Annotated in this window: 50 protein-coding genes; 27 read left to right on the top strand and 23 right to left on the bottom strand. The window is 71.0% G+C overall.

The window, feature by feature from the left end; genetic code table 11:
- Positions 1-492 precede the first annotated feature (492 nt).
- Together ACZ6Z4_RS17925 and ACZ6Z4_RS17920 are read left to right on the top strand one after the other, a co-directional pair.
- The gene (locus tag ACZ6Z4_RS17925; protein ID WP_465564918.1) at positions 493-2,826 is read left to right on the top strand and encodes a kinetoplast-associated-like protein; all 2,334 of its coding nucleotides are present in this window, start codon (positions 493-495) and stop codon (positions 2,824-2,826) included.
- Positions 2,827-2,898: 72 nt separating this feature from the next.
- The gene (locus ACZ6Z4_RS17920) at positions 2,899-3,849 is read left to right on the top strand and encodes a DivIVA domain-containing protein (protein ID WP_184799394.1); all 951 of its coding nucleotides are present in this window, start codon (positions 2,899-2,901) and stop codon (positions 3,847-3,849) included.
- A 77-nt stretch (positions 3,850-3,926) separates the two neighbouring features.
- Here the strand turns inward: ACZ6Z4_RS17920 and ACZ6Z4_RS17915 are convergent, their stop codons facing one another.
- Positions 3,927-4,820, bottom strand: coding sequence for an HhH-GPD family protein (locus ACZ6Z4_RS17915; protein WP_465564914.1), 894 nt, complete (start codon positions 4,818-4,820; stop codon positions 3,927-3,929).
- 32 nt (positions 4,821-4,852) lie between these two features.
- Between ACZ6Z4_RS17915 and ACZ6Z4_RS17910 the strand changes: the two genes are divergently transcribed.
- Entirely contained in the window at positions 4,853-5,563 is a 711-nt protein-coding gene (locus tag ACZ6Z4_RS17910) for a hypothetical protein (RefSeq protein ID WP_465564912.1), read from the top strand.
- Here the strand turns inward: ACZ6Z4_RS17910 and ACZ6Z4_RS17905 are convergent.
- The 11 genes from ACZ6Z4_RS17905 to ACZ6Z4_RS17855 all read right to left on the bottom strand — a co-directional run bounded on the left by ACZ6Z4_RS17905 (position 5,560) and on the right by ACZ6Z4_RS17855 (position 20,303).
- On the bottom strand, positions 5,560-7,056 hold the full coding sequence (locus tag ACZ6Z4_RS17905; RefSeq protein WP_465564909.1) for a DHA2 family efflux MFS transporter permease subunit: 1,497 nt from the start codon (positions 7,054-7,056) through the stop codon (positions 5,560-5,562). The genes ACZ6Z4_RS17910 and ACZ6Z4_RS17905 overlap by 4 nt on opposite strands.
- Entirely contained in the window at positions 7,038-7,610 is a 573-nt protein-coding gene (locus ACZ6Z4_RS17900; protein ID WP_465564904.1) for a PadR family transcriptional regulator, read from the bottom strand. Before ACZ6Z4_RS17900 ends, ACZ6Z4_RS17905 begins: the two co-directional genes overlap by 19 nt.
- Positions 7,611-7,819: 209 nt before the next feature.
- Positions 7,820-9,307, bottom strand: coding sequence for a DHA2 family efflux MFS transporter permease subunit (locus ACZ6Z4_RS17895; RefSeq protein ID WP_465564899.1), 1,488 nt, complete (start codon positions 9,305-9,307; stop codon positions 7,820-7,822).
- Positions 9,308-9,508: 201 nt separating this feature from the next.
- Positions 9,509-10,564 (bottom strand): DNA integrity scanning diadenylate cyclase DisA, encoded by a 1,056-nt coding sequence (gene disA, locus ACZ6Z4_RS17890; RefSeq protein ID WP_465566773.1) that lies wholly within the window; start codon positions 10,562-10,564, stop codon positions 9,509-9,511.
- A gap of 282 nt (positions 10,565-10,846) precedes the next feature.
- The gene (locus ACZ6Z4_RS17885; protein ID WP_465564896.1) at positions 10,847-11,782 is read right to left on the bottom strand and encodes a beta-ketoacyl-ACP synthase III; all 936 of its coding nucleotides are present in this window, start codon (positions 11,780-11,782) and stop codon (positions 10,847-10,849) included.
- Between the two features lie 1,363 nt (positions 11,783-13,145).
- Positions 13,146-14,558 carry a DNA repair protein RadA gene (radA, locus tag ACZ6Z4_RS17880; protein ID WP_465564893.1) on the bottom strand — a complete coding sequence of 471 codons (1,413 nt, stop codon included), beginning with the start codon at positions 14,556-14,558 and terminating at the stop codon, positions 13,146-13,148.
- A 78-nt stretch (positions 14,559-14,636) separates the two neighbouring features.
- Complete coding sequence (locus ACZ6Z4_RS17875; RefSeq protein WP_465564890.1) at positions 14,637-15,962, bottom strand: hypothetical protein; 1,326 nt, start codon at positions 15,960-15,962, stop codon at positions 14,637-14,639.
- Entirely contained in the window at positions 15,959-17,734 is a 1,776-nt protein-coding gene (locus ACZ6Z4_RS17870) for a sugar ABC transporter permease (RefSeq protein ID WP_465564887.1), read from the bottom strand. Before ACZ6Z4_RS17870 ends, ACZ6Z4_RS17875 begins: the two co-directional genes overlap by 4 nt.
- The gene (locus ACZ6Z4_RS17865) at positions 17,734-18,978 is read right to left on the bottom strand and encodes an ABC transporter substrate-binding protein (protein WP_465564884.1); all 1,245 of its coding nucleotides are present in this window, start codon (positions 18,976-18,978) and stop codon (positions 17,734-17,736) included. Before ACZ6Z4_RS17865 ends, ACZ6Z4_RS17870 begins: the two co-directional genes overlap by 1 nt.
- Positions 18,975-19,535, bottom strand: a complete 561-nt coding sequence (locus ACZ6Z4_RS17860) for a P-loop NTPase family protein (RefSeq protein WP_465564881.1) — start codon at positions 19,533-19,535, stop codon at positions 18,975-18,977. Before ACZ6Z4_RS17860 ends, ACZ6Z4_RS17865 begins: the two co-directional genes overlap by 4 nt.
- Positions 19,536-19,607: 72 nt before the next feature.
- Positions 19,608-20,303, bottom strand: coding sequence for a class I SAM-dependent methyltransferase (locus ACZ6Z4_RS17855; protein ID WP_465564876.1), 696 nt, complete (start codon positions 20,301-20,303; stop codon positions 19,608-19,610).
- A gap of 61 nt (positions 20,304-20,364) precedes the next feature.
- Between ACZ6Z4_RS17855 and ACZ6Z4_RS17850 the strand changes: the two genes are divergently transcribed.
- Entirely contained in the window at positions 20,365-21,231 is an 867-nt protein-coding gene (locus ACZ6Z4_RS17850) for a GNAT family N-acetyltransferase (RefSeq protein ID WP_465566770.1), read from the top strand.
- Here the strand turns inward: ACZ6Z4_RS17850 and ACZ6Z4_RS17845 are convergent.
- Complete coding sequence (locus ACZ6Z4_RS17845; RefSeq protein ID WP_465564871.1) at positions 21,202-22,440, bottom strand: MFS transporter; 1,239 nt, start codon at positions 22,438-22,440, stop codon at positions 21,202-21,204. The two genes, ACZ6Z4_RS17850 and ACZ6Z4_RS17845, sit on opposite strands and share 30 nt — an antisense overlap.
- A gap of 178 nt (positions 22,441-22,618) precedes the next feature.
- Here ACZ6Z4_RS17845 and ACZ6Z4_RS17840 point away from each other — a divergent pair, with 178 nt between their 5' ends.
- Positions 22,619-24,043 carry a beta-N-acetylhexosaminidase gene (locus ACZ6Z4_RS17840; RefSeq protein WP_465564868.1) on the top strand — a complete coding sequence of 475 codons (1,425 nt, stop codon included), beginning with the start codon at positions 22,619-22,621 and terminating at the stop codon, positions 24,041-24,043.
- A 114-nt stretch (positions 24,044-24,157) separates the two neighbouring features.
- Positions 24,158-25,561: a WS/DGAT/MGAT family O-acyltransferase gene (locus ACZ6Z4_RS17835; RefSeq protein WP_465564864.1), complete on the top strand. Its 1,404-nt coding sequence runs from the start codon at positions 24,158-24,160 to the stop codon at positions 25,559-25,561.
- On the opposite strand, the gene ACZ6Z4_RS17830 is transcribed toward ACZ6Z4_RS17835, so the two are convergent.
- A complete protein-coding gene (locus ACZ6Z4_RS17830; protein WP_465564859.1) occupies positions 25,558-26,283 on the bottom strand; it encodes a Type 1 glutamine amidotransferase-like domain-containing protein in 726 nt (241 codons plus the stop codon). The genes ACZ6Z4_RS17835 and ACZ6Z4_RS17830 overlap by 4 nt on opposite strands.
- On the bottom strand, positions 26,280-26,912 hold the full coding sequence (locus ACZ6Z4_RS17825; RefSeq protein WP_465564854.1) for a VOC family protein: 633 nt from the start codon (positions 26,910-26,912) through the stop codon (positions 26,280-26,282). Before ACZ6Z4_RS17825 ends, ACZ6Z4_RS17830 begins: the two co-directional genes overlap by 4 nt.
- 104 nt (positions 26,913-27,016) lie before the next feature.
- Here ACZ6Z4_RS17825 and ACZ6Z4_RS17820 point away from each other — a divergent pair, with 104 nt between their 5' ends.
- Entirely contained in the window at positions 27,017-27,967 is a 951-nt protein-coding gene (locus ACZ6Z4_RS17820) for an NAD-dependent epimerase/dehydratase family protein (RefSeq protein ID WP_465564850.1), read from the top strand.
- Here ACZ6Z4_RS17820 and ACZ6Z4_RS17815 read toward each other — a convergent pair.
- On the bottom strand, positions 27,960-28,706 hold the full coding sequence (locus ACZ6Z4_RS17815; RefSeq protein ID WP_363672048.1) for a DUF3109 family protein: 747 nt from the start codon (positions 28,704-28,706) through the stop codon (positions 27,960-27,962). The two genes, ACZ6Z4_RS17820 and ACZ6Z4_RS17815, sit on opposite strands and share 8 nt — an antisense overlap.
- Positions 28,707-28,792: 86 nt before the next feature.
- On the opposite strand from ACZ6Z4_RS17815, the gene ACZ6Z4_RS17810 reads away from it, so the two are divergent.
- From ACZ6Z4_RS17810 to ACZ6Z4_RS17775, 8 genes are all read left to right on the top strand, one after another.
- Entirely contained in the window at positions 28,793-29,725 is a 933-nt protein-coding gene (locus ACZ6Z4_RS17810; RefSeq protein ID WP_465564843.1) for a Ppx/GppA family phosphatase, read from the top strand.
- 22 nt (positions 29,726-29,747) lie between these two features.
- Complete coding sequence (locus tag ACZ6Z4_RS17805; RefSeq protein WP_363672052.1) at positions 29,748-30,608, top strand: sugar phosphate isomerase/epimerase family protein; 861 nt, start codon at positions 29,748-29,750, stop codon at positions 30,606-30,608.
- Positions 30,605-31,246, top strand: a complete 642-nt coding sequence (locus ACZ6Z4_RS17800; protein ID WP_465564837.1) for a TetR/AcrR family transcriptional regulator — start codon at positions 30,605-30,607, stop codon at positions 31,244-31,246. The genes ACZ6Z4_RS17805 and ACZ6Z4_RS17800 overlap by 4 nt, the downstream gene beginning before the upstream one ends.
- 49 nt (positions 31,247-31,295) lie before the next feature.
- Positions 31,296-32,018 (top strand): ABC transporter ATP-binding protein, encoded by a 723-nt coding sequence (locus tag ACZ6Z4_RS17795; protein WP_465564834.1) that lies wholly within the window; start codon positions 31,296-31,298, stop codon positions 32,016-32,018.
- Between the two features lie 31 nt (positions 32,019-32,049).
- Positions 32,050-32,787: an ABC transporter permease gene (locus ACZ6Z4_RS17790; RefSeq protein ID WP_465564831.1), complete on the top strand. Its 738-nt coding sequence runs from the start codon at positions 32,050-32,052 to the stop codon at positions 32,785-32,787.
- Positions 32,788-32,817: 30 nt separating this feature from the next.
- Positions 32,818-33,846 carry a DUF695 domain-containing protein gene (locus ACZ6Z4_RS17785; protein ID WP_465564827.1) on the top strand — a complete coding sequence of 343 codons (1,029 nt, stop codon included), beginning with the start codon at positions 32,818-32,820 and terminating at the stop codon, positions 33,844-33,846.
- 245 nt (positions 33,847-34,091) lie between these two features.
- On the top strand, positions 34,092-35,021 hold the full coding sequence (locus ACZ6Z4_RS17780; RefSeq protein WP_363672060.1) for a proline dehydrogenase family protein: 930 nt from the start codon (positions 34,092-34,094) through the stop codon (positions 35,019-35,021).
- Between the two features lie 78 nt (positions 35,022-35,099).
- On the top strand, positions 35,100-37,631 hold the full coding sequence (locus ACZ6Z4_RS17775; RefSeq protein ID WP_465564822.1) for a tetratricopeptide repeat protein: 2,532 nt from the start codon (positions 35,100-35,102) through the stop codon (positions 37,629-37,631).
- A gap of 32 nt (positions 37,632-37,663) precedes the next feature.
- On the opposite strand, the gene ACZ6Z4_RS17770 is transcribed toward ACZ6Z4_RS17775, so the two are convergent.
- Positions 37,664-38,158 (bottom strand): hypothetical protein, encoded by a 495-nt coding sequence (locus tag ACZ6Z4_RS17770; protein ID WP_465564819.1) that lies wholly within the window; start codon positions 38,156-38,158, stop codon positions 37,664-37,666.
- Positions 38,159-38,298: 140 nt separating this feature from the next.
- Here ACZ6Z4_RS17770 and ACZ6Z4_RS17765 point away from each other — a divergent pair, with 140 nt between their 5' ends.
- The 6 genes from ACZ6Z4_RS17765 to ACZ6Z4_RS17740 all read left to right on the top strand — a co-directional run bounded on the left by ACZ6Z4_RS17765 (position 38,299) and on the right by ACZ6Z4_RS17740 (position 44,296).
- Positions 38,299-38,640, top strand: coding sequence for a hypothetical protein (locus ACZ6Z4_RS17765; RefSeq protein ID WP_465564817.1), 342 nt, complete (start codon positions 38,299-38,301; stop codon positions 38,638-38,640).
- 151 nt (positions 38,641-38,791) lie between these two features.
- Positions 38,792-39,601 carry a pyrroline-5-carboxylate reductase gene (gene proC / locus ACZ6Z4_RS17760; RefSeq protein ID WP_465564814.1) on the top strand — a complete coding sequence of 270 codons (810 nt, stop codon included), beginning with the start codon at positions 38,792-38,794 and terminating at the stop codon, positions 39,599-39,601.
- Between the two features lie 79 nt (positions 39,602-39,680).
- Entirely contained in the window at positions 39,681-40,244 is a 564-nt protein-coding gene (locus tag ACZ6Z4_RS17755) for a hypothetical protein (RefSeq protein WP_465564812.1), read from the top strand.
- 11 nt (positions 40,245-40,255) lie between these two features.
- Positions 40,256-40,984: a beta-phosphoglucomutase family hydrolase gene (locus tag ACZ6Z4_RS17750; RefSeq protein WP_465564809.1), complete on the top strand. Its 729-nt coding sequence runs from the start codon at positions 40,256-40,258 to the stop codon at positions 40,982-40,984.
- The gene (locus tag ACZ6Z4_RS17745) at positions 40,981-43,383 is read left to right on the top strand and encodes a glycoside hydrolase family 65 protein (RefSeq protein ID WP_465564806.1); all 2,403 of its coding nucleotides are present in this window, start codon (positions 40,981-40,983) and stop codon (positions 43,381-43,383) included. The genes ACZ6Z4_RS17750 and ACZ6Z4_RS17745 overlap by 4 nt, the downstream gene beginning before the upstream one ends.
- A 10-nt stretch (positions 43,384-43,393) precedes the next feature.
- Positions 43,394-44,296, top strand: coding sequence for a TIGR03560 family F420-dependent LLM class oxidoreductase (locus ACZ6Z4_RS17740; protein ID WP_465564803.1), 903 nt, complete (start codon positions 43,394-43,396; stop codon positions 44,294-44,296).
- Here the strand turns inward: ACZ6Z4_RS17740 and ACZ6Z4_RS17735 are convergent.
- From ACZ6Z4_RS17735 to ACZ6Z4_RS17720, 4 genes are all read right to left on the bottom strand, one after another.
- A complete protein-coding gene (locus ACZ6Z4_RS17735) occupies positions 44,286-45,026 on the bottom strand; it encodes an endonuclease/exonuclease/phosphatase family protein (RefSeq protein ID WP_465564797.1) in 741 nt (246 codons plus the stop codon). The two genes, ACZ6Z4_RS17740 and ACZ6Z4_RS17735, sit on opposite strands and share 11 nt — an antisense overlap.
- A gap of 45 nt (positions 45,027-45,071) precedes the next feature.
- Complete coding sequence (trpS, locus tag ACZ6Z4_RS17730) at positions 45,072-46,046, bottom strand: tryptophan--tRNA ligase (protein ID WP_465564795.1); 975 nt, start codon at positions 46,044-46,046, stop codon at positions 45,072-45,074.
- Between the two features lie 163 nt (positions 46,047-46,209).
- Positions 46,210-48,396, bottom strand: coding sequence for a S9 family peptidase (locus tag ACZ6Z4_RS17725; RefSeq protein WP_465564793.1), 2,187 nt, complete (start codon positions 48,394-48,396; stop codon positions 46,210-46,212).
- An 18-nt stretch (positions 48,397-48,414) separates the two neighbouring features.
- Positions 48,415-49,071: a DUF4097 family beta strand repeat-containing protein gene (locus tag ACZ6Z4_RS17720; RefSeq protein WP_465564786.1), complete on the bottom strand. Its 657-nt coding sequence runs from the start codon at positions 49,069-49,071 to the stop codon at positions 48,415-48,417.
- Between the two features lie 233 nt (positions 49,072-49,304).
- On the opposite strand from ACZ6Z4_RS17720, the gene ACZ6Z4_RS17715 reads away from it, so the two are divergent.
- Together ACZ6Z4_RS17715 and ACZ6Z4_RS17710 are read left to right on the top strand one after the other, a co-directional pair.
- A complete protein-coding gene (locus ACZ6Z4_RS17715) occupies positions 49,305-50,480 on the top strand; it encodes an acetoin utilization protein AcuC (RefSeq protein ID WP_465564783.1) in 1,176 nt (391 codons plus the stop codon).
- Between the two features lie 135 nt (positions 50,481-50,615).
- Complete coding sequence (locus ACZ6Z4_RS17710) at positions 50,616-50,831, top strand: helix-turn-helix domain-containing protein (RefSeq protein ID WP_012923942.1); 216 nt, start codon at positions 50,616-50,618, stop codon at positions 50,829-50,831.
- A 59-nt stretch (positions 50,832-50,890) separates the two neighbouring features.
- Here ACZ6Z4_RS17710 and ACZ6Z4_RS17705 read toward each other — a convergent pair whose 3' ends face one another.
- Positions 50,891-51,757: an alpha/beta fold hydrolase gene (locus ACZ6Z4_RS17705; RefSeq protein WP_465564778.1), complete on the bottom strand. Its 867-nt coding sequence runs from the start codon at positions 51,755-51,757 to the stop codon at positions 50,891-50,893.
- Between the two features lie 129 nt (positions 51,758-51,886).
- Here ACZ6Z4_RS17705 and ACZ6Z4_RS17700 point away from each other — a divergent pair, with 129 nt between their 5' ends.
- On the top strand, positions 51,887-53,737 hold the full coding sequence (locus ACZ6Z4_RS17700) for an AfsR/SARP family transcriptional regulator (protein ID WP_465564775.1): 1,851 nt from the start codon (positions 51,887-51,889) through the stop codon (positions 53,735-53,737).
- Positions 53,738-53,742: 5 nt separating this feature from the next.
- Positions 53,743-54,264 (top strand): GNAT family N-acetyltransferase, encoded by a 522-nt coding sequence (locus ACZ6Z4_RS17695; RefSeq protein WP_465564772.1) that lies wholly within the window; start codon positions 53,743-53,745, stop codon positions 54,262-54,264.
- A 6-nt stretch (positions 54,265-54,270) separates the two neighbouring features.
- Here the strand turns inward: ACZ6Z4_RS17695 and ACZ6Z4_RS17690 are convergent, their stop codons facing one another.
- The gene (locus ACZ6Z4_RS17690; RefSeq protein ID WP_465564768.1) at positions 54,271-54,936 is read right to left on the bottom strand and encodes a class I SAM-dependent methyltransferase; all 666 of its coding nucleotides are present in this window, start codon (positions 54,934-54,936) and stop codon (positions 54,271-54,273) included.
- An 87-nt stretch (positions 54,937-55,023) separates the two neighbouring features.
- Here ACZ6Z4_RS17690 and ACZ6Z4_RS17685 point away from each other — a divergent pair, with 87 nt between their 5' ends.
- Together ACZ6Z4_RS17685 and ACZ6Z4_RS17680 are read left to right on the top strand one after the other, a co-directional pair.
- Positions 55,024-55,125 (top strand): 30S ribosomal protein bS22, encoded by a 102-nt coding sequence (locus ACZ6Z4_RS17685; protein ID WP_008356322.1) that lies wholly within the window; start codon positions 55,024-55,026, stop codon positions 55,123-55,125.
- Between the two features lie 82 nt (positions 55,126-55,207).
- Positions 55,208-56,200, top strand: coding sequence for an NAD-dependent epimerase/dehydratase family protein (locus ACZ6Z4_RS17680; protein WP_465566768.1), 993 nt, complete (start codon positions 55,208-55,210; stop codon positions 56,198-56,200).
- Positions 56,201-56,323: the final 123 nt, after the last annotated feature.

Below are 56,323 nucleotides of genomic sequence, written 5' to 3'. Positions count from 1 at the left end.
AACCCGATCGGCCCTGAACCACCAGACCAGTCCAGACCACAGTGGTCAGCACCCCGAGCCCCACCGCGGCCCAGCCACGCACTTGCCGGCGGGCCGCCACTTTGTCCGCCCACAAGCGATCCGCGAGCACCACGAGGACCAGAGCGAGCGGCAGGACCAGCGCCGGACCACGCCCGTTCACTGGTTGGGTGGTGGCTCGCCAGAGGTAACAGCCTGTACTTGCCGAGCCCGGCAGCAGCAGTGAAACCGCTGCAACCACAGCGAGTCCGGCGAGTGCTGGACCGGGCCACCCGGTCCGTCGTACGGTCACGCGGTGCCGCAGCCGCTGCACCTGTAACAGGCCCGCTGCGGCCTTCGATTCAGTGGGAAGATCACGCAACGGCATAAAAAAGAAGCTACCCGTAGCCGGTTGTGGCTCGTTGTAAGAGCATGACTGCGCCAAGTGGACCCGGACTGTTGGAGAGGGGGCCGGAGATGGAATCATCTCGTCGCATGGACGCACCGCGTCTGCCCTTGACCCAGGAACCGGTCGTCGACGCCGGTTCCTTTGGCGTGCGGCAAGCGGGTGGCGTGCTGGAGCGCGCACAGCGGATCGCCGACACCCTGCGCGAGCAGGCCGAGCTCGAGAACGACTCCGCCCTGCGCGAGGCCGAGCAGGTCCGCGGGCAGGCCGAGCAGCTCCGCGCCGAGGCCGACGCCGCGGCCCGCAAGCTGCGCGCCGACGCGACCGCCTCCGCCGAGCGCCTGCTCGCCGACGCCGAGCGCGCGGCCGACCAGCTGCGCACCGAGGCCGAGGCCGAGTCCGAGCGGGTCCGCACCGAGGCGGCGGACGAGACCGAGCAGCTGCGCGCGACCGCGACCACCGAGGTCGCCAAGCTCCGCGCCGACACCGCGGCCGAGGTGAAGCGGCTGCGTGACGAGGCCGACGCCGAGGTCGCGAAGGTCCGGTCCGACGCGACCAGTACGGCGGACCGCCTGAAGACCGAGTCCGAGTCGGCGGCCGAGCAGCTGCGCGTCGACGTGGACAACGAGGTGACGCGCCGCCGAAGCGAGTCCGAGGCCGCGGCCGACAAGCTGCGCACCGAGACCCAGACCGCGGCCGACGAGCTGCGGGCCGAGTCGCAGGCCGCGGCGGCCCGGCGGATCGCCGACGCCGAGATGGAAGCGGCGCGCGTCCGCAAGGCGGCCGACGACCACCGCGCCGAGGCCGAGGCCGCGGCCGAGCAGGTCCGGACCGAGTCGGAGGCGACGGCCGCCAAGCTGAAGGAGGACTCGGAGGCCGCGGCGGCGAAGCTGCAGGCCGACTCCGAAGCGGCGGCGGCGAAGGTGCGAGCCGACTCCGAGGCCGCCGCGGCCAAGCTCAAGGCCGACTCCGAGGCCGAGGCCGAGCGGCTCCGGACCGAGACCGAAACAGCCGTCGCGAAGCTCAAGGCCGACACCCAGGCCGCCGTCGACAAGCTCCAGGAAGACTCCGAAACCGCGGCCGCGCGGCGGATCGCCCAGGCCGAGACCGCCGCCGCGCAGATCAAGGCCGACGCCGACGAGCTGCTGGTCGAAGCCCGCGAAGCCCGCGAGGCCGCCGCCCAGAACGTCGAGCGGGCCGGGCGCGAAGCGCAGCAGCTGGTCGCCGACGCCGGTGAGCAGGCCGCGCTGGTGTCGCAGGCCGCCGTCCGGGCCGAGGCCGACCTGATCTCGCGGGCCGAGTCCGAGGCGAAGGACCTGCGGGTCGCCGTCGAGCGCGAGGTCGAGGCCGCCCGGGAGAAGGCGCGCGCCGAGATCGCCGAGGCGCACGCCGAGATCGAGCGGCTGCGCGGCGAGAACCGGGCCGAGCTGGAACGGCGTACGGCCGAACTGGAGGAGACCGAGCGGGCCAAGCTCGCCGCCATCTCGCTCGAGATCGACAAGCTCCGTGGCGAGGCCGTCGAGGACATCGGGCGCCAGAAGTCCGAGGCCGAGGCGGCCAACGAACGGCTGATGGCCGACGCCCGCGCCCAGGCCAAGCTCGTCGTCGACAGCATCGAGGCGGACCGGCGTACGGCGTCCGCCGAAGCGCAGCGGATCGTCGAGGACGCCAACAAGGCCGCCGAGGTCGCGCTCGCCGAGGCCGAGAAGCAGACCGCCTGGACCAAGCAGACCGTCGGCGAGCTGGTCTCGGCCGCCGAGTCCGAGGCGCAGGCGATCCGGGACAAGGCCGCCGCCGACGCCGCCGAGCTGATGCGCGAGAAGCGCGCCCACCTGCGCCGCGTCGTCGGCCGCTCCACCAGCCGGCTCAAGGCGACCCAGGAAGAGATCACCCGGCAGAACGCCGAGCAGACCACCCAGGCCAACGCCGCGCTCAAGGAAGCGACCGCGCAGGCCGAGGCCGCGATGGAGAACGCCGGTCAGCAGGCCGAGCGGGTCACCGTCCAGGCGCAGGCCAAGGCCGAGCGGCTCAAGGCGACCGCCGAGGCCGAGGCCAAGGAGATCGTCGACCGCGCCAACCGCCGCGTCGCCGAGGCCGAGGCCAGTACGCAGGTCCTGCGCGAGCGGGCCGCGAACGACCTCGCCGACGCGCAGCGCCAGTCGCACGACCTGATCCGCAAGTCCCGCGCCGACGCCCAGCAGCTCGAGGCGCAGGCCCGCGCGCACGCCGACGAGCTGCGCTCGCAGGCCCGAAAACTTCTCGCCGACGCCGAGGCGAGGGTCGCCGCGCTCAACCAGCGCCGCGACGAGATCACCAAGGAGCTCACCCAGCTTTCGGGTGTGATCGAGGCACTCGCTGTACCCGGCTTCCGCGTTGATGGTGGAATGTCCTCCAGCGAGGGTTCCACGGGGGAATCAGGATGAGGACGTGACAGTCAGATCCTTGTCAGTGACAATGTGTGATCCACCCACCAGTCGAAGTGAGCATCTGAAGACATGAGCAGTGAAGCACCAACCCCGTTCCGCACCGTTCTGCGTGGCTACGAGCCGGCCCAGGTGGATCAGCACGTCCGGGAGCTGACCACCTCGCTGACCGCGCTCCAGCAGCAGTCCGAGCAGCTGCAGCGGCACGTCCAGGAGCTGCAGACCCGGACCGACGCCGCCGAGTCGGCCGTCATCTCGGCGCAGGAGGACAACAAGGACCGGGCGCCGACGTTCACCGAGTTCGGTGAGCGGGTCGCCAAGATCCTGTCCCTGGCCGACGACGAGGCCCGTGACCTGGTCACCCGCGCCCGCACCGACGCCGAGGCGATCGTCGCCGACGCCGAGGCGCACGCGAAGAAGGTCCGCAAGGAGGCCGAGCAGTACTCCCTGGACTGGAAGAGCGAGGTCGACGCCGAGGCCGCCCGGATCCTCGAGGAGGCCCGGACCCAGGCCGACGACATGCGTGACGAGGCCGAGCGCGACGCGAACGCGCGGCGCAGCGAGGCGCAGGCCCTGTACGAGCAGGAGCGGGCCAAGTCCGCCCAGGCCGCGGCCGCCTTCGAGACCACCCTGGCCGAGCGCCGCGGCAAGGTCGAGCAGGAGTTCGCCGCCCGGACGGCGCTGGCCGAGCAGCAGCTGGCCGCGGTCACCGACCGCGCCGCCCAGGTGCAGCGCGAGGCCGACCGGTCCCGGTCCGAGGCGGAGCGTCTGGCCCAGCAGCAGCTGGCCGACGCGAACCGTCAGGCGCAGGAGATCGTCGCCGCCGCGAAGGACAAGTCCGAGCGGATCCGCGCCGAGTCCGAGCGCGAGCTCGCCGCCGCGACGCAGCGCCGGGACAGCATCAACGCGCAGCTGACCAACGTCCGCCAGATGCTGGCGACGCTGTCCGGCAGCCCCGCGATGCCGCTCGACCTGCTCGCCGACGACGAGGACGAAACCGCTACGTCGAGCAAGAAGAACTGAGCAGCCTCCACCACTGCTCCGTCGCCTTTGAGGCCGGCCCTCCCCACCGGGGAGGCGCCGGCCTCGAGCATGCGTTCTTACTGCGGCAGTCGGTAGCGGTTGCGGGGGAGGGGCTCGACCAGGCCGTCGGCTACCAGGCCGTCGAGGGCTCGTTCGCGCTGAGGTGCGTCAGGCCAGCAGGCGTCCAGCTGTTGCTTGGAGACCGAGCTGGTTGCCGCTCTGAGGACGGCGAGCAGGCGGCCTCGGGCTTGGCGGTCGGTGCCTTCGTAGGTTTGGCCCTTGCGGGGTGGGCCGTCGTACGGCGGGGAGCCGGCCAGGACCCAGGCGCATTGGGCGCTGATGGGGCATTGGTTGCAGCGGGGGATTCTGGCCGTGCAGACCAGGGCGCCCAGCTCCATGGTCGCGACGCCCCAGCGGGCAGCCACGGCTTCGTCCACGGGGAGGGCGGCGGCTGCGAGGCGTTGGTCGGCGGCTGTGGGGGAGATCGTCGGCTGGGCGACACCGGTGAGCGCCCGGGCGAAGACTCGGCGCACATTCGTGTCGACGACCGCGTGGCGCTGGCCGAAGGCGAAGGACGCGATGGCCGCGGCTGTGTACGTGCCGACGCCGGGGAGAGCCAGCAGCGCGGCGTGGTCGGAGGGGACTTCGCCTCCGTGGCGCTCGACGATGGCCTGGGCGGCGGCGTGGAGGCGTAGGGCTCGCCGGGGGTAGCCGAGACGGTCCCACGCGCGGACGGCTTCGCCAGGGGGCTCAGCGGCCAGGTCGCCTGGTTTGGGCCAGCGACGGATCCACGTCTCGTACGCCGGGAGCACGCGCGCGACCGGCGTCTGCTGCAGCATGAACTCGCTGATCATCACCGCCCACGCACCAGCGTCCGGCTCGCGCCAGGGGAGGGTTCGGGCGTTGTCGGCGTACCACTGGAGCACGGGGGCGTGCAAGGTGGATGCGAGGGGGAGCGGCGAGTCTGACATGTCGGGGTCAATCCTGACATTAAGGTGCGGACATGAGCAGCCTGCTCCGTCCGGTCGGGCACCTGCCTGCCAGCGTGTACTGGTTCCGCAGGGGCCTGCTGCTGGTCGCCCTGGTGGTGGTGCTGGTGCTGTTCGGGCGTCTGCTCGGTGGAGGCGGCGACAAGCCGGAGAACACGGCAGCGGGCGGTCCCCAGAACGAGAACCCCACTGCTCCTGTCGACCCGACCAGTACGCCGACAACCGGTGTGAACGAGCAGACCCCGGTCCAGACCCCGCCGCCCAGCGGCAAGCCGACCGGGAAGCCCACTGGCAAGCCGAGCACGCCGGAGACCCCGAAGACGCCTGAGCCGCCGCAAGAATGCGCCGGGCGCGATGTGCGGGTGGCGGTGCTGCCGGCGGTCCGGACGATCAAGGCCGGGGGTGCGTTGAACTTCGCCGTGCAGCTGAGCGCCGTCCGTGCGGAGTGCAAGGCGGCGATCGACCCGACGTTGCTGTCGCTGACGATCACCTCGGGCGTGGACCAGATCTGGTCCACCACGCAGTGCGAGCAGACCGTGCCGCGGGCAACATTCCTTGTTGCCAAGGGCAAGCAGTCGACGAGCACCGTGGCCTGGGACGGACGGCGTTCCGGCCCGGGCTGCCTGCCGGGGCAGCCGCTGGCCAAGCCCGGAACCTATGTGGCGAAGGCCGTGTACGACGGACAAGCGTCCGCCGCACAGGCCTTCTACGTAGTCGCTTCCTAGTCCGCCTTCACTGATCCCGAGTACGCCTTCGCCTGCAGGTGCGCCGGCCGCGTGAAGAACAGCGCCGCCACCAACCCGATGATCAGCACCGACGCCGGCAACATCAGCGACTGCGCCATCGAATCGCTGAACCCCTGGTGGATCGCCTCCGGCAGCTTCCCGGCGAAGCTCGGCTCCGCCGACCCACCCGGCGCAGCCGGCAGGTTCGCGGCCAGCCGCGACTCCATCAGTACGGCGATGCCCGCGCTCCCGAGGACCGCGCCGACCTGGCGCGTCGTGTTGTAGACGCCCGCACCCGCGCCTGCCTGGTGGTACGGCAGGTTGCGCGTGGCTGTGGTACCGAGCGGGGCCCACATGAACCCGTTCGCCACGCCCAGCAGCGCGATCGGCAGCAGCAGCTGCCAGATCGGGACGGTCGGCTCCATCACCTGGCTCAGCCAGAACAGCGACACCGAGCAGCACAGCAGCCCGAACCCGGCGATGAACCGCGGCGGCGCCTTGTCGGTCAGCCGGCCGACGAACGGCGCCAGCGCGCCGGAGATGACGGCCATCGGGACCAGGAGCAGCGCGGACCGGGTCGGGCTGAGACCGCGCACGCTCTGGGCGTACAGCATCAGCGGGAACGTCATCGCGGTGATCGCGAACCCGACCGTCGTGATCGCCGTGTTGGCCAGCGAGAAGTTGCGGTCCTTGAACAGCGACAGCGGCAGCAGCGGCTCGCCCTTGTTCTTCGCCTGCCAGAACAGGAACACCCCGATCACGACCAGACCGGCGATGATCAGCGACCAGACCGAGATCACGCCGGTGATCTGGCCCCAGTCGTACTTCTGCCCCTCTTGGATGCCGAACACGAGGCAGAACAGCCCGATCGAGCTCAGCGCGACCCCGAGCAGGTCGAACCGGTGCTCGTTGGTCGGCAGGTCCGGCACCAGCCGCAGCGCCAGCACGAAGCCGACGACGCCGACCGGCGCGTTGATGAAGAAGATCCACTGCCAGCCGAGCCCGTCGACGAGGACGCCGCCGAGGATCGGGCCGACCAGTGTCGCCACGCCCGCGGTCGCGCCCCACAGGCTCATCGCCCGGCCGCGCTGGTCGGCCGGGAAGATCCGGGTGATCACGGCCATCGTCTGCGGCGTCATCAGCGAGGCGCCGAGCCCCTGGAAGATTCGGGCCACGATCAGCATCTCGATCGTCCCGGTCAGCCCGCACCACACCGACGCCAGCGTGAACAGCGTCAGGCCGGTCAGGTAGAGCTTCTTCGGGCCGAACCGGTCGCCGAGCCGCCCGGTGATCAGCAGCGGTACGGCGTACGCCAGCAGGTAGGCGCTGGTCACCCAGACCACGCTGCTGACGTCGGCGTCCAGGTCGGTCAGGATCGCGGGTGTCGCCACCGACACGATCGTGGAGTCGACCAGGATCATGAAGAAGCCGAGCACCAGCGCCCACAGCGCCGGCCACGGCCGCACGTCGGGCCTCACTTGCGGTGTTGCCATGAAAGATCCTTGCTCTCGATGCGGTGCAGGAGGGTGGTCAGCCAAGTGCGCTCGGCGGCCAGCACTGCCCGGTTGTAGTCCGCGGCGATCCAGAACTGCTCCGGTACCCCGCGGTCGGTGACGTCCGCGATCACGGCGTCGAGCTCGGCGATCTGCCCGGCGAGCTCGACCAGCCGGCGCCGGAACCGCTCGGCGGCGTCGGCGGGTTCGAGGTTGTGCGCCTCGCTCAGGACGACGGGGAACAGCGGGTACTCGTAGACGTAGGTCTCGATCCCGGCCTGGACCCGCTGCTGCAGCGCCTGCTTGCCGGCCGGGGTCTGCTCGTACGTCGTCCGCTCGGGCCGGTTGCCGGCCCGTTCGGTGCCGGTCGCGCGGACCAGTTCCTGACCGGCCAGCCGCTCGACCGTGTGGTAGAGCGAACCGGGCTTCACCTTCAGCAGCCGGCTGTTCTGCCGCTGCAGCAGCAGTTGGTACATCTCGTAGGCGTGCATCGGCCGCTCGTCGAGCAGCGCCAGCACCGCGATCCCCAGAGGCGTCAGTTCCGCCACATCCATCTCCGACTATTCCGTGCGAATTATTCCACGTGGAGTATTACTCGGATGCTGCCTTGGAAGCAAGTTTCCGGCGCGAACGTGCCGCGGCCCCGGTGGGATCCACCGGGGCCGCGGGAGGGAGAGGGGGAGAGAGGAGGGGAGGGGGAGGGCGGGAGGGTGGGAGGGATGGGGGCGGGGCGGACGGGCGGGAAGGGCGAGGACGGGAGCGACTAGATCGTCGCCTTGCGGGTCTGCGATCGCGTGAAGCACAGCGCCGCGATCAGGCCGATCACCAGGACCGACGCCGGGAGCAGCAGCGACTGCGCCATCGCGTCGCTGAACCCCTGCTGCAGCGGCTCCGGCACGATCCGCCCGAAGCTCGCCTCGGCTGACGGGCCTCCGCCGGGCGCGGCCGGCAGGTTGTGCGCGAGCCGCGACTCCATCAGTACGGCGATGCCTGCGCTGCCCAGCACCGCGCCGATCTGCCGGGTGGTGTTGTAGACCCCCGCGCCGGCTCCGGCCTGGGCGTACGGCAGGTTGCGCGTCGCGGTGGCGCCGATCGGTGCCCACATGAATCCGTTGGCGACGCCGAGCAGCCCGATCGGCAGTAGCAGCTGCCAGATCGGCACGGTCGGAGTGATCACAGCGCTGAGCCAGAACAGCGACGCCGAGCAGCACAGCACGCCGAAGCCGGCCAGCAGCCGCGGCGAGGCGGTGTCGGTGAGCTTGCCGACGAACGGCGCCAGCAGTCCGGAGATGACGGCCATCGGGACCATCAGCAGCGCCGCCGGCGTCGGGTCGAGGCCGCGCACGCTCTGCGCGTACAGCATCAGCGGGAAGGTGAGCGCGGTGATCGCGAAGCCGATCGTGCTGATCGCGAGGTTGGCGAGGGAGAAGTTGCGGTCCTTGAACAGCGACAGCGGCAGCAGCGGTTCGCCCTTGTTCTTCGCCTGCCAGAACAGGAAGACGCCGATCACGACGAGCCCGGCGACGATCAGCGACCAGACCGAGATCGGTCCGGTGATCTGGCCCCAGTCGTACTTCTGGCCTTCCTGGATGCCGAAGACCAGGCAGAACAGGCCGACCGAGCTGAGGGCCACACCGAGCAGGTCGAACCGGCGGTCCTGGGTCGGCAGGCTCGGGACCAGGCGTAGCGCCAGGACGAAGCCGACCAGGCCGACGGGTGCGTTGACGAAGAAGATCCACTGCCAGCCGAGGCCGTCGACCAGTACGCCGCCGAGCACCGGGCCGACCAGCAGCGCGGCGCCGGCGGTCGCGCCCCACAGACTCATCGCGCGGCCGCGCTGGTCGGCGGGGAAGATCCGGGTGATGACCGCCATCGTCTGCGGGGTCATCAGCGCTGCACCGAAGCCCTGGAAGACGCGGGCCACGATCAGCAGCTCGATCGTGCCGGTCAGGCCGCACGCCACCGACGCGAGCGAGAACAGCACCAGGCCGGTGAGGTAGAGCTTCTTCGGGCCGAAGCGGTCACCGAGCCGGCCGGTGACGAGCAGCGGTACGACGTACGCGAGCAGGTAGGCGCTGGTGACCCAGACGACGCTGCCGATGTCGGCGTGCAGGTCGGTCAGGATCGCGGGCGTCGCGACCGAAACGATGGTCGAGTCGACCAGGATCATGAAGAAGCCCAGCATCAGCGCCCAGAGCGCGGGCCAGGGCCGGACGGTGGTCGCCGGGTCGTGCTGGCGTAGAGCGGCCATGCGAGTTCCTCATCTCAGCCGGAGCGGTCCTCGGTGAGTGTGACTCACTGACAAGTCAGTAAGCAAGAGGGGCGACACAAAGACGCCGGGCCGCCGTGCGGACACGGCGACCCGGCGGAGACGTCAGCGACTGGTGGAGTTCAGCCCGGTCAGGAGCCTGTACGCCGGCGCGGCCGCGGTGGGTCGACCGGCGTACGGCGGTCAGACGTAGCGTTCGAGGATGCTCGACTCGGCGAGCCGGGACAGGCCCTCGCGGACCGTGCGGGCGCGGTTCTCGCCGACGCCGTCGACGGTCTGCAGGTCGTCGATGCTCGCGGCGAGCAGCTTCTGCAGGTGGCCGAAGTGCTCGATCAGGCGGTCGATGACGGCGCCGGGCAGGCGCGGGACCTTGGCGAGCAGCCGGTACCCGCGCGGGGTGACGGCAGCGTCGAGCTGCTCGGCGCCGCCGAGCTGCAGGGCCCGCGCGACCTGGCCGATGTCCAGCAGGTCGGTCGGGCTGACGGCGTCCAGCTCCAGCAGTACGTCGTCCGCCGTCTTGGCCTTGCGGCCGGTCGCGGGCGGCAGGTAGTCGCGGACGACCAGCTCGCGCTCGCCGGCGACACCGGCGACCAGCTCGTTCAGCTGGAGGGTGAGCAGGCGGCCGTCGGTGCCGAGCTCGACGACGTACCCGTCGATCTCGGTGGCGATCCGGCGGACCATCTCGAGGCGCTGGGCGACCGCGGCGACGTCCCGGACGGTGACCAGGTCCTCGATCTCCAGCGCCGACAGCGTGCCGGAGACCTCGTCGAGGCGCAGCTTGTACCGCTCCAGCGTGGCCAGGGCCTGGTTGGCCCGGGACAGGATCGCCCCGGAGTCCTCCAGCACGTAGCGCTGGTCGTCGACGTACAGCGCGATGATGTGCATCGACTGCGACACCGAGATCACCGGGAAGCCGGTCTGGCGGGCGACCCGGTCGGCGGTGCGGTGCCGGGTGCCGGTCTCCTCGGTGTGGATCGAGGGGTCCGGCATCAGGTGCACGGCGGCGCGCAGCATCCGGCTGACGTCGCGGTCGAGGATGATCGCGCCGTCCATCTTGCTCAGCTCACGCAGGCCGGTGGCGGTGAACTCGACATCGATCTCGAAACCGCCGGTGGAGATGCCGTCGACGGTCTTGTCATGACCGAGGACCAGGAGGGCGCCGGTCCGGCCCCGCAGGATCCGTTCCAGGCCTTCGCGCAGTTCGGTACCGGGTGCCACGGCCGCGAGGGTCGCGCGCATCCGGGTCTCGGTGCTGTTCTTGTCGGAATTCGGGGCCACGGTCCCTGAGTCTATGCGGGTCCGCGGCGTGGTGTGAGCCAATACCGGCCGGAGCGGGTACTCCTTGCCCGGGCGTTTGCAAACGCCCGTGCATCTGGATGTGCACCCGACGCGTGCAACTAATTTTCCGGCGTGAAGCGACGCGATCGCGGGACCGCACCGGGCCGGAAACCCTCACCGGTCAACCAACGCCCCGGTCGCCGGGACGCAGAAAATTGTCTGCGTCCTTACGGCGAGTCTCGCTCAGGGGCAGCGGATGATCTGACCGGCGTACGACAGGCCGCCGCCGAAGCCGAACAGCAGCACCGGGGCGCCGACCGGGATCTCGCGCCGCTCGACCAGCTTGGACAGCGCGATCGGGATACTGGCGGCCGAGGTGTTGCCGGACTCGACGACGTCGCGGGCGACGACCGCGTTCACCGCGCCGAGCTTCTTGGCCAGCGGCTCGATGATGCGCAGGTTGGCCTGGTGCAGGACGACGCCGCCGAGGTCCTCGGGAGCGATCCCGCCCTTCTCGCAGACCTGCTTGGCGATCGCCGGAAGCTGGGTGGTGGTCCAGCGGAAGACGCTCTGCCCGTTCTGCGCGAACTTGCCGTCGCCCTCGATCCGGACCGCGTCGGACATCTCCGGAACCGAACCCCAGACGACCGGGCCGACCTCGGGCTCGTCGCTGGCGACCAGGACCAGCGCGCCGGCGCCGTCACCGACCAGGACACAGGTGGTCCGGTCGGTCCAGTCGGTGAAGTCGGTCAGCTTCTCGACACCGATCACCAGCGCCTTCGAGGCCGCGCCCGCGCGGATCGCGTGGTCGGCGGTGGACAGCGCGTGGCTGAACCCGGAGCAGGCCGTGTTGATGTCGATCGCGGCCGGGTGGCCGAGCCCGAGCCGGGCGGCGACGCGGGCGGCGATGTTCGGCGAGCGGTCGATCGCCGTACAGGTGGCGACGACGACGTAGTCGATCTCGGCCTTGTCCAGGCCGGAGTTCGCGATCGCCTTCTCGGCGGCCCGCCAGGCCATCTCGTCGACCTGCTCGTCAGGGGCCGCGATCCGGCGCTCCTTGATGCCGACCCGGCTCTGGATCCACTCGTCGTTGGTGTCCACCATCGTGGCGAGCTCGGCGTTGGTGAGCACCCGCTCGGGCTGGTAGTGGCCGAGCGCGACAACTCTGGATCCGGTCATGGGGGCTCCTTCGTGGGCGGCCGCAGGGAGGGGTGGGCCGCCATCCAGAGTACGTAATGAGTTACCAGGGTGCGGACACCCGTCTCATCCTTGTGAGAGGGATTACATGCCAACCGGCCGCTTCCCTCCACCGGCCCGCCCTAGGCCCGACTTTGTGCACCCACCAGCCGTTCCCAGCCGACTTTGGGCACCGGCCAGCCATTTTTCCGCCCTGGGAAGTGGCTGGCCGGTGCCCAAAGTGCGTACGCGACGCGGCTGCGTTCTCGCGACCCACCCCCGGCCGCTTCTCCTCCACTGGCCCGGCCCAGGCCCGACTTTGTGCATCCACGAGCCGTTCCCAGCCGTCTTTGTGCACCCCGGCCAGCCATTTTCCGCCCTGGGAAGTGGCTGGCCGGTGCTCAAAGTGCGCACGCGGCGAGGCTGCCGGGGCTTCCGTTGGGTGCGGCGAGTGCGGACGCGGCGGTGCGGGGGCGGGAGGCTGGTGCGGCGCCGGTACGGCGGGCGAGCGCTGCGGTGCTCGGGGTGTGGGCGCTGGCGTGGCGGCTGCGGGTGCGGTGACGCGCGGGTGTGGCGATGGGACGGCGGGGTGCGGGGGTGGCAGCACTGGGTGTCGGCGCTGTGCGGCGGGTGCACGCGCGGCGTGCGGGCGCTGGTACGGCGGGTGCGGGTGCGGGTGCGGCGGCGCGGCGAGTGCGGATCCGGCGAGTGCGGGTGGGGCCGAGTGCGGGTGGGGCGGTGCGGCGGTTCGGGCGGCGGCGCGCGATGCGGCCGCGGGAAGGGCATCGCGTCGTACTACTACGTGAGGTTTCTGGTGGGGCAGGGGCTTCCGGCTGTGCTGGGTCGCGAGCGAGCCCATCGGTGCGGGTGCGGGGCGGTTGGGCACGGTGCCGTGGAGCGCGGTGCGGATGGAAGCGGCGGCGCGCGGGTGTGGGCGCTGACCTGGCGGGTTCGGGTGCGGCGGCAGGGGGTGTGGGCGCTGTACGGCGGGTGCGGTTGGGGTGGCACGGGGGTGTGGGCGTTGCACGGCGAATGCAGGCGCGGTGTGCGCGGCTGGGACGGAGGGGCGCGGTGCAGTGGGGGACGGAAGCGCCCGGGAGGCGGTGGCAAGGACAGGCGCAGCGAACGGGCGGGGCGCGGTGCGGTGGGGGACGGAAGCGCCGGGGAGGCGGTGGCAAGGACAGGCGCAGCGTGCGGGCGCTGGTACGGCGGGGGCGCGGTGCGGTGGAGACGGAAGCGCCGGGGAAGCGGTGGTAAGGGCAGGCGCGGCGTGCGGGCGCTGGTACGGCGGGGGCGCGGTGCGGTGGGGACGGAAGCGCCGGGCAGGCGGTGGAAACGACAGGTGCTGCCCGGCTGGCCGGATCGGTTAGAGGATGCCCGCCGCGTGCATCGCGGCGCGGATGTCGCCTGCGGCGAAGACTCTCAGGCCGTACTTCGCCTGCATGTCCAACGGCTTCAGGTCCTTGCCGCGGTTTGGGACGTCGGCGGGGACGATGGCCTTGGTGAAGCCGAGGCGGGCTGCTTCGGCCAGGCGTTTCTCGAGGCCGCCGACGCGGCGGACCTCGCCGGCCAGGCCGACTTCGCCGATTGCGATCAGGCCGGGGTGGATCGGCTTGTCGGTGACCGAGGACGCGACCGCGATCGCGACGGCCAGGTCCGCGACCGGTTCGGTGATCTTCACGCCGCCGACGGTTGCGACGTACACCTCGTGGTCGTGCAGCTTGACGCCGGCCCGGTTGCCGAGCACGGCCAGCACCATGGCGACCCGCGACGACTCCAGGCCGGACGTCGTACGCCGGGGTTGCGGTGCCGAGGACGGGCCGACCAGTGCCTGTACCTCGGCGAGCAGCGGGCGGCGGCCCTCCATCATCACTGTCACGCACGTCCCGGCGACCGGCTCGGAGTGCTCGGAGACGAACAGGCCGGTCGGGTCGCTGACCTCGACGATGCCGGTGTCGACCATGTCGAAGCAGCCGACCTCGTCGGACGGGCCGAACCGGTTCTTGGTCGCGCGGACCATCCGGAAGCCGGAGTGCCGGTCGCCGTCGAAGGCGAGCACGACGTCGACCAGGTGCTCGAGCATCCGCGGGCCGGCGATCGCGCCGTCCTTCGTGACGTGCCCGACCAGGACGACGGCGATGTTGCGTTCCTTCGCGAGCCGGACGAGCGCACCGGTCACCTCGCGGACCTGGGTGACGCCGCCGGGGGCGCCGTCGACCTCGGGGTGCGCCATCGTCTGCACGGAGTCGATCACCAGGAACGACGGCTCGACCGCGTCGACCTGGCCGACGACCGCGCCGAGGTCGGTCTCGGCGGCGAGGAACAGTTCGTCGACAAGCGCGTCGGTCCGGCCGGCGCGCAGGCGGACCTGGGCGGCGGACTCCTCGCCGGAGACGTAGAGCGTGCGGTGCCCGTTGCGCGCGGACTGGGCCGCGACCTCGAGCAGCAGCGTGGACTTGCCGACGCCGGGCTCACCGGCGAGCAGGATCACCGCGCCCGGGACGACGCCGCCGCCGAGCACGCGGTCGAGCTCGCCGATCCCGGTCGCTCGCGACTCGGCCTCGACGGCGGAGACCTGCGCGATCGGCATCGCGGGGGAGGAGACCGGTCCGGCGGTGATCCGGGCGGCCTTGGGTGCGCCGACCTCGACGACGGTGCCCCAGGCCTGGCACTCGCCGCAGCGCCCGATCCAGCGCGCCGCGCTCCAGCCGCACTCCGAGCACTGGAACGGCGACTTCCCCGCCGCCTTCGACTTGGTCTGCCCCGCCGCCTTCACCATGCCCCCAACTTAGGCGACCCCACCGACAATGCACGACCAGCGCCGCCGAACCCTGTGGACAGAGGAGGTGCATAGGCTTCAGCGGAGACGCCATTGGTTGATCTTGTGGCGAAGCCAGCTGATGGGTCGTGGGGAAGGAGAGGGCTCGACCGGAGCCGGTGTCGTTTGAGTTGCGGCGTCCAGGTACTTCTTCAGAAGAGGGCTTTCGGACGTCCGCAGTACGGCGCTCTGCTGCAGCAGGCTCTTGCCACCAGCCCGATCGCCGGCGACCACAGCAGCAGACCCCAGGTGCTGCAGGCAACGAGCTTGCCCCTCCCGCTCGTCGATCTCCGAGTACAGGTGCTCAGCACGCCCCCACCACTTCTCCGCCTGATCCGGCCGCTTCAGCATCCACGCGGCGACGCCGATCAGCTCCGACACGTGCGCCTGCGCGCTGCGATCAGCAGCTGCGGCTGCCCGGGCCAGCGCAGGCGTCAGCAGCTCCAGCGCGCCCTCGCCGTCCTCCCGGTAGAGCTGCACGATCGCCAGGTTGATGGAGATCGCCACATCGGCCGCCAGGTCCGGTCCCGGCCGGCTCAGCCGCGCATCGTCCAGCCGACTCCTGGCATGCGCCACAGCCTCGTTCCGCTCATTCCCGACCGGCGCGGAGTCGGCCCGCGCCAGGTTGATCAGCGCCGACTCGACCTGCCGTCTGGTTTCCACCGCGGCGCCTGTCCGGCTGTGTGGTGATCGTCCCGGCAGGGTCCGGCCGGCTCGCTCGCGCTGGGCCGGTGCGACGTTGGCCGAGACCGCGATCTTCGTGATCGCGGTGCCCAGGTCGTTCAGCAACCGGTACGCCGTGGCCTGGCGCGCCGTCGCCAGCTCTTCCAGGTCGTGCCGTCCGGTCCCCTCCGCCACGGTGAGCAGGAAGATGCTGATCTGCAGCAGGTCGTCCGCGTGCCCTTGCCGCACGTACCAGGCGTCCAGCGCGTCGCAGATCCGCGCCAGGTCGTCAGCAGTCGCCGCTACCGGCTTCTCCTCGACCAGCAGCTCCCGCAACCGCGGCTCGTTCTGCTGGAACCACTCCGCCGCAGCCAGCCCGCCCGACTCGGAGCCGAGCGCCACCAGCCACTGCTCGGCCTCTTCGGCCGCCTGCTGCAGCTCCGGCGGGGTACTGGGCGCAACAGCTCCCGCACGCCACCGCCTGTACTTCCGCAGCAGCACCGGCGCGTTGTAGATCCCCCAGATCACCACGAACAACGCGGTCAGGCTGAACCCGACAGTCCTGATCCACCCCGTGCTGTCCAGGCTCTGCGACAGCTTCTCGCTGGCCAGCCCGGACAGCAGACCCGCCGCGATCGCGCTGATCCCGAGGAAATCACCGCGCCGCCGCTCGTCCTTCGGCTTCTCCTCCTCGGAACTCACGGCCGGCTCCCGATCGTCAGTCCCCGCACAACCGTCCGCCAGAAGGTCAGCATCAGCACCGCCGGTACGACGGAGGCAACCACAGCCGCAGCGGCGACAGTCCCGCTCGACGCCGAGAACTGCCGCGCCTCACCCCACAGCACCAGCGACAGCGGCGTCGTACCGGCGCCGCTGATCAGGAACCCGACGATGAAGTCGTTCCACACCAGCACGAACTCCAGCACCGCAACGGCAATCACCGCAGGCCGGTAGGTCCGCTGCACAGTAGCCAGTACGGCGCTCTGCCGCGCAGGCCCTTGCAGCGCCTCAGCAACGAGTGTCGGTGGAGCAGAGGCGAACGCAGACCGCAGCAGCAGTACGGCGAACGGCAGCCCAGCCGCCGCATGCACCAGCCCCAAGGCGATCCGCGACCCGGTCAACCCGGCCGCGTCGATCGCATCCCGCAGTGGCGCGGCGTACATCTGCACCGGCGTCACAGCCAGCACCACGAACACCGACGTCACCACACGGCCCAGCCAGGTCGGCAGCCCACCCCACGCGACCAGGTACGCCGTCGGCACAGCAACAACCAGCAGCACAACCGTGGCGACAGAGGAGATCAGCACAGTCGACAGCAACGCCCGCAGCAGCCCAGTACTCGCCGCCGCGTCGAACGACGACAGCCCGAGCCCGCGCAGCGACCACCAGCCGTGCAGCCCGGCCTCACGCGGTGAGTGCAGCGCAGTAGCAACCAGTACGACGGCCGGCAGGATCCAGAACAGGCTGACAGCGAACCCAGCTGTCCACCCGATCCGCCGTACTCGCTTGCTGGGCTTGGATCTCTGCAGCGATGCGTCAGCCGGTACGACGCTCACCGGCATCGCCCAGCGCCGCCGACGCAGCCCACGTACACCGATTACCGCCACAGCAGCGACGATGGCGAACAGGACCACGCCGAGCGCCGCCGTACGACCGGTGTCGCCACCTGCTGTCGTTGCTCGCCACCAGTTGAGGCCCAGTACGTCGGCGTCGTGCTGCATCGGTCCTGGTACGACGATCAGCACCAGGTCGAACACGCGAACAGCAGCAACCACCAGCGTCAGCGTGATGACACCGGTGATCGGCCGCAGCAGCGGAAGCTCCAGCACCCGCCAGCGCCGCAGCCCGGTCAGCCCCTCGGCAGCGACCGTTCGGCTCACGTCGTCGGGGATGGCGTCGAGCCCGGCGCGGAACAGCGAGACGACGTACCCGAGCCAGGTCCAGCCGAACGCGGAGACCAGCACCAGCCAGAACAGACCAGGGCCGAGCCACACCGGACTGGTACCGAACAGCGAGCTCCACACCGCTGTCACCGTGCCGCGCTCAGGTGCCGGGTCGAAGATCAGCCGGAACGTCGCACCGGACACCAGCACTGACACAGCGAACGGAATCACCAACGCTGGTTGGAGAAACGACGACACGCCAGGCAGCCGGTAGCTCACCACCGCCAGCAGGAAGCCCACGACGACCAGTGCGACCGCCACCGCGATCCAGGCCACGCTGTTCCGTACGGCGTGCAGTGCGGCCGGGTCGCCCATCACCGCGAAGTTGCTGAACCCGAACGACCCGTCCGGCAACCGGAAGGCCGCCACGACGGTGATCACGATCGGTACCAGCAGCAGACTGGTCAGCAGCAGCGCCGGAATCCCCAGCAGGTAAGGCCCTGCAGGTCGCTGCGGCCTACCGGTCACCGGGCGGCCCGACACCGACCGCCCGGCGATCTCCAGCGACAAGCCGTTGCTGCTGAGGCCCATCAGCTCTCCACCTTGCCCAGCTCGTCCAGCGCGGACCGCACTGCTTCCGGTACGACGTCCTGCCCGCGGTTGCCGACCTTGACCAGCAGGTCGGTCAGCACACGCCAGAGCCCGTCGATGCCGCCCAGTTCACCGAGCCGGTCCGACAGGTCGAACTGCAGCGACGTACCGGGCGCCACCAGTTGGTCGGCCAACCTGGTCAGCTCAGGGGAGTAGCCGGTGGTGCGTCCGTCGACCAGGAAGCCACCCAACGAGATCCACGGCGCAGGAGCGGCCGGTGTGGCGAGCCGGCGCAGCAGGTCCCAGGCGTCGTCGGTCGCCGGCCGCTGCAGCACCATCACGTCTCCGCCGACCACCACCGGCGCGGCCGCTCCCGCACCGAAGGCCGGGAAGGTGAACAGGCTGACGTCGGCCGGGTCGGCGGCGAACGAGCGGATCACCGGCTCGGCGAAGTCCGACGCGACCACCATCGCGGCCCGGCGGTGGCCGAAGACCTCCAGCACCGCGTCGGGGAACTGCTGGGTCAGCGATCGTTCCACACCGCCCGCCAGCGCACCGGGAGCAGCCCACATCGTCGCAAGCTGCTGCAACGCGCTAGCGAACTCAGGTACTCGCGACGGCCGCGGGTGCTCCGCCACGGCCAGTGCGCGGTACGCGTCGGGCGCCGTACCGAGCAGGACGTTCTCCAGGAAGTCGGTGAGGGCCCAGCCGTCGCCTGCGCCCAGCGCGAGCGGTCGGATGCCACTGGTCGACAGAGCCTTGTTCAGCTCGAGCCACTCGTCCCACTGTGTCGGCGGCTGCACCTGCGCCTTGCGGAACACCGACGGCCGGTACCAGACCGCTGACTTGTGCGCGGTCTTGAACGGTACGCCGTACGTCCGGCCGTCCTGCGTCAACAACTCGTCCCACAGTCGGGCCCGGCCGCGCTCGGCCAGGTCGGCCGGCATCTCCTCCAGGTCGGCGCGGTGCGGCGGGACCAGACCGGGCTGCGGCAGCATCACCAGGTCCGGCCGCCGCCCTGAGCGCGCTCCGAACGCTGTGGAGATGGCGTCGCCGAGCGGGATCACCTCTACCGGGTAGTCGAGCTTGCCGAGCCCGTCCAGCACCCGGTGGAACGCCCGCAGCTCCGGACCACCCCAGCTCACCGCTACTCGCACGCTGCGGCTCAGCCCGAGCACGTCCGAGCTGCAGCCGGACAGCGTCGCAGCGGCCGCACCTGCGAGCAGCACGCGGCGGCGGATCATGTCTCACCGCCGCGGTCGAAGTCCTTCGTCCGCGCAGCGTCGGTGGTGATCAGCACGAGAGCGATCGACCAGAGCTCGGTGATGTTGTCAGGCCGCAACAGCGACCCCCAGGTCGGCAGCCCCGGCGCATCCTCCAGCACGATCACCGACGGCTCAGCACGGACCGCACGGGCCAGTCCGGCCAGTCGGCGTCGTCCTGGGGTGATCTCGTGCGGGTGGCGCTTCAGTACGTCGCCCAGGTCGCAGTTGGTCGCGGTGAGCCGGCACTGCTTGTCCGCTGCCTCAGCAGTGACCCGGTGCGTGGAGACGTGTCCGTGCACGATGTTGCCGAGCACTGTCAGGTGCGGCAGCAGCCCGCCCTCGGCAGGGACCAGCCGCACCGACCCGTTGGTCTCGACCGTGGCGTCCGGTGGAGGCTCGTCGAGTCCCGCGATCAGGTCGGCGCACCGCCGCGCCTCGGCCTTCGTCGGGAGCACCAGCGAGCGCTGCTCTCCTGCGCCGACCCTCACCTCGTCGGGGAGTCCCGGCAGCAGTCTCTCGAGCAGCAGTCCGTCCATGCCGGCGAGGCGCCTCCCAGGTCGAATGCTCACCCTAGGGCGCCCAACGGGCCACTGCAGCGCAGCGCGTGTCTAGTAGGTCCGGCTCCACAGGTTGATCGCGTAGTCGACCTCGTGACCGGCGTACGACGCGATGATGCGCTCGGCGATCTGTGGCTGGAACTCGATCCGGACCACGGCCTCGAAGTCGGCCCGGGTCTCGAACCGCCAGCCCATGTCGAGCGGCGTGCGGTGCCAGCCGCGCGAGGTCCAGAACCGTTCCACCTCGGGCGCCTTGATCATCGGGTACGCCGCGCTGAACCAGCGGCCGAAGGTCGAGCGGCTCCCGTCGTTGTCGATCACGAACGCGGTGCCGCCGTGCCGCATCACCCGGTCCAGCTCGGCCAGGCCCGGCTCGCTGCCCGGGCCGAAGAAGTACGCCCAGCGCGCGTGCATGACGTCGATCGACGCGTCCGCCACCGGCAGCTGCTGCGCCGTACCCTGCTTGACCTCGACGTTGCCGAGCTGCCGGGTCCGGCGCCTGGCCGACGCGGCGAGCGTGCCGTGCGGTTCGACGCCGATCACCGTGGCCGCGGTCCGCGCGAACAGCGGCAGGTGGAACCCGGTCCCGCAGCCGAGGTCGAGCACGGTCGCGCCGGCCCAGTCCCGGATCGCCCGCATGGCCGACTCGATCACCCCGTTCGGGTCGACGGCCCGGTTCTCGATCTCGTAGGTCTGCGGGTGGTGCCAGATGTTCGGGCTGGGGATCCCGCCCTCGGCGATGCTCACGACGGCCCAGCCTAATGCGGTTGAGTCGGCCCCTCCGCTCTGCGACCCTCGCCAGGTGCAGATGACCGAGTACGCCGGCCGCGACGGCCTCCGGGAGATGCAGGAACTCACCCAGCGGGTCTGGAGCCCGGCCTCCCGGTTCCACCTCGGCGACCTGGCCTGGGAGCGCAGCATCAGCAGCGGCCGGGCCGACAGCTGGACGACGGCGATCTGGCGCGACGGCGGACAGGTGGTGGCGTGGGGCTGGCTCGCGCAGCCGGGCGGTCTGCTGCTGGTGGTCGACCCGGCCCGGCCCGAGCTGGCCGACACGGTGGTGGAGTGGTTTCAGGGCAGAGCCGAGGGATCCAAGCTGTTCTCCGGAGTGCTGGAGACGGAGACCCACCTGCTGGCGGCGCTGGAGTCGGCCGGGTTCCGGCAGGACGAGGAGGCGCACTTCTACACCCACCACTGGATCTCGCTGGACGACCTGCCCGAGCCAGTTGTGCCGGCTGGGCTCACTGTCAGGCACGCGCGGCCTGATGAGGTGGCCAAGCGCGCAGCAGGGCACCGGGCCGCCTGGTCGGACTGGGTACCGTCCGAGATCACCGACGAGAGCATCGCCGCGGTGATGTCGGCCTGGCCCTACCGCTCGGACCTGGACTGGGTGGTGGAGAACGAGGCCGGCGAGTTCGTCGCATCGGCGCTGATCTGGCTGGACGAGCAGCACCAGGTCGGGCTGGTCGAGCCAGTGGGCGTTGCCACGGCGTACCGGCGTCAGGGCCTCGGGCAGGCGGTCAACCTGGCGGCGCTGCACGCGCTGCGCGCAGCAGGTGGGACCAGAGCGGTCGTCTGCCCACGTGGCGACGACGGGTACCCGAAGGCGCGGGCGCTGTACCAGAGCATCGGTTTCAAGCCGGGCTCACGCACTCTGCACCTGCTGCTTGGTTAACGCAGCAGTCAGCGCGACCGGGATCAGCAACAGCCCGCACAGCACAGCCAGCCAGTGGAAGCCCAGCTGCGCCAGCACCGGCCCGGCCGCCGTACCGGCGACTGACGCGAAGGCGCCCATGGTCAGATCCGACAGGCCTTGCGCCGATGTACGGATGTCGGTGGGGACCGAGTTGGAGAGCAGTGTGGAACCAGCGACGAGGCAGGCCGACCAGCCGACGCCCAGCAGGACCAGCGCGAGTGCGGTGAGGCCGTGCGCCTCGTCGGGAGCCAGCGCGGCGACAGTCATCGCAACCGCCAGTACGGCGAGGCCGATGCCGATGGTGGGGATCCGGCCGAGCCGGTCGGCCAGCCAGCCCATCACCGGGGACAGGGCGTACATGCCGGCCACGTGACCGCTGATGACGAAGCCGACGATGGTCAGCGAGGCGCCGTGGTGGCGCAGGTGGACCGAGGTCATCGACATCACCCCGACCATCACCGAGTGCGCGGTGGCGATCGACAACAGCCCGAGGCGGGCGTGCGGGATCGCCATCACCCGGCGGAAGGTCGTGGCCAGCGGCTGGCGCTCCACCTTCTTGCGCGGCGTCGACTGCTGCAGCCGGCGCAGGCCGAACCAGACCGTCACCAGGCTGAGGGCGAACGCGACGACCGAGAACAGGTACGGCCCGGCGAGTGCCAGCACGCCGAGCGACGTACCGACCGAGCCGCCGACGCCGGTCAGGTTCGGGCCGACCACCACGCCGATCGTCGTCGCCCAGACCACCAGCGACAGCGAGCGGGCGACGTACTTCGGGTCGGCCGCGTCGGTGGCGGCGTACCGGGACTGGAGGTTGGCGGCCGAGCCGCTGCCGAACAGGCAACCGGCCAGCAGCAGGAGGATCAGTGAGTCGATCTGGGCGGCGACGATGCTCAGCGCCGCTCCGACCGTGGCGATCAGGTAGCCGGTCGCCAGCGAGACCCGGCGGCCGTGGCTGCGGGCCAGACCGGCCAGTGGTACGGCGAGCACGGCGGCGCCGAGCGTGGTCGACGTGGCGACGAGTCCGGCCATCGAGGTCGAGCCGGAGATGTTCTCGGCGAGCAGGCCGGCGACAGCGAAGCCGCTGGCCACCGCCACCCCACCGACCACGTTGCTGACCACCAGGACCCGCAGGGTGGATCGCTGGAGGGTTCCGGGGGTCACGTCCTGCGGCACGGGGTCGGCGGTCACGGGCTCACCCTCTCACCTGGATCGTTGTCGCGGCAGAGGAATTAGTCTGGCGCGTAACTGCTCACCACGTGGACTTGTGGGCAGTTCGGAGCGTGGACCGTCCCTGTTCGGGTCCGGGGTCGCGCTTGTAAGGTCTATTCCGCAATGTTCTTGCCATAAACAACCTCCTGGAGCCCGGATGCCCGACATCGCGATCGTCCCCGCACCGCGTGAGCTCGTCGTCGACGACGGCGCCTGGATCAGCGCCGACCCGGCCGCCGAAGCGGTCCGGACCGTCGTCGAGAACCTCGGCGCGACCGAGTACCGGATCGACGTCACCACCGACGGCGCCCGGCTGTCGGCCGGCTCCGAGGACGCGCTGCGCTGGGCGGAGACGACGTACCGGCAGCTGCTCGACGCCGCCGAGCCGGCCGCCGACGGTCAGGTCTCGGTGCCGGCCGTCCGGATCGCCGACGCGCCGCGGTTCGGCTGGCGCGGGATGATGCTCGACGTCTCCCGGCACTTCATGCCGAAGGACTTCGTGCTCAAGGTCGTCGACGTGGTCGCTCTGCATCGGATGAACGTGCTGCACCTGCACCTCACCGACGACCAGGGCTGGCGGGTCGAGATCGAGGCCTACCCCAAGCTCACCGAGGTCGGCGGCTGGCGGCCGGAGTCGATGGTCGGCAAGATGTCGCACGGCCAGACCGAGTTCACGTACGACGGCCGGCGGCACGGCGGTTTCTACACCAAGGACGATCTGCGCGAGATCGTCGCGTACGCCGCCGAGCGCGGAATCACGATCGTCCCCGAGATCGATCTGCCCGGTCACATGCAGGCCGCGATCGCGGCGTACCCGGAGCTCGGCAACCACCCCGACACCCAGCTCGGGGTCCGGCAGGTCTGGGGCATCAGCGACGACGTGCTGAACGTCAACGACGCGACCGTCGAGTTCGTGAAGACCGTGCTGCGCGAGGTGCTCGACATCTTCCCCGGCCCGTACATCCACCTCGGTGGCGACGAGTGCCCGGACGTGCAGTGGCGCGAGTCCGACGACGCGCAGAAGCGGCAGGCCGAGCTCGGGCTGACCGACGCGAGCCAGCTCCAGGGCTGGTTCACCGCGCAGGTCGCCGAAGTGCTCACCGAGCAGGGCCGGCGGCTGGTCGGCTGGGACGAGATGGTCGAGACCGACTGCCCGAAGGACGCCGTGATCATGGCGTGGCGCAGCGCGCAGCGCGGCGAGGTCGCGGCCAAGGCCGGGCACGATGTGGTGATGTCGCCGTGCGAGTCGGTGTACTTCGACTACTACCAGGGCGACCCGGACACCGAGCCGCTGGCGATCGGCGGGTTCATCCCGCTGGAGAAGGTCTACGACTTCGAGGTGGTGCCTGAGGGGCTGACCGAGGAGGAGCAGGCGCGGATCATCGGCACCCAGTGCAACGTGTGGACCGAGTACATGGAGGGCCCGGAGCAGGTCGGCTACATGCTGCTGCCGCGGCTGTCGGCCGTCGCCGAGCGGGCCTGGGGTTCGCCGAAGTCGTCGTACGACGAGTTCTTGACGCGACTGCGCCCGCACCTGGCGCGGATCGAGGCGCTGGGTGTGAACTACCGACCGCTGGACTGAGGTACCTGAAGAGATAACAAAATCCGCCCCCGCTGCGTTAGCAGGTGTAGACGCGCCCCGCTCCGGCCGACGACGATGGTCGTCGGTTGGAGCCGGGTCGGGAGCGGAGGATCTATGACCGCGGTGGGACCGCTCGACGCCATGTTCCTGCTCGGCGAGACGCGCGAGCAGGCCATGCACGTCGGTGGGCTGATGCTGTTCGAGCTGCCCGAGGGTGCTGGGCGGGACCATGTGTTCCCCGACGGCGGACGGGACTTCCTGGCGGGGCTCTACCAGGAGATGGTCGGCGGGGAGACGGTCAGTCCGCTGTTCGCGCGGCGGGTGCGGAACCGGGCGGTCGATCTCGGGTACTGGTCGTGGGAGACGGATCAGCAGATCGATCTCGAGTACCACGTACGGCTGTCCGGGCTGGCGAGGCCGGGGCGGTTTCGGGAGCTGTTCGAGCTGACGTCGCGGCTGCACGGGACGTTGCTGGATCGGCATCGGCCGTTGTGGGAGCTGCACCTGATCGAAGGTGTCGAGGGCCGGCGGTTCGCGGTGTACTGCAAGGTGCATCACGCGCTGCTGGACGGGGTGAGCGCGCTGCGGTTGATGCAGGCGTCGCTGACCACGGATCCGGCGAGGACCGGGATGCCGGCGCCGTTCGCGCTGCCGGAGGCCGACGAACTTGAAGACTCTCCCGGTGTGTTGGCTCGGGCGGGGAGTGCGGTCGGCGGGGTCGGTCGCTTCGTCGCGGACCTGGCCGGGCTGTCGCCGGTCGGGCTCAAGACCGCGGTCCACTCGCTCGCCGTCGAGCACTCACCGGTCGCCTTCCAGGCGCCGCGGACGATCTTCAACCAGCCGATCACCGGCGCCCGCCGGTTCGCCGCGCAGTCGTGGCCGATGGAACGGCTGGAGAAGGTCCGCGCGATCACCGGCGCGACGCTGAACGACGTGATGCTCGCGATGTGCGGCGGCGCGCTCCGGGCGTACCTGGAGGAGCAGAACGCCCTTCCCGGCAAGGGACTGACCGCGATGGTCCCGGTCTCGCTGCGCTCCACCAAGGGCCAGGGTCCCGGCGGCGGCAACTCGCTCGCCACGATGATCGCCGACCTCGCCACCGACGAGCGCGACCCCGAACGCCGGATCCGCCGCGTCATCGACTCGACCAGTTACGGCAAGAGCGTCCTGTCCGAGCTGAGCCCGCTGCAGAACCTGATGATCGGCGCCCTCGGCCTCGGCTCGGCCGGTCCCGCCGCCGTCCTGCCCGGGCTGGCCGGGCGCACGCCGCCGCCGTACAACGTGGTGATCAGCAACATCCCCGGCCCGGCCGAGAGCCCGCTGTACTGGAACCAGTCGAGGCTGCTCGGGACCTATCCCGCGTCGATCGTCCTCAACGGCCAGGCCCTCAACATCAGCGTCACCAGCTACGACCACCAGCTCCACTTCGGCCTCACCGGCTGCCGCCGCACGGTGCCGCACCTGCAGCGCTTGCTGGGGCATCTGGAGAGTGCGCTGCAGGAGCTGGAACGCCTTTAGAGCAAGCGGGGGACGAGCTCGCGCTCGCCGTCGCCGGTGACGTGCCAGGCGCGGGCCTCCGGGAGCACCGAGACGACCTCGTGCAGCTCGCCGTCCACGTAGTGCAGCCCGACACCGTCCTCCGTCGCGTAGCCCGGCGACAAGGTGCCATCGGCAACAAACCGACGGTACGCCGGACGCCGTGGCTGGTCGCCGAGGTCGTCGTGCACGCCGTTGCTCCACGGCAGCCAGCCCAGGCAGTTGCCGTAGGCATCCAGATCACCGGAGAACGAGTCGGTCACACCGCCGCGGTGCCAGCACAAACTGCCGGCGCTCTGGCCGGCGAGCACGACACCGTGCTCGTAGCACTCGCGCAGGATCTCGTCGACGCCGTGTGCGCGCCAGAGCGCCATCAGGTTGACCACGCTGCCGCCGCCGACCCAGATCACGTCCTGGGCCAGCAGTTCGTCGCGGGACATGCTCGGGCGGGGGAAGAGCGTGAAGACCGAGGTTTCCACCGAAGGGTCACCGCCGTAGGTGTCGGTGAACCACTGCACGGCCGCGGGGTGGTCGCCCTCGGCGGTCGGGAAGAAGCAGAACCTGGGCCTGGTGACACCCGTGAGCGAGATCGCGTGCTCGATCAGGCGCAGCGTCCGCGAACGGTCGCCGACGAGGACCCCGGAGACGGCGAGGATCTGCCGCACCGGACGGCCCGCCGCGGGCGGCGGGCCCGGGGCCGTCACAACCGGACGATGCCGTTCGGGGTCTGGAAGACCGCGGCGTTCAAGCCCGGCTGACCGTTCGGTCCCACCCACGCCACGTCCAGGTCATCCAGCAGGTGATCCGCCGGGTGGCCGATCCAGTCCGTCACGCGGGTCGGGTCGCCGGCGATCTCCAGCGCGGTCAGCTTGATGCCCTTGCCGCCGACCGACGGGTGCTGGCCGAGGTCGTCCCAGTGGATGAAGAACGGGAGCTGGGGGTCCGCGATCAGGCCCTTGACGCCGATCTGGCGCCAGGTGATGTTCTGGCCGTCGGGGCGGTGGCGGTTGCCGGGGACGGCGTCGCGGCCGAGGCGCTTCTCCATCCTTTCCATGTCGCGGACGGCGACCACCCAGCCGAGCCAGCCGCCGCCGAGCTCCTTGCGGGCGCGGACGGCCTGGCCGAAGGGCGCCTTGTCTGACGCCGGGTGGTCGAGCACATCGACCACCTCGATGTAGCGGTCGTTCTCCAGCGGGAGAATGTGGTTGACGGTCCCGAACCGCGGGTGCACGCCACCGTCGACGAAGTCCGCCCCCAGCAGCGCGGACAACCGCTCGACCGTGGCGCGGTACCCGTCGGGTCCGGCCGCGTACGACAGATGATCCAAGCGCATGTCAGTCATTCTGGGCCCCACCGCCGACATCCGCCGATCCGGGGTGTCGCAGCAAAGGGCACCCTTACCTGAAATCGCCCGTACCGACGAGGCAGGCTCGGGGCATGCGAACAGTCGTCATCGGAGGCACCGGACACATCGGCACCTACCTCGTCCCGGGCCTCGTCCAGGCCGGTCACGAGGTCGTCGTCATCACCCGCGGCACCCGTACGCCGTACAGCTCCAGCGGGGAGTGGAGCCAGGTCGAGCTGGTCCACGCCGACCGCGACACCGAAGATGCCGCGGGCACCTTCGCCCAGCGCGTCGTCGACCTGCGACCGGACGTCGTGGTGGACCTGATCTCCTTCACCGAGGACAGCGCCCGCCAGCTCGCCGAGGCGCTGAACGGCAAGATCCAGCACCTGCTGCACTGCGGCACGATCTGGGTGCACGGCCCGAGCGCGCAGGTCCCCACCCGCGAGGACACCCCGCGCCGGCCGTTCGGCGAGTACGGCGTACGGAAGGCCGCGATCGAGACCTACCTGCTCGACCAGGCCCGCCGCCACGGCCTGCCCGCGACCGTGATCCACCCCGGCCACATCAGCGGACCGGGCTGGGCCCCGATCAACCCGGCCGGCCACCTCGACCTGGACGTCTTCAGCAAACTTGCCCAGGGCGCCGAACTGACGCTGCCGAACTTCGGCCTGGAGACCATCCAGCACGTGCACGCCGCCGACGTCGCCGGGATCTTCCTGGCCGCGATCGCGAACCGCTCGGTCGCGGTCGGCGAGAGCTTCCACGCCGTCGCCGAGGGCGCGATGACACTGCGCGGGTACGCCGAGGGCGTCGCCGCGCACTTCGGCCAGGAGGCGAACCTCGCCTTCCTCCCGTTCGAGCAGTGGAAGGCGACGGTCGACGAGCGCAGCGCCCAGGCGACGTCCGACCACATCGCGCACAGCCCGCACTGCTCGATGGACAAGGCCGCGCGGCTGCTCGGCTTCCGGCCGCGCTACTCCGCGCTGGAGACCACGCTCGAAGCGGTCGACTGGCTCGTCGCCAACGGCAAGCTCAGCTGAGGTTGGAGGCGGGGTGCGGCAGCAACGGCCGCGCCGCCTCCAGGTGCCGCCGGCAGTACTCCGCCAGCACGTCGTACGCCTTGAGCCCCATCAGCGTCTGCAGCTCGACCTTGCTCGACTCGAAGACCGCCTCGACGCCGATGTGGGCCTCGGTGTTGCCGGTGCAGTACCAGTCGAGGTCGTGCCCGCCCGGGCCCCAGCCGCGGCGGTCGTACTCACCGATGCCGACCTCCGTGTACGACGTACCGTCGGGCCGCTCCACGTCGCGGAACGTGCGCCGGATCGGCAGCTGCCAGCACACGTCCGGCTTGGTCTCGACGAAGTGCACGCCCTGCTTGAGCGCGAGCCCGTGCAGCGCGCAACCGGCGCCGCCCTCGAAGCCCGGCCGGTTCAGGAAGATGCAGGCGCCGTCCCAGACCCGGGTCTTGCGGTCGCCGTCGTCGTCGGTCTCGACCCAGCCGTTCGCCTTGCCCTCCTTGCGGAACTGCCAGTCCTCCTTGCCGAGCTGCTTGACGTAGCCCTTCACCCGCTTCTCGTCGTCCTCGTCGGAGAAGTGCGCGCCGAGCGTGCAGCAGCCGTCGTTCGGGCGGCCCTTGTAGATGCCGCGGCAGCCACCGCCGAAGATGCAGGTCCAGTTGGACGTCAGCCAGGTCAGGTCGCAACGGAACACCTGGTCGGCGTCGTCGGGGTCGACGAACTCGACGTAGGCACGGGGGAAATCGAGAGAAACCTCAGGCACCCGAAAAGCGTACGCGCACGACCACCGATTCCCGGCATCAGCAGAGCCGGGAGGTGCGCTGGACACCTGTCCAGTAGCGTGGGGGGATGCGGCTCGGCGTATTAGACGTGGGATCGAACACCGTCCACCTGCTCGTGGTGGACGCGCACCGTGGTGCCGCGCCGCTGCCGGCGTACTCGCACAAGACCGAGCTGCGGCTGGCCGAGCACCTCGACAAGTCCGGCAACATCGACCAGTCCGGAGCCGACGACCTGGCCGCCTTCGTCCAGGAAGCGGCCGAGCTGGCCGAGGACAAGGGCTGCGAGTCGGTGCTCGCCTTCGCGACCTCCGCGCTGCGTGAGGCGCCGAACGGGCTGACCGTGATCGAGCGGGTCCGCACCGAGACCAGCGTCGACCTGCAGGTGCTCAGCGGCCACGACGAGGCGCGGCTGACGTTCCTCGCCGTCCGCCGGTGGTTCGGCTGGTCGTCGGGACGGCTGGCCGTGTTCGACATCGGTGGTGGCTCGCTGGAGATCGCGGCCGGGTCCGACGAGGAGCCGACGATCGCAGTGTCGGTGCCGCTCGGTGCCGGCCGGCTGACCCGTGAGGGGCTGACCACCGACCCGCCGGACAAGGACGAGGTCCGGGCCCTGCGCAAGCGGATCCGGGTCGAGATGGCCGCGGTCGCCGGCGACGTGCTGCGCGCCGGCCGCCCGCAGCGCGCGGTCGCGACCAGCAAGACGTTCCGCTCGCTGGCCCGGATCTGCGGGGCGGCGCCGTCCGACGACGGCCCGTACGTCGCCCGCTCGCTGCAGCGCGACGACCTGACCGAGTGGGTGCCGAAGCTGATCGCGATGACCGCCGCCGAGCGGGCCGACCTGCCCGGGGTCTCGGTCGGGCGGTCCACCCAGCTGGTCGCGGGGGCGCTGGTGGCCGACGCGGTGATGGACCTGTTCGACGTGCAGTCGCTCGAGGTCTGCCCGTGGGCGCTGCGCGAAGGCGTCATCCTGAACCGGCTGGACCAGCTGCAACCCCGATGAACTCCCACGAAGGCACTCACCGATGAGCACCCGTACGGCCGCGAAGATCGGCCTGTCCACCGCGTCCGTCTACCCCGAGTCGACCGCGAGCGCGTTCGAGCTGTCCGCCCGGCTCGGGTACGACGGGGTGGAGGTGATGGTCGGGATCGACCCGCTGAGCACGCAGATCGACGCGATCAAGCGGCTCGTCGACTATCACCAGCTGCCGGTGCTCGCGATCCACGCGCCCTGCCTGCTGATCACGCAGCGGGTCTGGGGGACCGACCCGTGGGGCAAGCTGGAGCGGTCGGCCGAGGCGGCCAAGGACCTCGGCGCGGACGTGGTCGTCGTCCACCCTCCGTTCCGCTGGCAGCGCGACTACGCGCGCGGGTTCGTCGAGGGGATCGCGCGGCTGGAGCAGGACAGCGGGATCGTCTTCGCGGTCGAGAACATGTACCCGTGGCGCGCGCCGGGCAAGGGCCTGCAGGCGTACGCGCCGAGCTGGGACCCGACCGAGCAGACCTACGCGCACACCACGCTCGACCTGTCGCACTCGTCGACCGCCGAGCAGGACTGCGTCGAGCTGGCCGCGACGATGGGCCGCACGCTCAAGCACGTCCACCTCACCGACGGCACCGGCTCGGCCAAGGACGAGCACCTGGTCCCCGGCCGCGGCACGCAGCGCGCCGCGGATCTCCTGCAGGGCCTGGCCAACCAGGACTTCCGCGGGCACATCATCATCGAGATCAACACCCGCCGCGCCGCCACCCGCTCCGAGCGCGAGGTCGACCTGATCGAGTCGCTGGAGTTCACCCGCAAGCACTTCGTCCGCACCCCCGCCGCACCCCGTCACACCGGCTTCGCCGTCACCCCGGACGGCGAGGTCTCGGAGCTGACTCCGTGAGTCCGAAGAAGTCCGCGCCTTCTCACCTCTCCGCTCTTCCCTCCGACGGGGATCAGGGCGCGGGCGGCCGGGGACGCCGCCCGGGTGGCCCGGACACCCGGGGCGAGATTCTCGCGGCAGCCCGAGAATCCTTTGCCGGCAACGGCTTTGCGGCGACCTCGATGCGCGGCGTCGCTCGTGCGGCCGGTGTCGATGCCGCGCTCGTCCACCACTACTTCGACAGCAAGGACGAACTCTTCGTCGAAGCCATGGCCCTCCCGATCGACCCCCGCCAGGTCGCCGCCGCCGTCCTCGACGGCCCGCGCGAAGAGCTCGGCGTACGGATCGTCACCGTCTTCCTCGGCGTCTGGGAATCACCCGACGGCCAGCAGCGCATGAAGGCGTTCCTGCGCAGCGTCGTCTCCAGCGACCAGGTCGCCCAGCTGATGCGCGACGGCATCAGCCGCCTGATCCTCGTCCCCGTCTCGGAAGCGATCGGTGGCGACGACGCCCGCCTGCGCGTCTCCCTGGTCGCGTCCCAGCTGATCGGCATGGCCCTGACCCGCTACCTGCTCGAGCTCGAACCGCTCGCCTCCGCGTCCGTGCCGACCCTCGTCGACCGCATCGCGCCCGTGCTGCAGCAATACCTCACCGACTGACCCGCCACGCCCTCTTGCCAACCCCGCCGTACCGTCCTAAATTCATCACATGATGAAAAACGCGGTGCAGTGCCGCGACGTGGTCGTCGTCCGGGGGAATCGCGAGGTCCTGCACGGGATCAGCACCGACCTTGCGACCGGCTCGGTGACCGGCCTGCTCGGCCCGTCCGGCTGCGGCAAGACCACGCTGATCCGCGCCATCGTCGGCCTGCAGGCCAACGTCACCGGCGATGTCCAGGTCCTCGGCCTGCCCGCCGGCGCCGCCAAGCTGCGCGGCCGGATCGGCTACGTCACCCAGGAACCCAGCGTGTACGGCGACCTGACGGTGACCGAGAACCTCCGCTTCTTCGCCGCCGTCCTCGGCGTCGACGCGTCCGACGTCGACCGCGTCATCGACGCCGTCGACCTCTCGACCCACGCCGGAGCCCGCGTCGACCAGCTGTCCGGCGGCCAGCGCTCGCGCGCCTCACTCGCCGCCGCGCTGCTCGGCAATCCGGAGCTGCTCGTCCTCGACGAGCCGACCGTCGGCCTCGACCCGGTCCTGCGGCGCGACCTCTGGGACCTCTTCCACCGCCTCGCCGACGGCGGCGCGACGCTGCTGGTGTCGAGCCACGTGATGGACGAGGCGAGCCGCTGCGACCGCCTGCTGCTGATGCGCGACGGCGAACTGCTCGCCGACGACACCCCCGACGCGCTGCTCGCGGCCGCCGGCACGGACGACATCGAGCAGGCCTTCCTGACCCTCATCGACCGGAAAGCAGGTACCCGATGACCACCGCGATCGCCCGGTCCGGGGGTGCCCGATGACTCCCCGTGTCACCTTCGCCGTCGCCGCGCGGGTCCTCGCGCAAATGCGTCGCGACCACCGGACCGTCGCCATGCTCGTCGTACTGCCGGCCCTGCTGGTCAGCCTGATGTGGTGGATGTTCACCGACTCGCCGGCCACCTTCGACCGGGTCGGCGGCCCGCTGCTCGCGGTGTTCCCGGCGATCATCATGTTCATCGTGACCTCGGTCGCGACGCTGCGGGAGCGCTCGACCGGCACCCTCGCGCGGCTGTTCACGATGCCGATGGGCAAGCTCGACTTCCTGCTCGGCTACGCGCTGGCGTTCGCGCTGATCGCGGTCGTCCAGGCCGCCGTGGTGGTCTCGATCTCCTTGTCCGCCTTGGATCTGGACATCCGCGGCGCCGCCTGGCAGCTCGGCGTGGTCGCCGTACTGGACGGTGTCCTCGGTACGGCGCTGGGCCTGTTCGCGAGCGCGTTCGCGGCGACGGAGTTCCAGGCGGTGCAGATGATGCCGGCGGTGATGATCCCGCAGATCCTGCTCTGCGGCCTGCTGGTCCCGCGCGAGCAGCTGCCCGGCGTACTGCGGGCGGTGAGCGACGTGCTGCCACTCTCGTACGCCGTCGACGCGGTCGCCGGAGTTGCCGCGGGCAACGGATTCGGCGACGGCGCGGGTGTGGACGCGCTGGTGGTGGCGGCCTTCATCGTCGCCGCCCTCGGGCTCGGCGCGGCGACCCTGAAGCGCCGGACCGCCTGACCTTGGCCCCCGGCGAGGGATCATGGGGGCATGCGCATCTTCAAACGGCGGCGGTCGGTCGACCCGATCGAGAGCTTCTGGGGCTGGTGGACCACCTCCGGTGCCGAGGAGATCGCCGCTGCCATCGCGCGGAAGGACCCCGCCTCCACCTCCGCCGTACTGGCCCAGCACGTCAACGCCATTCACGGCGGCCTCGACTGGGAGCTCGGGCCCGGTCTGCACGCCAAGCACACGCTCGTCGTCACCGCCGCCGGTGACCCCGCGACCCGCGCGGTCGCCCGCCGCTGGCTGCGCGCCGCCCCGCCGTCGGACGAGTTCTGGGAGTACGCCGACCTGCGCCGGCCCTCGCCGGAGGTGACGATCCAGTTCGACGGGATGCCGCCGGTCGCGTCCGAGCAGGCCGTGGTCGCGATCGACCCGGACGAGCGCGCCGCGGCCGTCCATGTCGGCGTACACCATCCTGTTTTCGCGCAGCTGTCGGAGGACGCTCAGCGCCGGGTGACGTTCCTGCTGCTCGACCTGTCGCTGGGCGAGGAGATGACCGAGACCTGGATCGGTGCCGTCGAGACGCTGCTCGACGCGCCGCCCGACGGGCACCCGATCGCCGAGCTGCTGCCGGCGGTCGCGAAGTTCGCCGCCGGGTTCACCACCGAGGACGGTGACCCGACCTGGCGCCTGCTGGAGGGCGTCGTCGACGGTCACCGCCTGATCGCGACCACCGAGGTGCCGCTGCGCTCGATCCGGCTGCCGCACCTGGACACCCACGTCGGCGTCACGATCGCGTACCCGGCCGGACGCGAGGACGGCCTGCCCGACGCCGAGATGCTCGACCAGCTCCGCGACCTCGAGGACCACCTCACCAACCGCCTCGGCGACTCCGGCCGGTTGCTGGCCCACGAGACCGTCGCCGGAGCCCGCACGCTGCACTACTACGTGGACGGGAGCACGCCGGCGCCGGCTCAGCTCCAGGCTGCGACGACCGGTTGGCCGCACGGCGAGGTCTCGCTGCGGACCTCGGCCGACCCCGGCTGGCACAACCTGAACCATCTGGGCAGCTGAGTGCGGGGGAAGGAGCGCAGGCCCGGAGCGCCCGCGCACGCCGGAGCGCCCGCGCACGCCGGAGCGCGCCCGCAGCGCCCGCGCGCCGCTTGCTGGGCGGCGGCCCGATCGGCGAAGCTGGGAAGCCGGACCACTCGGCGTACTGGTGTGGTCCGGGCCACACGATTAGGGGCCGTCCGGTTCAGGCGCGTAGCCTGCTGACACCCCTGGCATACGGGGCCAGGGGGCGATGAGGAGGAACACGAGTGCTTCGGCGAGTCCTGCTGGGCGTGTCCCGCAGTCCCCAGATCAAGAAGGCTGTCTCGTCGTTGCCGGTCTCCAGCGGCATCGTCGCCCGGTTCGTCGCCGGTGAGACCGCTCCGGAGGCCGTGCTGGCCACCGAGAAGCTGGTCAGCAACGGCCTGAACGTGACGCTCGACCATCTCGGTGAGGACACCACCGACCTGGCCGCCGCGACCGCCACCGCGGACGCGTACCTGGAGCTGCTCAAGCAGCTGGGCGAGGCCGGTCTGACCCAGAACGCCGAGGTCTCGGTGAAGCTGTCCGCGGTCGGCCAGGCGCTGCCCGGCGACGGCGAGAAGATCGCGCTGGAGAACGCCCGGACGATCTGCCTGGCCGCGCGCAACGCCGGGACGACGGTGACGCTCGACATGGAGGACCACACCACCACGGACTCGACGCTGGGCATCCTGCGCGAGCTGCGGCAGGACTTCCCCGAGACCGGCGCCGTGCTGCAGGCCTACCTGCGCCGGACCGAGGGTGACTGCGTCGACCTGGCCCACGCCGGTTCCCGGGTGCGGCTGTGCAAGGGCGCCTACAAGGAGCCCGAGTCGGTCGCGTTCCAGCACAAGCAGGCCGTCGACAAGGCCTACGTGCGGGCGCTGAAGATCCTGATGAACGGCGACGGCTACCCGATGGTCGCCTCCCACGACCCGCGGCTGATCGCGATCGCCGGCTCGCTAGCCGACCGGGCCAACCGCGCCCCGGACAGCTACGAGTATCAGATGCTCTACGGCATCCGCCCCGAGGAGCAGCTGCGGCTGTCCCGCGAGGGCAACACGGTCCGCGTCTACATCCCGTACGGCGAGGACTGGTACGGCTACCTGGTCCGCCGGCTGGCCGAGCGCCCGGCGAACCTGCAGTTCTTCGCCCGGTCGCTGATCAGCAAGAAGTGAGCAGTTCCCCACATTCCACCGGCCGGCCCGCGTTCCGCCTTTAGGGTGGGTCCCTTCCGATCTGGGGAGGGCCTGGTCGTGACGGTCGCTGGAACCGGGGAACCGCCGTCGCCCGCGGGGGCGCGGACGATCGACGAGCTGAGCGTGCGGCTGCGCCGGCTGCAGAGCTGGTCCGGAGTGTCGTTCCGGGAGCTGCACCGCCGCGTACTGCGCTCGCGGCAGGAGCGGGGGATCGCCGAGCTCCCGGCGTACAACACGGTCTACCGGTGCTTGTTGCCCGGCCGGAGTCGGCTGGACGTCGAGCTGGTGGTCGACATCGCCCGTGCGCTGCTCACCGACCAGGCGCGGGTTGCCGAGTGGCGGCAGGTCCACCAGGTCGTCTCCGGGCTGGCGGCGGAGGCTGCTGTGGTCAGGGTCGCCGACGTGGTCGGCGGTGGAACTGGGACGTTCGTCGGCCGGACCGACACGGTCTCTGAGACGCTCGCGGCAGTCAGCAAGGCCGAGACCCGGCTGGTGCTGGTCGACGGCATGCCGGGGGTCGGCAAGACCACGCTGGCCGAGCACCTCGCCGGCCAGCTGATCGGCGACGCCGAGGTGCAGCTGTCGGTCAACCTGCGCGGCTACGACCCGGACCGGCCACCTGCTGACCCAGCCGCGGTGCTGGACGGCTTCCTCCGGCACCTGGGTGTCGCGGGCAGCCGGATCCACGGGCTCGGGCTGGCGGCGAGAGCCGCGCTGTTCCGGGAGCTGCTGGGGGACCGACGGGCCGTCGTACTGCTGGACAACGCTGCGTCCGAGGACCAGCTGCAGCCACTGCTCGTGGAGAGCCCGAGCTGCGTGACGCTGGTGACGAGCCGCCGCCGGATGGCAGGCCCCGAGTACGCCGTACGAGTGCACCTGGACGTGTTCGAGCCGGAGGAGTCCGCGCTGCTGCTCGGTGCCACGGCGCCGGACGTGAAGGCGCAGCTCGCTGACGCCGTCGGGCACCTGCCGCTCGCGCTGGCCCTGCTGGCGGCGCGGATGAAGGCGCAGCCGTCCTGGTCGGCGGAGGATCACCTGGAACGGCTGCTGGAGCACCAGTCCCGGCTGCGACTGGACGACGGCGTCGCGGCCGCGTTGTCGATGTCGTACCAAGCACTCGAGCCCGCAAGCCAGCGGATGCTCCGGCTGCTCACCCTGCACCCCGGGCGCGACCTGGACGTGCAGGCAGCGGCTGCGCTGACCGGTGTCTCCGCTGAGACCGCGCTGGAGGACCTGGTTGCAGCGAGCTTGTTGCGGAAGAGCGGCGCTCGCTACGAGCTGCACGACCTGGTCCGCGTGTTCGCACTCGACCGCGTCAGCGACGAGGAGCCCGCCCCCGTACGCCGGGCCGCCGTCGCTCAGCTGCTCGCCCACTACCGATCGCTGGTCGCAGCCGCCGCTTCGGCGTACGCACCGGTCGACCGGAACCAGCTGGACATGCTGCGCGACCACCCGGCGGACGCCTTCACCGGTCTGGCCGACGCACAGGACTGGCTCGACACCGAGCGGCAGAACCTGATCGCCACCGCCCTGGCCGCGCGCGAGCTCGGCCACCCGTCGTACGCGACCGATCTGTCGATGATCCTGCAGCGCTACCTGGACACCGCCGCGTTCTACGACGACGCGGTCGCGCTGCACCGGGAGGCGGTGCGCTGCGCGGAGACCGACCGCCTGCGCGGCCGCTCGTACAACAACCTCGGCTGCACCTACTGGCGCCTCGGCCGGTACGTCGACGCCCGCGACGCCTACCAGCAGGCGCTCGAGGTGGCCCGCCGGATCGGTCACCCCGGCGGCGAGGCCTGCAGCGTGGTGAACATCGGCATGTGCAACCGGCGGCTCGGCGGGTACGCCGACGCGATCGCCCTGGCCGAGCAGGCGCTCGCACTGTTCGATGCCAGCGGCAACAAATCGGGAACCGCCACCGCGCTGGCCGAGCTGGGCTGGTCGAAGCTGCGGCTCGGGCTGACCGGACCGGCGCTGGAGCACTTCCGGCAGGGGCTCGCGGTCAGCCGGGAGCTGGGGGAGCGGAGCCGGGACCAGGCGGAGGCGCTGACCAACGTGGCAGAGGCCAGCGCGGCGCTAGGGCTCCGAGCGGAGGCGTTGCTGGGCTTCCGGGCCGCTGTCGACCACGCGCGGCGGCTGGCGGCGCCGCTGCCGGAGGCGGAGGCGCTGAACGGTCTCGGCCGGTTGCACCGGGCCGCCGGTCAGATCGACGAGGCGCTGGCGCGGCACGACGAGGCGCTGCGGCTCGCCGTACAGGTGGGGAGTCTGCCGGTGACGCTGGAGGTCGCCAACGACTACGGCTTCGCGCTGACCAGAGCCGGCCGGTACGCCGACGGCATGCACCGGCACCAGTACGTGCTGTCCGAGGCGCACCGGATCGACGACCGGTACGAGGTCGGCCGCGCCTGCGCCGGGATCGGCGAGATCCTCGCGGCCCAGGGGCTGACGGCCGCGGCGACGGACTTCTGGTGGCGCGCCTACACGGCGTTCCTCGACCTCGGCTGCCCGGAGGCCGCCGTGGTCGGGAGCCGGCTGGCGGCGGCCGGGCACCGGACCGTCCGGCGGCGCCAACTCCCGTCCGCCTGACCCGCGAAGCGCCAAGCGGACGGGAGATCAGGTCAGCAGCGGGCGCCGTTGGAGGTGCTGTACCACGGCGAGTACGCGCTCACCCGGTTCAACGTCCCGTTGGACTTCTTCTCGTACAGGAAGAAGCGCACGCAGGTGCCCTCGCGGTGGTCGTACTTGCACTCCTTCCACCCGTCGGCCGCGGCCGGAGCCGCGCAGTCGCGCTCCTTGCCGTAGTTGGTGTCGACACCGGCGACCGCGGTCCAGCCGTTCGCGTCCAGGTCGACCACCCACTGGTCGTCGCCGTCCCACTGGAAGCAGGTGGCGGCCCAGCTGGTGTGGATCCCGATGCACCCAGCCGGCGGCGCCGCCGCGGCGACCATCCGATCGGCCCCGACAACCTTGACGGCCTCACCGGACTGGGCAGCGTCGCGCACGTCAACCGGCGCCGGAGCAGCGCTGGCCGTGCTGGCAGCGCCGGCCCCGATCAGCATGACGCCGGCAGCGACGGCGAGAACGCGCTTCGTGGTTCCGAGCAGCTTGATCATTCAGAACGACCTTTCGGGCGGAGGTTGTGCTGTCCCTTTCACTCTGCGTGAACGCCCGGTCGCTCGTCCGGCTTTTCGATCGAACTCGATCAGCCCTCAGAATCAGGCCAGAAGACTTCCGACCCAGGAGAGCTCCCCAGATGATCGAGTCAGTCACCAGCGATGCCGCGGGCTGGGCGGCGCTGCGGACGGTTGAGATGCCGGTGCTGCGGAATTTCGCGGTGCGCAGTGAGCCGGCCGGGCAGAACGTGGTTGTGGCCGCCGAGTCGGTGGATGGTCGGTTGCGGCTGGAAGCGACTTTTCTGGGGGTTGTCGGGCTGGCGGTGGCGTGGCCCGAGTATCCGGATCCGGTGAGCCTTGACGTGGTCGACGTCAGGGACGTCAGCGCGGACGGGCTGGAAGGGCTAAGGTTCCGCGTCGCCGAGGGAGCGGGGTTCTTCTCGTTCTCGTGCGGTGACTTCTTCGCTGTCCGTGTGGGCTGACCGGTGGGTTCACCAGCTGACGGAGGCGGGGGTGCCGTCGGTGCGGGGCATGGGGGTCTCCTTTCGGCAGGGCGGTTGCCGTAGCAGCTTCCGTCCCACGCAGTGGGCACGACCCGGATTTCGATCAAAGTCGAACGGTTAGCCTGAGCGCATGAGTGCGAACGGGCAGGTGGCGATTCTCGGGGCCGGGGTGATGGGGGAGACCCTGTTGTCGGGGCTGTTGCGGGCCGGGCGGCGACCGGCGGAGTTGCTGATCACCGAGCGGCGCGAGGAGCGGGCGGCCGAGCTGCGGGAGCGGTACGGCGTGGACGTGGTGACGAACGTCGAGGCGGCCGCGAAGGCGGACACGCTCGTGCTGGTCGTCAAGCCGCAGGACATGCCGGAGTTGCTCAAGGAGATCGCGCCGGCGGTGCGGGCGGAGCAGACCGTCGTCTCGCTGGCGGCGGGGATCACCACCGGGTTCGTCGAGTCGCGGCTGCCCGAGGGCGTCGCGGTTGTGCGGGTGATGCCGAATACGCCGGCGCTGGTCGACGAGGGGATGGCGGCGATCTCCCGTGGCGCGCACTGCGACGAGAGCCACCTGGTGCTGGCCGAGGGGCTGCTCGCCGCGACCGGGAAGGTCGTGCGCGTTCCGGAGAAGCAGCAGGACGCGGTGACCGCGATCAGCGGCTCCGGGCCGGCGTACATCTTCTTCGTCGTGGAGGCGATGATCGAGGCCGGTGTGCACATGGGCCTGCCGCGCGGGACGGCGACCGAGCTGGTCGTGCAGACCGTCGCGGGGTCGGCGAAGCTGCTCCGCGAGACCGGTGAGCACCCGACCGTGCTGCGCGAGCGCGTCACCTCACCGGGCGGTACGACGGCCGCCGCGGTCCGCGAGCTGGAGGACCACAAGGTCCGGGCCGCGTTCCTGTCCGCGATCGAGGCGGCCCGCAACCGGTCGCGCGACCTCGCCGCCGAGTAACGCCGGACGGCGCGTCACCGTTAGTGTTGTCGTCGCGGTTTCCTGCCACTTCAAGGATGAGACGACTATGGTCCCGGCCATGAACAACCATTCGGTGGACCCGGCCGCCACGGCTCCGGCCGCCGGGCGGCTGCCCGCGCTGCCGTGGCGGGTCCCGCTCGACCGTGCGCCGTGGTGGGCGTGGGCGCTGTTCGTCCTGCCGTTCGTCGCGGTCCCGGTGCTGAACTCCTGGCTCTGGATGGGCGCCCGCGACTTCCTCGCGGTCGGCCTGTTCACGCTGATCGGCGCGTCCGTGGTCCGGGTCGCGGGCGGCGTCGTGCTGTACAAGGTCGAGATCACCGAGGCCACGCTGAAGGCCCGGACCAGCCTGCTCGTGCGCAGCCTGGCCTGGCAGGACGTCGACCGGGTCGAGGTCGTCGACGGGTCGGTGGTGCTCGGCTCGGGCCGCGACGAGAACGAGATCAACGGCATCACCAAGGGCCGTACCGACGAGGTAGCGAGCGTGATCGAGGCCGCCCGGGAAGCAGTTGCCGACCGCCCGGTCCGCCGGTCGCGCCCCCGTCCTGGCCTCGGGGTGGTATTGGTACTGACATACCTGGTGCTGTCGGTGGGTGCGTTCCTGGTTCGCTGGCACATGATCTGAAAGGTGCAGCGATGCTGGGACTGCCCGCGGGGGTCACGGTCTGCCTGTTCGACCTCGACGGCGTACTGACCGACACCGCGGCGGTGCACGCCGCGGCCTGGAAAGAGATGTTCGACGCGTTCCTGAAGGATCGCGGTGGTGCCCCTTTCACGGACGAGGACTACGAGCAGTACGTCGACGGCAAGCCGCGCACCGACGGTGTCCGCGACTTCCTCGCCTCCCGCGACATCACGCTGCCCGAGGGCGACCCGGACGACCCGATGTCGGCCAGCACCGTGAACGGTCTCGGCAACCGGAAGAACGACGCGGTCCAGCGCAAGATCCGCACCGACGGCGTCCGCGTCTTCGAGGGCTCCCGCCGCTACCTGCAGGCCGCGCAGCAGGCCGGCCTCCGCCGAGCGGTCGTCTCGTCGAGCGCGAACACCCAGGAGGTCCTGGAGGTCACCGGCCTCGCCCAGTACGTCGAGCTGCGCGTCGACGGGGTCACCATCCGGGAGCAGCACCTGCACGGCAAACCGGCGCCCGACACCTTCCTCGCCGCCGCGAAACAGCTCGGTGTCGCGCCGTCCCAGGCGGTCGTCTTCGAGGACGCGCTGGCCGGTGTCGAGGCCGGGAAGGCCGGCGGTTTCGGGTACGTCGTCGGCGTCGACCGGGTCGGCCAGGCCGACGCCCTGAGCAAGCACGGCGCGAGCGTCGTCGTACAGGACCTGGCCGAGCTGCTGGACGGGGACGGGAAATGACCGAGCGCGCCGCCGAGCACCCGATCGAGCCCTGGTCGCTGCGCGAGACCGGGCTCGACCTCGACCGGATGGCCCAGTCGGAGTCGCTGTTCGCGCTGTCCAACGGCCACATCGGCCTGCGCGGCAACTTCGACGAGGGTGAGCCGTACGCGATCCCCGGCACCTATCTGAACTCCTTCTACGAGCGCCGCCCGCTCCCGTACGCCGAAGCCGGCTACGGCTACCCCGAGTCCGGCCAGACCCTGGTCGACGTCACCAACGGCAAGCTGATCCGGCTGCTCGTCGACGACTCGCCGTTCGACGTCCGGTACGGCGAACTGCACAGCCACGAGCGGGTCCTCGACTTCCGCGCCGGCCTGCTGCAGCGCGACGCGGACTGGACGTCCCCGGCCGGGAAGCGGGTCAAGATCCGCTCCCGCCGGATGGTCTCGCTGACCCAGCGCGCGATCGCCGCGATCGAGTACGTCGTGGAGGCGGTCGACCAGCCGACCCGGATCGTGATCCAGTCCGAGCTGGTCGCCAACGAGTCCCAGCCGCGGCTGTCCGACGACCCGCGGGTCTCGGCGGTGCTGGAGAACCCGCTGCAGCCGGTCTCGCAGCACGGCGACGACGAGGACGTCGTCCTGGTGCACCGGACCTGTCAGAGCAACCAGCTGATGGCGGCCGGGATGGCCCACGAGGTCGACACCACCGTCCGTACAAAGGTCGACCTGGACGTCCGGGAGAACTGGGCCCGCAACACGGTGATCTGCGAGCTGCAGCCGGGCGAGAAGCTGCGGGTCGTCAAGTACGTCGCGTACGGCTGGTCGAGCCTGCGGTCGGAGACGGCGATCGCGGACCAGGTCGCGGCCGCGCTGGCCAGTGCGCAGTTCTCCGGCTGGGACGGGCTGGTCAGGCAGCAGAAGGAGTTCCTGGACGATTTCTGGGACGCCGCCGACGTCGAGGTGCACGGGCACGCCGAGCTCCAGCAGGCGGTCCGGTTCGCGCTCTTCCACGTGCTGCAGGCCGGTGCGCGGGCCGAGCGGCGGGCGATCCCGTCGAAGGGGCTGACCGGCGCCGGGTACGACGGCCACACGTTCTGGGACACCGAGGGCTTCGTGCTCCCGGTGCTCACCTACACGATCCCGGACGCCGCCGCCGATGCGCTGCGCTGGCGGCACTCGATCCTCGAGCAGGCCAAGGAGCGGGCCGGCGTACTCGGGTTGAAGGGCGCGGCGTTCCCGTGGCGGACGATCCGCGGGCAGGAGTGCTCCGGCTACTGGCCGGCCGGGACAGCGGCGTTCCACCTGAACGCCGACATCGCCGAGGCGGTCACCCGCTACTACTGCGCGACGCTCGACGAGCAGTTCATGACCGACGTCGGCGTCGAGCTGCTGGTCGAGACCGCGCGGCTGTGGATCTCGCTCGGGCACCACGACCGCGACGGCCGCTGGCACCTGCCCGGCGTGACCGGCCCGGACGAGTACAGCGCCGTTGCCGACGACAACGTGTTCACCAACCTGATGGCGGCCCGGAACCTGCGCGCCGCGGCGTCGTACGCGGCCAAGTATCCGGCCAAGGCGCGCGAGCTGGGAGTCGACTCCGAGGAGGAGGCGGCCTGGCGGGACGCGGCCGGCGCCGTCTACGTCCCGTACGACGAGAAGCTCGGCGTGCACCCGCAGTCCGAGGGCTTCACCGGGTACGCCGAGTGGGACTTCGAGGGGTACAAGGACCGGTACCCGCTGCTCCTGCACGCGCCGTACTTCGAGCTGTACCGCCGGCAGGTGGTGAAGCAGGCCGACCTGATGCTGGCGACGTACTGGTGCGGTGATGCCTTCACGCCCGAGCAGAAGGCGCGCGACTTCGACTACTACGAGCGGCTGACCGTCCGGGACTCGTCGCTGTCCGCGTGCGTCCAGGCGGTCGCGGCGGCCGAGGTCGGGCACCTCGACCTGGCCTACGACTACGCCTACGAGGCGGCGCTGATCGACCTGCTCGACCTGCACCACAACAGCGGCGACGGGCTGCACATGGCGTCGCTGGCCGGTGCCTGGATGGCGCTGGTCGCGGGCTTCGGCGGTCTGCGCGAGAAGGACGGCTGGATGAGCTTCGACCCGGCACTGCCGGACGGGCTCGACGGCCTGGTCTTCCGGGTCCGCTGGCGCGGGGTCCGGCTGCGGGTCGAGGTCCAGCACCACCAGGTCACGTACGCCGTCCACGACGGACCCGACGCGCGGATCAGCTTCCTGCACGCCGGCGAGGAGGTCGTGGTGACCGCGGACCAGCCGGTCAGCAAGCCGCTGAAGAAGCGCAAGCCGCTGCTGCCCCGCCCGCCCCAGCCGGTCGGCCGCGAGCCGATGTCGGCCGTCACGAAACACCCCAGGGAGAACCGCGAGAAGCACCTCGCCGGGGAGGCATAAGGTCGGTCCCATGGACTATTCCCTGTGGCCGGCCGCCTCGCGGACCTGGCAGGAGATTCTCGAGGGTGCGGAGTACGCCGAACGGACCGGGTGGCACGGCGTCTGGATCGCCGACCACTTCATGCAGAACAACGACGACCTGTCGGTGCCGGTGAACGAGGCGATGGCGTTGCTCGGCGCACTCGCGGCGCGGACCGAGCGGGTGCGGGTCGGGTCGATGGTGTTCGGCAACACCTACCGGCACCCGGCCGTCGTCGCGAACTGGGCGGCCACGATGGACCAGCTCAGCGGCGGCCGGTTCGTGCTCGGCGTCGGCGCGGGCTGGCAGGTGAACGAGCACGAGGTGTACGGGATCGCGCTGCCGCCGGTGAAGGAGCTGCTGGCGCGCTTCGAGGAGGCCTGCCAGGTGATCCGCGGGCTGCTCACCGAGGACCGCTTCAGCTTCGACGGCACCCACTACCAGCTCAGCGGCGCGCCGCTGGAGCCGAAGCCCGCGCACCTGCCGCTGCTGATCGGCGCGTCGGGCGAGAAGGTCGCGCTCCGGATCGTCGCCCGGTACGCCGACGAGTGGAACCACTGGGGGCTCCCGGAGCTGGCCCGGCACAAGGGCGAGGTGTTCCGCGCGCACTGCGAGAAGCTCGACCGCGATCCCTCGACCGTACGGCGTTCGACACAGGCGATGATCAAGGTGATCGACGCCGGTGACACCGAGGCCGAGGCGTACCGCGACAACCTGATCGCCGCCGGCCGCCCGGTCGTGATCGGCAGCGCCGAGCACGTGCTGGACACGCTCTCGCAGTACCCGGACGCGGGCATCGACGAGCTGCTGATCCCGGACTCGTTCTACGGCTCGGGGAACCAGCGCTTCGACGCGCTGGAGCGGCTGCGCGAAGAGGTCCTGGTCAAGATCTGAGCGTCGCGACGACCGGCCAGTGGTCGCTCGGCAGGCGACCGTCTGGCCGGTCCTGGGCGACCTCTGCCGTCAGCACCTGCAGTTCCTTCACCAGGATGTGGTCGATCCGCTCGTCGGCCACCCCGGTGAAGTCGTGGAACGTCCCGCCGGTGTCCGCGGGCAGCGCGTCGGTCCAGCCCGCGTCGGTGAGCACCTTCAGCGGCGGCGAGCCCGGCTCGGCGTTCAGGTCACCCATCAGGATCCACGGCCGATCGGCCGTCGCCCACTGATCGATCAACCGGGACGACTCGACCCGGGCGGTCTCCCCCATGTGGTCGTAGTGGGTGTTGACCACCCCGACCCGCTGACCTGCGGACTCGAGCTGGACCAGCGTCGCGATCCGGGTCAGGTCCGCGTCCCACCCGACCGACCCCGGTACGCCGGGCGTCGCCGACAGCCAGCGCGTCTCGGACGCCGTGATCGCCCAGGCGCCCGGCCGGACCATCACCACCGAGTGCTCACCCGCCGCCACGCCGTCGTCCCGCCCGGCGCCGACGATCTTCCAGTCGTCGAAGCGTTCGCGCAGGTAGTCGAGCTGATCGGGCAGCACCTCCTGCAACCCGACCACGTCCGCCTCCAGCGCGGCGATCGCCGCCACCGTCGCCTCCCGGCGGAGCGGCCAGGAGTCGTCGCCGTCCGGCGCCGAGGAGTTCCGGATGTTGAACGTCGCCACCCGCAGCTGCACACTCACCCCTCGATCCAACCAAACCTGCGACGGCTCCCGGCCGTCACCCCTTCAAACCAGGGCGCGTTCCGTGGCCAGACCCATCGCAGTGCTTGCCTTCAGCAACAAAGGCGCGGCGGCCTCGATCGCCCGGTCCCGCCCGGCGGCCAGCAGCGCGTCGACCGTCGCCGGGTCCGACGCCAGAGCGGCGTACTGGCGCTGCAGCGGCTCGATCACACTCAGCACCGCATCGGCGACGTCGGTCTTCAGCTCGCCGTAGCTGTGGTAGCCCTTGGCGAGCTCACCAGGATCACCGTCGGTGCACGCGGCCAGGATCTCCAGCAGGTTCGTCACCCCCGGCTTGTGCTCCGGGTCGTGCCGGACCACGTTCTCCGAGTCCGTGACCGCCTTCATCACCTGCCGGCGGATCACGTCCGGCGGGTCGAGCAGCCGGATCGTCCCGATCGCGTCGTCGACGTCGGACTTGCTCATCTTCGCGGTCGGCGTCTGCAGGTCCTTGATCCGGGTCGCGAACGCCGCCTTGGCCAGCTCCGGCACGACGAACGTCTCGCCGTACTCGCGGTTGAACCGGATCGCCACGTCCCGGGCCAGCTCGACGTGCTGGTCCTGGTCGTCACCGACCGGCACCCGGTCGGTCCCGTAGAGCAGGATGTCGGCGGCCATCAGGCACGGGTAGGTGAACAGCGACACCCGGGTCATCGGTCTGTCCCGGCCCTTGTCCTTGTACTGGATCATCCGGGACAGCTCCCCGACGTACGACGTGCACTCGAGCAGGTACCCGAGCTGGACGTGCGCCGGGACCTCCGACTGCACGAACACCGTGCCCTCGGGGGAGCCGGCCGCGAGCATCAGCGTCGCGGTCTCCCGGGTCAGCTCGGCCAGCCGCCGGGGCACGTGCCGCATGGTCATCGCGTGCAGGTTGGCGACGAAGTAGAACCCGTCCGGGTCGGTGAAGCGGCGCAGCGCGCCGAGGTGGTTGCCGAGGGTCAGCCGGCCGGTCGGCATGATGCCGGACACCGAAGTCATCTTGTTCGTCCTCTTCTGTGGGTGGAGTCGCCACCCCGTCCGAGGCCAACAAAAGAGGCCGCCTCGGCGAGGCGGCCTCTGGATGCGTGTGAACGCTGGGGGTCCGCCGTCAGGCGGCCCACCACTGCTGCAAGGTCAGTCGGTTCACACTGAGCAGCATAGATCAGGCGAACATCTCGGCCAAGAGCTCCGGTCCGATGACGATCGGCTCGGGCCGGTGGCCGGGCGGTTCGGTGCCTGCCAGCTCGCGGACCAGGAAGTCCCAGCAACGCCCGCGGACGTAGGCGAGACAGTCGAGAAACGCGTGCTCCGCACCCCGTACGACGAGCAGCTCGAACGCCTTGTTCGCGGCGATCAGCCGGTCGGCGAGCCGGAGCGTGTGGTCGGGGTGGACCTGGTCGTCCATCTCCCCGTGCACCAGCAGCAGCTTGCCCTCGAGCCGGTCGGCGGCCTGCCCGTTCGACGAGCGGGCCCAGATCTCGGGGGCGTCCGCGCCGTCGTACGCCTCCGCGAAGCCGGCGTTGAAGAACTGCGGATCGTGCGAGCCGGACATCGCCACACCGACCTTGTACGTCGCCGGGAAGTCGAGCATCGCCCGCGCCGCGGCGTACCCGCCGCCGGAGTGGCCGAACGCGCCGACCCGGTCCAGGTCCATCCACGGCCGGGTGGCCGCCAGCTGGTGCAGCGCGGCGACGTGGTCCTCCAGCGAGCCCGCGTCGGCCAGGTGCCCGTACGACGCGTCGTGGAACGCCTTGCTGCGGCCCGGCGTACCGCGGCCGTCCAGCGCGATCACCACGAAGCCCAGCGCGGCCAGGGGTTCCGCGTCGAGGCCCATGCCGCCCGGGTCGAAGCAGGGCGCGACGCGGGTGACCTGCGGGCCCGGGTAGAGGGTGTCGACGATCGGGTAGCGCTGGTCGGACTCGAAGCCGTGCGGTCGGTAGAGCACGCCGTACAGGTCGGTGACGCCGTCGGCCGCCTTCACGCGGAAGCGCTCCGGCGCCGTCCAGCCGGTCGCGACGAGCTTGCTGATGTCGGCGCGTTCGAGCTCGACCAGGACCTTGCCGTCCCAGTCGCGGGCGCTGGTCACCGGCGGCGTCTCGACCGTCGAGGCGGAGTCGACGAAGTACTGGTGATTCGCGGAGACCGTGACGACGTGGTCCTGGTCGTCGTCGGTGACCTTGGCCAAGCCGGTGCCGTCCAGCCCGACCCGGCAGACCGTACGCCGGTAGGGGTCCTCGGCGACCAGGCCGGAGGCGGTGAAGTAGACGACCTGCTCCTGCTCGTCGACGTGGAGGATCTGGCGGACTGCCCAGTCGCCGGAGGTGACCTGGTTGAGGAGTTCGCCGGTGCGGACGTCGTACCGGTAGAGGTGGCCCCAGCCGTCGCGCTGCGAGTACCAGAGGATGTGGTCGGTGGTGGTGTGGACGATCGGCGCCTCGGTCATGAACTGGTTGGGCTCGACACGGGTCTCGCCGGACTCGGTGATCACCGTGGTGACCTCGCCGGTCGCCGGGTCGAGGCGGTGCAGCGTGAGCGTGCGCAGGTCGCGCGGACGGCTGAGGTAGTAGACCGCCGAGCTGTCCGGGGCCCACCACGCCCACTGGGCTGTGACCGGGGACATCACCGGCGTCTGCAGCGGCTCGGCCTGGGCGCGGATCACGTTGCCGGTGGCAACATCCAGGACGACCAGCTCGGCCAGCGGCAGGTGCTCGTCACCGGCGTACGGGAAGCGTTGGGTGTGGACGGCCGGGGCGCTGCCGTCAGCCGGGCGGGCCTCCAGGAGGTGGGTCTGGCGGACGTCGCGCTCGTCGGTGCGGTGCGTGAGCACCTTGGTCGAGTCGGGCGACCAGGCGACCGCGGGCGGCAGGTACGGGATGCCGAGTTTGCGGAGCAGGGTCGGGTTGGCGGTGGAGGACGGGCCGGCGCCGTACGCGTGGTCGGCCTCGCCGTCGGTGGTCAGGGCCCACTCGCTGTCGGGAGAAACCGCCCAGAGGTCGTGGCCCCGGCGGGAGACCGCGAACTTGCCGTTGGGGGATGCGACGTCGAGGGGATTGGCGGACGGGCTGCCGGTGGGCGCCTCGGCGTCGGTGTCGGCGGAGCCCGGCGCGGTGGGGTCCTCGGCGTTGCCCCGCGCGGTGGGCGCGGGCGGCTCGGCGACGATCTCACGGGTGCCCGCGGCCGGGTCGACCAGGACGATCCGGTGCTCGGTGCCGGTGTTGACGGCGTACCAGAACCGGGCGCCCCCGTCGATCCACTGCGGCCGGACCTTGTCCCCGACGACGAGCTCGCCGGGGCGGGCGGGGCGGCGGAGCAGCTGCTCCGCCGCCTGGTAGTCCTGCGTGCTGGTCATACGGTGGTTGTCCTCTGCTCAGAGTCCGCGGGCGGTGATGTCGCCCTTGGTGGTGGTGGCCTTGATGGTCACGGCGGTCTCGCCGTCGTTCTTGAGCGAGTTCTGCACCCGGCCGAGCGTGGTGCCCGCGTCCAGGGCGGCCGAGGCCGCGGAGCCGACCGAGATGTTCCCGGCCTGCGTGGTCAGGACGACGGTGCCGCTGACGGCGTCGTCGATGGTGAGGTCGCCCTGCAGTGTGGTGATCTCGGCGTTGCCGGTGAGCCGGCCGACCGTGACGTTGCCGGCCTTGGTGTCGACCCGGACGGTCGCGGCCTCGTCGATCTTGAGGTCGCCCTGGGCGCCCTCGAAGGCGAAGTCACCGAACCGGCCGACCGCGCGCAGCTCGGCCCCGGCCGCCGTGGCCTCGACCCGCGAGCCGGTCGGGAGCTGGACGGTGACCTCGATCGAGCCGGAGCTGCCGAGGATCTGGTGCTTGGTCGGGGTGACGATCCGCAGCACGCCGTCGGCGTACTCGACGGTGGTCTGCTCGGCGGCCTTGACGTCGCGGTTCTTGTCCGCGTCGGCGGGCCGGACCTCGACGGTGGTGTCGGTGCGGTCGGCGGCGATGAGCTGGATCCGGCCGGCCGGGATGTCGATGACGGTGCTGATCGGGGCGGTGCTGGCGAAGGTCTGCATGATGGTCTCCGGGATGTTGTCGTTGGTGTTTCTGATGAGGGAAACGCTACGTTGCGTTCATGGATCCGGCAACAACAATGATCGACGCGTGAGGCATTTGTGCAGTTCAGAGCGGCTATTTCATTGCACTGGATGAGAATCTAACGCAACGTCGGCGCAGAGTGTCGTTGCGTTGGTTTGCCGGTGAACGCTCCGGCGGGCGTGTTGGTGCGGCCGGGGCTAAGGTCTTGGGCATGAGTGGTGAGGCGATGCTGGTCTTCGACGAGGGCCTGACGGCGTACGACTTCGGCCACGGCCACCCGATGAGCCCGGTCCGGGTCGAGCTCACGGTGAAGCTGGCCCGGGCCCTCGGGGTCCTGGACCAGCTGCGGGTGGTCCCGGCCCCGACCGCGTCCGACGAGCTCCTGGGCACCGTGCACACCGCGGAGTACATCGCCGCGGTGAAACGGGCCGGCCAGGATCCGGACGTCCCCGACCTGCGGCACGGGCTCGGGACCGACGACACCTACTGCTTCCCCGGCATGCACGACGCCTCCGCGCACGTGGCCGGTGCCTCCGTCGAGGCCGCCCGCGCGGTCTGGGAGGGCGAGGTCCTGCACGCCGCGAACATCGCCGGCGGCCTGCACCACGCGATGCGCGCCCAGGCCAGCGGCTTCTGCGTCTACAACGACCCCGCGATCGCGATCCAGTGGCTGCTCGACCACGGCGCCCGCAAGGTCGCGTACGTCGACGTCGACGTCCACCACGGCGACGGCGTCCAGGCGGTCTTCTACGACGACCCGCGCGTCCTCACCGTCAGCCTGCACGAGTCGCCGACCACGCTCTTCCCCGGCACGGGTGCGGCGGGGGAGACCGGCGGCCCGGGCGCCGAGGGCACCGCGGTGAACATCCCGCTCCCGCCCGGTACCGGCGACGCCGGCTGGCTGCGCGCGTTCCACGCGATCGTCCCGGACGTGGTGAAGGCGTTCGGGCCCGACGTCCTGGTCACGCAGCACGGCTGCGACTCCCACGTCGAGGACCCGCTCGCGCACCTGACCAAGACCGTCGACGGCCAGCGCGCGGCGTACGCGGCGCTGCACGACCTCGCGCACGAGGTCTGCGGCGGCAAGTGGGTGGCGACCGGAGGCGGCGGCTACGCGATCATCGAGGTCGTCCCGCGGGCCTGGACGCACCTGCTGGCGATCGTCGCCGGGAAGCCGATCGAGCCGACGACCGCCGTACCGGAGTCCTGGCGTGAGGAGGTCAAGCTGCGCTACGCCCGGATCGCGCCCGGCCGGATGACCGACGGCAACGACGGCTCGTACGAGTCCTGGGCGTCCGGCTACAACCCCGACACCTGGCTGGACCGCTCGATCAAGGCCACCCGGGACATCTCGTTCCCGCTGCTCGGCCTCGACCCGACGTACTGAATCGAGCGTTCGGCCGAGTCACACCAGACACCCTCTTTCCCATTCGTACCATCAGCCACTACGCTCGGTTCATGCACGGGCGGAGGTGCCGGAGGGGAAGCCGGCGCACGATCCGTGCTGGAAGTGCGGTGCGTTATGGCATCAAAGAAGTCCGGCGGTGAGCAGCCGCTCGCCGAGGTGAAGTTCCTGACCGTGGCTGAAGTCGCCACGGCCATGCGCGTGTCCAAGATGACGGTGTACCGCTTGGTGCACTCCGGCGAGCTGCCCGCGGTCCGCGTGGGCCGGTCGTTCCGGGTGTCGGAGGACGCGGTGCACGACTACCTCAAGGGCGCCTTCTTCCAGGCCGGATAACTACGAGAAGCACAGCGGCCGGAATCCCCCAGGGACCGGCCGCTGCGCCTTGCCCTGCGTCAGCGCTTCAGCAGCTGGCGGATGAGGTCGGTGACCTCGTGCGGGGACTCCTCGGCCATGAAGTGGCCGCTGGTGGTGGTGTGGTGGACGAGGTCGGCGGCCCAGGCGCGCCAGCGGGCGGCGGCGTCGAAGCCGAGGGCCGTGCCCCAGTCCTGCTGCATCACGGCGACAGGCATGGAGAGCTTCCGCCCGGCGTCCAGATCCGCCTGGTCGTGGCGTACGTCGATGCCGGCGCTCGCTCGGTAGTCGGCGACGATCGACGGGACCGCACCGCGGCAGGCGTCGAGGTACGCCGTACGGATGTCGGCGGGGATCGCCTGCGGGTTCTTCACCCACAGGTCGAGGAAGTAGCCGAAGAACGCGTCGGCGCTGGCGGTGATCATCGTCTCGGCGAGGCCGGGTGGCTGAGCCATCAGGTAGAGGTGGAAGCCGACTGCGGCCGAGGTGCCCTGCATCACCGACCACATGTCGAGGGTCGGCAGCACGTCGAGGCTCGCCAGGTGTGTCACCGCCTCCGGGTGGTCCATCGCCGCCCGGAACGCGACCAGCGCGCCGCGGTCGTGGCCCACCAGCGCGAAGCGTTCGTGGCCGAGCTCCCTCGCGAGGGCGACGATGTCGGCGGCCATCGTGCGCTTGGAGTAGGTGTCCTCGGTCGCCTCGACCGGCTTGTCGCTGGCGCCGTACCCGCGCAGGTCGGGGCAGATCACCGTGTGGTGCTCGGCCAGCTCGGCGGCGACGTGCCGCCACATGAGGTGGGTCTGCGGGAAGCCGTGCAGCAGCACCACGGGGCTCCCGACCCCACCCACCGCCACGTTCAACGCGACTCCGTCAGCCACAACCACCCGCTGATCCTCGAACCCAGTCATCCCGCTCATCAAGCTCCCATCACCAATGGCCAGTTGTGGCCAAGCCTGCTGCGCCCGAATGAGCATTTGATGAGCGCCGCCCGCGCCGCGGCGGCTCGGGGGTGCTCGGGTGGGCGCTAGTTTTGGGGAGTGACTGAGCGGCCGGGGTTCGGGGTGCTGGGGCCTGTTGTTGCCTGGGGCAAGGACGGGGAGGCGCTCGCGCTGAAGGGGCCGCGGCACCGGGCGGTGCTCGGGCGGCTGATCGTGGCGCGCGGGCGGGTGGTGCCGGTCGACGTACTGGTCGACGATCTGTGGGTCGCGCCGCCGGCAGGCGCGGTGAGTGCGGTGCGGACGTTCGTGGCCGCGCTGCGGCGGGCGGTGGAGCCGGAGCGGCCCGCGCGGGGGAAGCCGCAGGTGCTGGTGACCGAGGGGCCGGGGTACGCGCTGCGGTTGCCGGAGGACGGGGTCGACGCCTGGCGGTTCGAGCGGGCGGTGCGGGACGGCGTCGGGGTCGAGGAGGCGCTGCGGTTGTGGCGCGGGCCGGCGTACGCCGAGTTCGCTGACGAGCCGTGGGCGCGAGCGGAGCGGGCGCGGCTGACGGAGCTGCGGCTGCAGGCGGTGGAGCTGGTCGCGGCGGGGCGGGTGGGGTCGGGGCGGGCTGCGGAGGCCGTGGCTGAGCTGGATGCACACGTGACTGAGCACCCGTGGCGGGAGGAGGGCTGGCGGCTGCTGGCGCTGGCGCTCTACCGGTCGGGGCGGCAGGGGGATGCGCTGGCGGTGCTACGGCGGGCTCGGGGGCTGTTGGTGGAGCAGTTGGGAGTCGATCCCGGGCCGGGGCTGCGACAGCTGGAGGGCGACATCCTGCGGCAGGCTGAGCACTTGCAGGAGAGCTCCAGTGCTGTGTGGGAGCGGGCTGTCGCGTCGTACGACGCGGTGGGGGCTCGGGCGCGGCTGGAGTCGACGGTGGGGTTGCTGCGGAGTCTGGCGATCACTGGTGGCGGTGGGCTGGTGGCGGCGCGGGAGCAGCGGGTGGCGGCGATCGCGGCGGCCGAGGAGCTGAGCGATCCGGAGCTGACGGCGCGGGTGATCGGCGCGTACGACGTACCGGCGATCTGGACGCGCTCGGACGACGAGGAGCAAGCCGCGACAGTGGTCGCGGCAGCTGAGCGGACACTCGAGCAGTTGTCGTCCGTGCAGTTGAGAGCACGGTTGCTGGCGACGATCGCCATCGAGTCCCGGGGGAGTGATTCGCCGCGCGCACGGGCCGCCGCGCTGGAGGCAGTGGCGATTGCTCGTGAGCTGGAAGATCCAGCGCTGCTCGCCTTCGCGCTGAACGGCGAGTTCATGCAGACCTTCCACAGCACCGGACTCGCGCTGGAACGCGATTTCATCGGTGTCGAGCTGATCGCGCTCGCCCGCAAGCACGCACTCCCGACGTACGAGGTGCTCGGTCATCTGATCCGCATCCAGACCCGCGCGGCCCTCGGTGACTTCGTCGTGGCCGGCCTTCACGCCGCCGCGGCCGACGAGCTGGCGGCGCGGTACGAGACGCCGCTGGTCGCCGTCTTCACCCGCTGGTACGCCGTACTGCGTGACCCGAGCGAAGCCGCCTACCGTGATGCCGCCAAGCTCCTCGACGGCGCCGGAATGCCTGGCCTGCAAGGGGGTTTGCTCGCCCTCGCCATCCTCACCGTGCGGCTCGGCAACGCACCGCTGGACGCCGACGCGGACTACGGACCGTACGAACCGTGGGTGCGGCCTCTCCTCACCGGCGCCGGCCTGGACGACGTACCGGACCCGCCGCACGACCTCCTCCAGGAACTGCTCTGGACCTTGGTCGGCGAGGCAGCCCTTGCTCAAGGCAACAAAGCGGTGATGGCCCGGGCGGTCGCCGCGCTCGCGCCGGCGCTGGCCGAGGAGAGCGCCGGAAGCGGCCTCGTCTCGCTCGGCCCGGTGCGCGAAATCTGGTATCGCCTGCGGCGCGATCCTGCTGCAGACTGACCCGCATGGCGATCAGGTACGGCGGTCCGGGGCTGCGGATCGCAGCGGAGGGGCTGGTGCTGCGCGAGTGGGAGCGCGGTGACCTGGCCGCGATGTCGGCGCTGTTCGACGACCCGGAGATCGCGTACTGGACGCCGTTGCGAACGCCGTTCGACCTGGCGGCGGCCGAGGAGTACTACGACGCCGCGCACACCGACAACGGGCGGATCCACCTGGCGATCACCACCGACGGCGAGCAGCCGCTCGGCGAGGTGATGATCAACCAGCGGACCAGCGCGCTCGGGTACGTCGTCGGCTCGGCGTACCGCGGGCGGGGGCTGGCCGGGCGGGCGCTCGACGTACTGACCGGGTATGCGCACGAGGTGCTCGGTCTGCACCGCGTGATTCTTGAGATCGAGCCGGGCAACGAGGCCAGCGAGGCCGTCGCCACCCGCACCGGCTACACCCCGACCGACCTTCCGCCGATCAAACTGATGCAGAAGAGCCGCGACCTGCAGCTCCGCATCTGGTCGCACCTGGCCGACTAGCGGCGCTTACCCGATCCGCCTCCCTCGGACTGCCAGCCCCGCCGGCACCGGCCCACCGGCGGGCTCGACCACGTGATCGAGCAGCAGCCCGGCGGCGAGGAACGCGTTCAGGAACTCGGCCAGCGGTGTGTGCCGCATCCCGACCGTCCGCCTGATCCCGTCGTCCCCTGTCCAGGGCGCCGGCTCGTGCCAGCCCGACTGCCGGTACGTCGGGTGCGCCAGCCGCCCGCCGTCCTCCTGGTACTCGATGTGCGGCCCGTTGAAGCACGGGTGCGCGCCGTAGAAGTAGAACAACCCGTCCGGCCGCAACACCCGTGCGACCTCGCGCAACGTCCCCGGGAAGTCGTCGAGATCGGTCGAGATCCACAACGCGACGACGTCGTCGAAACTCCCGTCCGCGAACGGCAGCCGGGCCGCGTCACCCTCGGCCAGCGGCACGCCGCCCCTCGCCTTCGCGTACCGCAACTGGTCCGCCGAACGGTCCAGGCCGACGATCCTGCGCCCGGTCTCAGCGATCATCTCGAAGTAGTTTCCGGTGCCGCAGCCAAGGTCCAGACAGAGCCTTCCCGGGCCGGGTCCGAGCAGCTCCAGCAGGTCGTCGCGGTTGTCCTCGGCCCAGTGCGTACTGCGAGCGGCGTACCAGTCGGCGACGCCGTTGTATCGAGCTCTCATCCCCCTTACCTACCCCTCACTTAGGTGCCTACGCACACTTACGGGTAGGCTTTGCCGACGCTCTCTTTAAGTTTGGAAGGTCCAACTGTGGGTTCGGTTATCAAGAAGCGCCGTAAGCGGATGGCGAAGAAGAAGCACCGCAAGCTGCTGAAGAAGACGCGGGTGCAGCGCCGCAAGCTCGGCAAGTAAGCAGTTCCAGCCGCTCTGGTCACCAGAGCGGCGTTGTGCGGGGTTGCTGTCTGGCTGGGGGTCACTCGTGGCACAGGTGGTGATGGTCACCGGCGTCTCCAGGGACGCCGGCGCTCGGTGTGCGCGGCGACTGGCCGCGGACCCCTCCATTGGGACCGTGATCGGGATCGACGTGGTCCCGCCGCGGGCCGAGCTCGGCCGGGTCCGGTTCGTCCGGGCCGACATTCGCAACCCCGTGATCGCCAAGGTCATCGCCGGTGAGGACGTCGACACTGTCGTCCACACGGGCGTGGTGGCGACCCCTGGCAGCGCCGGCGGCCGGTCGTCGATGAAGGAGATCAACGTCATCGGCACCATGCAGCTGCTCGCCGCGTGCCAGAAGGCGCCCGGCCTGCGCAAGCTGGTGGTCAAGTCGTCGACCACGGTGTACGGCGCGGGTCCTCGCGACCCCGCGATGTTCACCGAGGAGATGGCGCCGCGCGCGATCCACCACACCGGGCTGAGCAAGGACGCCGTCGAGGTCGAGGGCTACGTGCGCGGGTTCGCCCGGCGCCGTCCCGACGTGACGGTCAGCACCCTGCGGATGGCGAACTGGATCGGCCCGCAGACCGACTCCCCGATCACCCGCTACTTCGCGATGCCGGTCGTCCCGACCGTCTTCGGGTACGACGCCCGCCTGCAGTTCCTGCACGAGAGCGACGGCGTCGAGGCGATCCACCACGCCACCGTCGAGGACCTCCCGGGCACGTTCAACCTGGCCGGCGACGGTGTCCTCGTGCTGTCCCAGGCGATCCGGCGGCTCGGCCGCCCGGTGGTCCGGCTGCCCTCGTTCACGGCCTCGAGCACGGCGGCCGTCGTCCGGCGGGCGCGGCTGGCCGACTTCTCGCCGGACCAGATCACCTTCCTCACCTACGGCCGCGCGGTCGACACGACCCGGATGCGGACCGAGTTCGCCTTCGAGCCGCGGTACACGACCGCGGAGGCGTTCGACGACTTCCGCGCCTCGATCAGCACCGGCGCGATGACCACGGCGTCGAAGCTGCTCACCGCCGGGCTGGGAGCGCTCCGTGGCTGACGCGGAGATCATCCCGATCGGCTCCGGCGGGCGACCCGGGCGGGGGAGTGGGGGGGGGGGGGGGGGGGGGGGGGGCGGGGGGGGGGGGGGGGGGGGGGGAGAGAAGAGGGTCGGGTCTGGGGT

It is taken from the genome of Kribbella sp. NPDC104740 (assembly GCF_055583505.1).
This window is presented reverse-complemented; position numbering and strand designations above follow the sequence as displayed.

Excerpts from the sequence above, each read along its gene's own strand:
- ACZ6Z4_RS17805 (WP_363672052.1), top strand. The coding sequence starts at position 29,748 with ATGAGCACCCGTACGGCCGCGAAGATCGGCCTGTCCACCGCGTCCGTC.
- ACZ6Z4_RS17770 (WP_465564819.1), bottom strand. The coding sequence starts at position 38,158 with ATGATCAAGCTGCTCGGAACCACGAAGCGCGTTCTCGCCGTCGCTGCC.
- ACZ6Z4_RS17785 (WP_465564827.1), top strand. The coding sequence starts at position 32,818 with ATGCGCATCTTCAAACGGCGGCGGTCGGTCGACCCGATCGAGAGCTTC.
- ACZ6Z4_RS17870 (WP_465564887.1), bottom strand. The coding sequence starts at position 17,734 with ATGGGCCTCAGCAGCAACGGCTTGTCGCTGGAGATCGCCGGGCGGTCG.
- ACZ6Z4_RS17910 (WP_465564912.1), top strand. The coding sequence starts at position 4,853 with ATGAGCAGCCTGCTCCGTCCGGTCGGGCACCTGCCTGCCAGCGTGTAC.
- ACZ6Z4_RS17860 (WP_465564881.1), bottom strand. The coding sequence starts at position 19,535 with ATGGACGGACTGCTGCTCGAGAGACTGCTGCCGGGACTCCCCGACGAG.
- ACZ6Z4_RS17705 (WP_465564778.1), bottom strand. The coding sequence starts at position 51,757 with ATGACTGGGTTCGAGGATCAGCGGGTGGTTGTGGCTGACGGAGTCGCG.
- ACZ6Z4_RS17925 (WP_465564918.1), top strand. The coding sequence starts at position 493 with ATGGACGCACCGCGTCTGCCCTTGACCCAGGAACCGGTCGTCGACGCC.
- ACZ6Z4_RS17690 (WP_465564768.1), bottom strand. The coding sequence starts at position 54,936 with ATGAGAGCTCGATACAACGGCGTCGCCGACTGGTACGCCGCTCGCAGT.
- ACZ6Z4_RS17905 (WP_465564909.1), bottom strand. The coding sequence starts at position 7,056 with ATGGCAACACCGCAAGTGAGGCCCGACGTGCGGCCGTGGCCGGCGCTG.
- proC (WP_465564814.1), top strand. The coding sequence starts at position 38,792 with ATGAGTGCGAACGGGCAGGTGGCGATTCTCGGGGCCGGGGTGATGGGG.
- ACZ6Z4_RS17920 (WP_184799394.1), top strand. The coding sequence starts at position 2,899 with ATGAGCAGTGAAGCACCAACCCCGTTCCGCACCGTTCTGCGTGGCTAC.
- ACZ6Z4_RS17810 (WP_465564843.1), top strand. The coding sequence starts at position 28,793 with ATGCGGCTCGGCGTATTAGACGTGGGATCGAACACCGTCCACCTGCTC.
- disA (WP_465566773.1), bottom strand. The coding sequence starts at position 10,564 with ATGCGCGCGACCCTCGCGGCCGTGGCACCCGGTACCGAACTGCGCGAA.
- ACZ6Z4_RS17740 (WP_465564803.1), top strand. The coding sequence starts at position 43,394 with ATGGACTATTCCCTGTGGCCGGCCGCCTCGCGGACCTGGCAGGAGATT.
- ACZ6Z4_RS17715 (WP_465564783.1), top strand. The coding sequence starts at position 49,305 with ATGAGTGGTGAGGCGATGCTGGTCTTCGACGAGGGCCTGACGGCGTAC.
- ACZ6Z4_RS17825 (WP_465564854.1), bottom strand. The coding sequence starts at position 26,912 with ATGCGCTTGGATCATCTGTCGTACGCGGCCGGACCCGACGGGTACCGC.
- ACZ6Z4_RS17915 (WP_465564914.1), bottom strand. The coding sequence starts at position 4,820 with ATGTCAGACTCGCCGCTCCCCCTCGCATCCACCTTGCACGCCCCCGTG.
- ACZ6Z4_RS17755 (WP_465564812.1), top strand. The coding sequence starts at position 39,681 with ATGAACAACCATTCGGTGGACCCGGCCGCCACGGCTCCGGCCGCCGGG.
- ACZ6Z4_RS17850 (WP_465566770.1), top strand. The coding sequence starts at position 20,365 with ATGACCGAGTACGCCGGCCGCGACGGCCTCCGGGAGATGCAGGAACTC.
- ACZ6Z4_RS17795 (WP_465564834.1), top strand. The coding sequence starts at position 31,296 with ATGATGAAAAACGCGGTGCAGTGCCGCGACGTGGTCGTCGTCCGGGGG.
- trpS (WP_465564795.1), bottom strand. The coding sequence starts at position 46,046 with ATGACTTCGGTGTCCGGCATCATGCCGACCGGCCGGCTGACCCTCGGC.
- ACZ6Z4_RS17895 (WP_465564899.1), bottom strand. The coding sequence starts at position 9,307 with ATGGCCGCTCTACGCCAGCACGACCCGGCGACCACCGTCCGGCCCTGG.
- ACZ6Z4_RS17790 (WP_465564831.1), top strand. The coding sequence starts at position 32,050 with ATGACTCCCCGTGTCACCTTCGCCGTCGCCGCGCGGGTCCTCGCGCAA.
- ACZ6Z4_RS17680 (WP_465566768.1), top strand. The coding sequence starts at position 55,208 with ATGGTCACCGGCGTCTCCAGGGACGCCGGCGCTCGGTGTGCGCGGCGA.
- ACZ6Z4_RS17765 (WP_465564817.1), top strand. The coding sequence starts at position 38,299 with ATGATCGAGTCAGTCACCAGCGATGCCGCGGGCTGGGCGGCGCTGCGG.
- ACZ6Z4_RS17695 (WP_465564772.1), top strand. The coding sequence starts at position 53,743 with ATGGCGATCAGGTACGGCGGTCCGGGGCTGCGGATCGCAGCGGAGGGG.
- ACZ6Z4_RS17710 (WP_012923942.1), top strand. The coding sequence starts at position 50,616 with ATGGCATCAAAGAAGTCCGGCGGTGAGCAGCCGCTCGCCGAGGTGAAG.
- radA (WP_465564893.1), bottom strand. The coding sequence starts at position 14,558 with ATGGTGAAGGCGGCGGGGCAGACCAAGTCGAAGGCGGCGGGGAAGTCG.
- ACZ6Z4_RS17820 (WP_465564850.1), top strand. The coding sequence starts at position 27,017 with ATGCGAACAGTCGTCATCGGAGGCACCGGACACATCGGCACCTACCTC.
- ACZ6Z4_RS17725 (WP_465564793.1), bottom strand. The coding sequence starts at position 48,396 with ATGACCAGCACGCAGGACTACCAGGCGGCGGAGCAGCTGCTCCGCCGC.
- ACZ6Z4_RS17720 (WP_465564786.1), bottom strand. The coding sequence starts at position 49,071 with ATGCAGACCTTCGCCAGCACCGCCCCGATCAGCACCGTCATCGACATC.
- ACZ6Z4_RS17840 (WP_465564868.1), top strand. The coding sequence starts at position 22,619 with ATGCCCGACATCGCGATCGTCCCCGCACCGCGTGAGCTCGTCGTCGAC.
- ACZ6Z4_RS17900 (WP_465564904.1), bottom strand. The coding sequence starts at position 7,610 with ATGGATGTGGCGGAACTGACGCCTCTGGGGATCGCGGTGCTGGCGCTG.
- ACZ6Z4_RS17885 (WP_465564896.1), bottom strand. The coding sequence starts at position 11,782 with ATGACCGGATCCAGAGTTGTCGCGCTCGGCCACTACCAGCCCGAGCGG.
- ACZ6Z4_RS17745 (WP_465564806.1), top strand. The coding sequence starts at position 40,981 with ATGACCGAGCGCGCCGCCGAGCACCCGATCGAGCCCTGGTCGCTGCGC.
- ACZ6Z4_RS17865 (WP_465564884.1), bottom strand. The coding sequence starts at position 18,978 with ATGATCCGCCGCCGCGTGCTGCTCGCAGGTGCGGCCGCTGCGACGCTG.
- ACZ6Z4_RS17750 (WP_465564809.1), top strand. The coding sequence starts at position 40,256 with ATGCTGGGACTGCCCGCGGGGGTCACGGTCTGCCTGTTCGACCTCGAC.
- ACZ6Z4_RS17835 (WP_465564864.1), top strand. The coding sequence starts at position 24,158 with ATGACCGCGGTGGGACCGCTCGACGCCATGTTCCTGCTCGGCGAGACG.